A 54936-nucleotide genomic window follows, 5' to 3' on the forward strand; every position below is an offset into this window, starting at 1 on the left:
GACGTATCGTCCGGCAAGGGAACCAGCTATCGGGGGCGACGATGGACAACTCTCGTTTGGATCGCACCGGCGGCAGTGCCGGCATCGCATTTGTGATCGCCACCGTGGTGACCGCGCTGCTGACGGGTAAACCCCCCGGGACCCGAGACCAGCAACCAGACCGTCCAGCGCTTCTTCATCGACCACCACAGTCAGATCGTTCTGCAGGGCTGGCTCTACGCGCTGGCCACCGGGTTGGTCATCTGGTTCGCGGTCGCGGTCCGCCGCCTGCTTCACACCGCACCGAGCGGTCGTCATCTCGGCGATCTGTTCTTCGTCGGCACAGTGGCCGTCGCCGCGCTGTCCTTCGTCTCGATGTCGATCCGGATCGTCGCGGCAGGAGCGGCCCACGAGCTGTCGGCCTCGGCGGTGCGCGCGGTTGGGGCCGACTTCGGTCTGGTCTTGTTGGCGCTGTGCGGCTTCATCGTCGCTCTCGCGGCGACCGGCTACGCGGGCTGCATCTTTTCGCAAGCCATGCTCCCGCGGTGGACTGGCTGGCTGGCGGTCATCGCTGCGGTGGTCAACGTGATGGGGACATTGAGCGTGTTCCTCAACGGCGGCCCGCTCTCCATCGAAGGCGGCTGGGGGACGTTGCTGCCCATCGCCGCCACCGGAGTGTGGTACCTCGGAACCTCGGTCAGCTTGTTCCGGGCCCATCCGATTGCCACCCCGGACCCGACCGGGTAGGCCGGCGCGGGTAAGAATTGCCCGGTACGCCGCCGCGATCCCGCTTGTCCAGGGGTGTCGCGCGACACGTCCAAACCGACCCGCCACCAGGGTTCGGGCGGGTTTAGCTGGTGCTCCGGGCGAATTTGGCTGGTGCCGCGATCTAGGGCATACTGTTCGGGTTGCCTTGAGCCGGGTTCGCCCCCCATGTGGGAGCGTGCCGCTCAGGGTGTACGACCGGCGCCCGAACGGGCGCGTCCGGTCCCCATCTCGGAGTGCGGCAGATTCTGACCGTGCGTTCGGGACTGCGTGAGGGCGACACACCCGACCGCGGGGGTCGGAGCACCAGAGACAGGTAAAGAGCGGCGGCGACAGCCAGCGCGGTAACTCTCCGGCCTAGGCCGGGGGGAACGGCGCATGACCACCGTGTCCCTTTGTGGGACCAAGCAGGAATGAAGGTAGGAGAAGCGTGGCGGGACAAAAGATCCGCATCAGGCTCAAGGCCTACGACCATGAGGCCATCGATGCCTCGGCGCGCAAGATCGTGGAGACGGTCACCCGTACCGGTGCGAGCGTGGTTGGTCCGGTGCCGCTGCCGACGGAAAAGAACGTGTACTGCGTCATCCGCTCACCGCACAAGTACAAGGACTCGCGGGAGCACTTCGAGATGCGCACGCACAAGCGACTCATCGACATCCTCGACCCGACGCCGAAGACCGTTGACGCTCTCATGCGCATCGATCTGCCGGCGAGCGTCGACGTGAACATCCAGTAGTAGGGGAGTCGACGAACAAATGGCACGAAAAGGCATTCTGGGCACCAAGCTGGGCATGACCCAGGTGTTCGACGAAAACAACCGGGTCGTCCCCGTCACGGTCGTCAAGGCCGGACCCAACGTGGTCACCCGCATCCGCACGCCCGAGCGTGACGGCTACAGCGCTGTGCAGCTCGCCTACGGCGAGATCAGCCCCCGCAAGGTCAACAAGCCGGTCACCGGTCAGTACGCCGCCGCCGGGATCAACCCGCGCCGGCACCTGGCCGAGCTGCGCCTCGATGATGAGGCCGCTGCCGCCGACTACGAGGTCGGTCAGGAACTGACGGCGGAGATCTTCGCCGACGGCGCCTACGTCGACGTCACCGGGACCTCCAAGGGCAAGGGCTTCGCCGGCACCATGAAGCGTCACGGCTTCAAGGGCCAGGGCGCCAGCCACGGTGCACAGGCCGTGCACCGCCGGCCGGGCTCGATCGGTGGCTGCGCCACCCCGGGTCGCGTCTTCAAGGGCACCCGGATGTCCGGCCGCATGGGTAGCGATCGCGTCACCACGCAGAACCTGGTGGTGCACAAGGTCGATGCCGAGAACGGCGTGCTCCTGATCAAAGGTGCCGTCCCCGGCGTCAACGGCGGGCTCGTGATGGTTCGCACGGCAGTCAAACGAGGTGAGAAGTGACTCTCAAGATTGACGTTCGCACTCCGGGCGGCAAGACGGACGGCAGCGTGGAGCTGCCCGCCGCCCTGTTCGACGTGGAACCCAACATCGCGTTGATGCATCAGGTGGTGACTGCGCAGCTGGCTGCCAAGCGGCAGGGCACGCACGCCACCAAGACTCGCGCTCAGGTCTCCGGCGGCGGCAAGAAGCCGTACCGGCAGAAGGGCACCGGTCGCGCCCGCCAGGGTTCGACCCGCGCACCGCAGTTCACCGGTGGTGGCGTCGTGCACGGCCCGCAGCCCCGCGACTACAGCGAGCGGACCCCGAAGAAGATGATCCGCGCCGCACTGCGCAGCGCGCTGTCGGACCGGGCCCGCAACGAGCGGATCCACGCGATCACCGAGGTGCTCGAGGGGCAGACGCCGTCGACCAAGAGCGCCAAGGCGTTCCTGGCCACGCTGACCGACCGCCGCAAGGTCCTGGTCGTCATCGGCCGCACCGACGAGGTCGGCGCGAAGAGCGTGCGCAACCTGCCCGGCGTGCATGTGATCTCGCCGGACCAGCTGAACACCTACGACGTGCTCAACGCTGACGACGTGGTGTTCTCGGTCGAGGCCCTGAACGCATACATCGGTGCGAACAGCAAGGACGAAAAAGAAGGAGCGTCGGTCTAATGGCAACCATCACCGACCCCCGCGACATCATCCTGGCGCCGGTCATCTCCGAGAAGTCCTACGGACTGATCGAGGACAACGTCTACACGTTCGTCGTGGCGCCCGGTTCGAACAAGACGCAGATCAAGATCGCCATCGAGAAGATCTTCAAGGTGAAGGTCGACTCGGTGAACACGCTGAACCGGCAGGGCAAGCGCAAGCGCACCCGCACCGGCTACGGACAGCGCAAGAGCACCAAGCGCGCGATCGTGACCCTGGCCCCCGGCAGCAAGCCGATCGACCTATTCGGAGCTCCCGCCTGACCCGGCGGGAACGACTGCAGATAGAACTCAGGAATAGATAATGGGAATTCGCAAGTACAAGCCGACGACCCCCGGTCGCCGCGGTGCCAGCGTCTCCGATTTCTCCGAGATCACTCGCTCGACTCCGGAGAAGTCGCTGATCCGCCCGCTGCACAGCACTGGCGGTCGTAACGCCCACGGCCGAATCACCACCCGCCACAAGGGCGGCGGGCACAAGCGTGCCTACCGGGTGATCGACTTCCGGCGTAACGACAAAGATGGCGTCAACGCCAAGGTCGCTCACATCGAGTACGACCCCAACCGCACGGCGAACATCGCACTGCTGCACTACCTGGACGGCGAGAAGCGCTACATCCTCGCCCCGCAGGGTCTCAAGCAGGGCGACGTCATCGAGTCGGGTGCCAACGCCGACATCAAGCCCGGCAACAACCTGCCGATGCGCAACATCCCCGCCGGCACGCTGATCCACGCCGTGGAGCTGCGTCCGGGTGGCGGTGCCAAGCTGGCCCGCTCGGCCGGTGCCAGCATCCAGCTGCTCGGCAAGGAAGGCGCCTACGCCTCCCTGCGTATGCCGTCCGGTGAGATCCGCCGCGTCGACGTGCGCTGCCGCGCCACCGTCGGTGAGGTCGGCAACGCCGAGCAGTCGAACATCAACTGGGGCAAGGCCGGCCGCATGCGGTGGAAGGGCAAGCGCCCCACCGTCCGTGGCGTCGTGATGAACCCGGTCGACCACCCGCACGGTGGTGGCGAGGGCAAGACCTCCGGTGGTCGCCACCCGGTCAGCCCGTGGGGTAAGCCCGAGGGTCGCACCCGCAAGCCCAACAAGCCGAGCGACAAGCTCATCGTCCGACGCCGGCGCACCGGCAAGAAGCGCTAGGCAGGAGATAAGACATGCCACGCAGTCTGAAGAAGGGTCCGTTCGTCGACGACCATCTGCTCAAGAAGGTCGACGTCCAGAACGAGAAGAACACCAAGCAGGTCATCAAGACCTGGTCGCGTCGTTCGACCATCATCCCCGACTTCATCGGTCACACCTTCGCCGTCCACGACGGTCGCAAGCATGTGCCGGTGTTCGTCAGCGAGGCGATGGTCGGCCACAAGCTGGGCGAGTTCGCACCGACGCGCACGTTCAAAGGTCACATCAAGGACGACCGGAAGAGTAAGCGGCGATGACGACTGCAACCACCGAATATCCGTCTGCGACGGCCAAAGCGCGCCACATCGGGATCTCGGCGAGCAAGGCTCGCCGGGTGATCAACCTGGTCCGCGGCAAGAGTGTCGAGGAAGCTCTCGACATCCTTCGCTGGGCGCCGCAGCAGGCCAGCGAGCCGGTCGCCAAGGTGATCGCCAGTGCTGCCGCCAACGCGCAGAACAACGACGGTCTGGACCCGGCGACTCTGGTCGTCGCGACCATCACCGCCGACGAGGGCCCGACCGCCAAGCGCATCCGGCCGCGCGCGCAGGGTCGCGCGTACCGAATCCGCAAGCGCACCAGCCACATCACGGTGATCGTCGAGAGCCGGCCGCCGAAGGACAAGAACACCGGGGCCAAGTCGGCCAGTGCCGCGCGCGCCCGTCGCGCCCAGGCCAGCAAGGCCGCCACCAAGACGGCGGCTCCCAAGACCAAGGCTTCCGCTGAAGCGAAGGAGGGCTCGGAGTAGTGGGCCAGAAAATCAACCCCCACGGCTTCCGGCTCGGTATCACCACCGACTGGAAGTCCCGGTGGTACGCCGACAAGCAGTACGCGGATTACGTCAAGGAAGACGTGGCGATCCGCCGGCTGCTGGCCACCGGTCTCGAGCGCGCCGGGATCGCCGACGTGGAGATCGAACGCACCCGTGACCGGGTCCGCGTCGATATCCACACCGCGCGTCCGGGCATCGTGATCGGCCGTCGTGGCACCGAGGCCGACCGCATCCGCGCCGACCTGGAGAAGCTGACCGGCAAGCAGGTTCAGCTGAACATCCTCGAGGTGAAGAGCCCGGAGTCGGTGGCGCAGTTGGTCGCCCAGGGTGTCGCCGAGCAGCTGAGCAACCGTGTGGCGTTCCGCCGCGCGATGCGCAAGGCCATCCAGTCGGCCATGCGGCAGCCCAACGTCAAGGGCATCCGGGTGCAGTGCTCGGGCCGTCTCGGCGGTGCCGAGATGAGCCGCTCGGAGTTCTACCGCGAAGGCCGGGTGCCGCTGCACACGCTGCGCGCCGACATCGATTACGGACTGTACGAGGCCAAGACCACGTTCGGCCGTATCGGCGTGAAGGTGTGGATCTACAAGGGCGACATCGTCGGTGGCAAGCGTGAGCTCGCCGCCGCCGCACCCGCCGCAGACCGTCCGCGCCGCGAGCGTCCGTCGGGCACCCGCCCGCGCCGCAGCGGTGCATCGGGCACCACCGCGACGAGCACCGAAGCCGGTCGTGCCGCCAGTGAAGAGACCGCGGAGTCTGCGGTGCCCGTCACCGCGGAGGCGCCGGCCGTCGAGCCCGCCGCTGAAAACACGGAGAGCTAACTCATGCTGATTCCCCGTAAAGTCAAGCACCGCAAGCAACACCACCCCAGGCAGCGTGGTATCGCCAGCGGTGGAACGTCGGTGACGTTCGGTGACTACGGCATCCAGGCACTGGAGCACGCCTACATCACCAACCGGCAGATCGAGTCCGCTCGTATCGCCATCAACCGGCACATCAAGCGTGGCGGCAAGGTGTGGATCAACATCTTCCCGGACCGTCCGCTGACCAAGAAGCCCGCCGAAACCCGCATGGGTTCGGGCAAGGGTTCGCCCGAGTGGTGGGTGGCCAACGTCAAGCCCGGTCGCGTGCTGTTCGAGCTGAGCTACCCCAATGAGCAGATCGCGCGCGAAGCACTGACCCGCGCGATCCACAAGCTGCCGATCAAGGCACGCATCGTGACACGAGAGGAGCAGTTCTGATGGCTGTTGGCATCAGCGCCGGCGAACTGCGTGAGCTCACCGAAGAAGAGCTGACCGACAAGCTGCGGGAATCCAAGGAAGAGCTGTTCAACCTGCGCTTCCAGATGGCCACCGGGCAGCTGGACAACAATCGCCGGCTCCGCACCGTGCGTCAGGAGATTGCGCGCATCTACACCGTGCTGCGCGAACGTGAACTGGGTCTGGCCGCCGGACCCGCTGGTGAGGAATCGTGATGGCAGAAACAAAGGGCACCAAGCACACTGAGCGCACCGAGGAGTCGCGCGGCCGTCGCAAGACGGTCATCGGCTACGTGGTCAGTGACAAGATGCAGAAGACGATCGTCGTCGAGCTGGAGTCTCGCAAGAGCCACCCGCTCTACGGCAAGATCATCCGGACCACGACGAAGGTCAAGGCGCACGACGAGAACGGCGACGCCGGTATCGGCGACCGCGTCTCCCTGATGGAGACCCGCCCGTTGTCGGCGACCAAGCGCTGGCGCCTGGTCGAGGTCCTCGAGCGCGCCAAGTAAAAATCCGGTCATAGCAAACGCGAGCCGCGGCTGAATAAGCCGCGGCTCGCGGTGTGTCTCAGCGCCATGCTGCGGCTCGACTAGCAAGCGCCGACAGAACGCCGCGCAACGCTGAACGACGTGGGAGTCTGTGCGTATGACCACGGAGTTCAACGGCAAGATCGAACTGGATATCCGCGATTCCGAGGCGGACTGGGGCCCGTACGCGGCGCCCACTGCGCCGGACAACGCGCCGAACGTGCTCTACCTGGTGTGGGATGACATCGGCATCGCGACCTGGGACTGCTTCGGCGGGCTGGTGTCCATGCCGGCGATGTCGCGGGTCGCCGAGCGCGGCGTCCGGCTCTCGCAGTTCCACACCACGGCACTGTGTTCCCCGACTCGGGCGTCGCTGCTGACCGGCCGGAACTCGACCACCGTCGGGATGGCGACCGTCGAGGAGTTCACCGATGGTTTCCCCGGCATCAATGGCCGGATCCCCGATGACACCGCGTTGATTTCGGAGGTGTTGGCCGAGCGCGGCTACAACACGTACTGCGTGGGCAAGTGGCACCTCACACCGATCGAGGAGTCAAGCCTCGCGGCGACCCGCAGGCACTGGCCGTTGTCGCGCGGCTTCGAGCGGTTCTACGGTTTCATGGGCGGTGAGACCGATCAGTGGTACCCAGAGCTGATGTACGACAGCCACCCCGTGGAGGCGCCGGCCACTCCCGAGGAGGGCTATCACCTCTCGAAGGACCTGGCGGACAAGACAATCGAGTTCATCCGCGATTCCACGATGATCGCTCCCGACAAGCCGTGGTTCACCTACCTGTGCCCGGGGGCCGGGCATGCCCCGCACCACGTGTTCTCCGAATGGGCCGACCGCTACGCCGGAACGTTCGACATGGGTTACGAGCGCTACCGCGAGATCGTCCTGGAGAACCAGAAGAAGCTCGGCATCGTGCCCCCGGAGACCGAACTGTCAGCGGTGAATCCGTACAACGACGTGACCGGACCCGACGGCCAGCCCTGGCCGGAGGGGGACACCGTGCGTCCCTGGGAATCATTGTCGGACGAGGAGAAGCGGCTGTTCTCCCGGATGGCCGAGGTGTTCGCCGGCTTCCTGTCCTACACGGATGCCCAGATCGGCCGAATCCTGGACTATCTGGACGAATCCGGCCAGTTGGACAACACGATCATCGTGGTGATCTCCGACAACGGCGCCAGCGGCGAGGGTGGGCCCAACGGGTCGGTCAACGAAGGCAAGTTCTTCAACGGCTACATCGACACCGTCGAGGAGAGCATGCGTTTCTTCGACGAACTGGGCGGTCCCACCACCTACGGCCATTACCCGATCGGGTGGGCGATGGCCTTCAATACGCCCTACAAGCTGTACAAGCGCTACGCCTCGCATGAGGGTGGCATCGCCGACACGGCAATCATCTCCTGGCCCAACGGAATTGCCGCACACGGTGAAGTTCGGGACAACTACGTCAACGTCAGTGACATCACGCCGACCATCTATGAGTTGCTCGGCATCGATGTGCCGGACACCGTGAAGGGGATCGCCCAGAAGCCGCTCGACGGAGTGAGTTTCAAAGCGGCGCTGGAGGATTCGACGGCAAAGACCGCCAAGGAGACCCAGTTCTACACGATGCTGGGTACTCGTGGCATCTGGCACAAGGGGTGGTTCGCCAGCGCGGTGCACCCCGCGTCGCCGTCCGGCTGGTCGCATTTCGAGGACGACCGCTGGGAGCTCTACCACATCGAGAACGACCGCAGCCAATGTCATGACCTCGCGGCCGAACACCCCGAGAAGCTCGCCGAGTTGCAGAAGCTGTGGTTCAGCGAGGCCGAGAAATACAACGGCTTGCCGCTGAGCGACCTCAACGTGGGGGAGATGCTGGGTCGCTGGCGGCCCACGCTGGCCGGTGACCGGCCGCGCTACATCTACTACCCGAACACCGCGCCGGTCGGGATGGGCGCCTGCGTGAACATCGTCGGCCGCTCGTTCTCGGTGCTGGCCGAAGTGACCATCAGCAGCCCCGACGTGCGCGGGGTCCTGCTCAAGCAGGGGGCCGGCCACGGCGGCTACGTGTTGTTCGTCGATGACGGACGGTTGCAGTTCGTCTACAACTTCTTCGGTGAGGACGAACAGCGGGTGATCGCCCCGGACCCGCTGCCGCTGGGAGACCACATCCTGGGGGTGGGTTACGCCCGGACCGGCACGGTCGACGGCAGCCACACCCCGGTCGGTGACGCCACGCTGTACGTCGACGGGGCCGCGGTGGCCACGCTGACCGGCGTGAAAGCCCACCCGTTCACGTTCGGGTTGGCCGGTGGCGGGGTCAGTGTCGGCCGGAATCTGGGCCAGGCCGTCTCGGCCGCCTACCAGGCACCTTTCAGCTTCACCGGAGGAACCATCGCCCAGGTCGTGGTCGACGTGTCGGGGACTCCGTACGTGGACGCGGAGCGTGAGCTCGCGGCGGCCTTCGCCAGGGACTGAGCGCCGCGTCATACTGAAGCGGTGACTCGGCTGGTATGTGCCGCTGCGGCGGTGATGGTGCTTGCCGTTCCAGGTGTTGCCGCCTGTGCGCGAAACAGTGGCGGAACCCCGGTCCGGGCCGAGGCCTCGACGTCGGCGACCAGCGTCGCCCCCACATCGGCGTCGCCGACGACCCGGGAGACCGACGAACCCGAGTCGTCACAACCGGGCGTGCTGGAGACCACCAGGGTGCCGGTCCCGCCGAACGCGGTCGTGTGCCGACAGGACCAGCCAGGACAGACGGCGGTGGCCACCGTCGCCGACCCCGCGGCGCCGCAGATCACCATCCGGGTGCCGGCCGGATGGTCGGTGACCCCCGGTGCCGGCGAGGTGGGTGCGTCGCTGTCCGGTCCCGACGACATGGTCGCCAAGGTGACCATCGCGGCCACCCCGCTGGAGCCGGCCGCCGCCTTCACCCGGTACGGCGACGACCTGATGGCCAAGTACCCGATCAGCACGCTGAGCCTGCTGCCGGGCGACTTCTGCGGATTCAGCGGGCAGAAGCTGATCGGCACCTGGGCTCAGGATCCGGACGAGTCGCTCGAGTACCACGACCGCATCGCCCACATCTGGACCAACAGCGGCAACTACCTGGTCGCCGTGCATGTGGAGGCGCCGGCGGGAGCTCCCGGTTTCGACGAGGCCGCCTCGGTGCTGACCGACAAGTTCAGCATCGTCATACCCTGAAACCATGCTCACCGAGCTCGTCGAGGTGCCCGGCGGGGCCTTCCGGATGGGGTCGACGAATTTCTATCCCGAAGAGGCGCCGATCCACACGGTCACCGTCGACGCATTCGCCATCGAACGGCACCCGGTCACCAACGCGCAGTTCGCCGAGTTCGTCGCTGCCACCGGGCATGTCACCGTCGCCGAGAAGCCGCTCGACCCGGCGCTGTATCCCGGTGTGCCGCAAGCGGATCTGCAACCCGGCGCGCTGGTGTTCCGGTCCACGGCGGGCCCGGTGGACCTGCGGGACTGGCGGCAGTGGTGGGACTGGGCGCCCGGTGCGAACTGGCGCGCACCGTTCGGGCCCGGCAGCAGCATCGCCGGCAAGGCCAACCATCCCGTCGTGCAGGTGGCCTATCCCGACGCGGCCGCCTACGCGCGGTGGGCGGGCAGGCGCCTGCCGACGGAGGCGGAATGGGAGTACGCCGCGCGGGCCGGCAGCACCACGGAGTACGCCTGGGGTGCCGAGCCGACGGTCGACGGATCGTTGATGGCCAACACCTGGCAGGGGCGGTTCCCGTACCGCAACGACGGAGCGCTGGGGTGGACGGGAACCTCGCCGGTGGGGACCTTCCCGCCGAACCGACTCGGGCTGGTCGACATGATCGGCAACGTCTGGGAGTGGACGACCACGCGGTTCTCGGCGCACCACCTCATCGCGCAGCAGAATTCCTGCTGCCCGCCGCCCACCGAGCCCGATCCCACCGTCAGCCAGGCCCTCAAAGGCGGCTCACACCTGTGCGCGCCGGAGTACTGCCACCGGTACCGGCCCGCCGCGCGCTCACCCCAGTCGCAGGACACCTCGACCACTCACATCGGCTTCCGCTGTGTGGTGAACTGCGACGATTTGGAGCTTTTTCGCTCGTCACCTAGCATGTAGGGGTTGCCTAGGGCAGACCTCGGCCGGCGTTCGTCGGCCCTGCGTGCTCTTGGGTGACAAAGACCGCGCACGACAGGCTTCATTTTGGATTGCCTTTAGGGATTTTGTCGTGCACACAGTTACCAGATCGAGGAGATCTAGTGATTCAGCAGGAATCGCGGCTCAAGGTCGCCGACAACACGGGCGCCAAGGAGATCTTGTGCATCCGTGTTCTGGGTGGCTCGTCGCGGCGCTACGCCGGCATCGGCGACGTCATCGTGGCGACCGTCAAGGACGCCATCCCCGGTGGCAACGTCAAGCGCGGTGATGTGGTCAAGGCCGTCGTGGTGCGCACCGTCAAGGAACGTCGTCGCGCCGACGGCAGCTACATCAAGTTCGACGAGAACGCCGCCGTCATCATCAAGAACGACAACGACCCCCGCGGCACCCGCATCTTCGGGCCGGTCGGTCGCGAACTGCGCGAGAAGAAGTTCATGAAGATCGTCTCGCTGGCACCGGAGGTTTTGTAAGACATGAAGGTCCACAAGGGCGACACCGTCCTCGTCATCGCCGGTAAGGACAAGGGCGCCAAGGGCAAGGTCCTGCAGGCCTACCCGACCCGTAACCGCGTCCTCGTCGAGGGCGTCAACCGGATCAAGAAGCACACCGCGCAGTCGGCCAACGAGCGTGGCGCATCCTCGGGCGGCATCGTCACCCAGGAAGCCCCGATCCACGTCTCGAACGTGATGGTGGTCGACTCCGACGGCAACCCGACCCGCATCGGCGTCCGCCGCGATGAGGAGACGGGCAAGAACGTCCGCATCGCCAAGAGCAACGGCAAGGACCTCTGAGAGATATGACTACCGCAGAAAAAGTTCAGCCCCGGCTGAAGGCGCGCTACCGCGAAGAAATCAAGGACGCGCTCAACAAAGAGTTCGACTACGCCAACGTCATGCAGATCCCCGGCGTGGTCAAGGTCGTCGTCAACATGGGTGTCGGTGACGCCGCCCGCGACGCGAAGCTGATCAACGGCGCGGTCAACGACCTGGCGCTGATCACCGGCCAGAAGCCGGAGATCCGCAAGGCCCGCAAGTCGATCGCACAGTTCAAGCTGCGCGAAGGCATGCCGATCGGTGCGCGGGTGACCCTGCGCGGCGACCGCATGTGGGAGTTCCTCGACCGGCTGGTCTCGATCGCGCTGCCGCGTATCCGCGACTTCCGCGGCCTGAGCCCCAAGCAGTTCGACGGGCACGGCAACTACACCTTCGGACTCGCTGAGCAGTCGGTGTTCCACGAGATCGACGTCGATTCGATCGACCGTCCGCGCGGCATGGACATCACCGTGGTCACCTCGGCGACCAACGACGACGAAGGTCGGGCGCTGCTGCGCGCGCTGGGCTTCCCCTTCAAGGAGAACTGAGCAGATGGCAAAGAAGGCACTGGTCAATAAGGCCAACAAGAAGCCGAAGTTCGCCGTGCGGGGCTACACCCGCTGCAACAGGTGCGGCCGTCCGCACGCCGTGTTCCGCAAGTTCGGCCTGTGCCGAATCTGCCTGCGCGAGATGGCCCATGCCGGCGAACTGCCCGGTGTGCAGAAGTCCAGCTGGTAACAGACCCCTACAGAACAGGTGCGCAGCAGGCCCCCGAGGGAATCGACCCGAGGTGGGAACCGTTGCGAGGAAGGTAGACAGGCCCAGTCATGACTATGACGGACCCGATCGCAGACTTTTTGACACGTCTGCGTAACGCCAATTCGGCGTATCACGACGAAGTGACCCTGCCGCACTCGAAGATCAAGGCGAACATCGCCGAGATCCTCAAGAGCGAGGGGTATATCAGCGATTTCCGCACCGAGGATGCTCGGGTCGGCAAGTCACTTGTTGTCCAGCTCAAGTACGGCCCCAACCGCGAGCGCAGCCTCGCCGGATTGCGCCGGGTGTCCAAGCCCGGTCTGCGGGTGTACGCGAAATCCACCAATCTGCCGCGGGTTCTCGGTGGGCTGGGCGTGGCGATCATCTCCACGTCCTCCGGCCTGCTGACCGACCGCCAGGCGTCCCGACAGGGCGTGGGCGGCGAAGTCCTCGCTTTCGTCTGGTAGCGGGATAGGAGAAGCAGAACTATGTCGCGTATTGGTAAGCAGCCGGTGGCCATTCCCGCCGGAGTTGATGTGACGATCGATGGTCAGAATCTGTCGGTCAAGGGCCCGAAGGGCACGCTGGAGTTGTCGATCGCCGAGCCGATCACCGTGTCGCGCAGCGACGACGGCGCCATCGTGGTGAGCCGGCCGGACGACGAGCGGCGCAGCCGTTCGCTGCACGGGCTGTCGCGCACGCTGGTGTCCAACCTGGTGACCGGTGTGACCCAGGGTTACACCACGAAGATGGAGATCTTCGGCGTCGGTTATCGCGTCCAGCTCAAGGGCAGCAACCTCGAGTTCGCGCTCGGGTACAGCCATCCCGTGGTCATCGAGGCCCCGGAAGGCATCACCTTCGCGGTGGAGACGCCCACCAAGTTCTCGATCACAGGTATCGACAAGCAGAAGGTCGGCCAGATCTCGGCGAACATCCGTCGGCTGCGCCGCCCGGACCCGTACAAGGGCAAGGGCGTGCGGTACGAGGGTGAGCAGATCCGCCGCAAGGTCGGAAAGACAGGTAAGTAAGCCATGGCTCAAGCACAGAAGGCAGCCAACGATCGGACGCCGGTCGGCACGAGTGTCTCGGCCGCGCGCCGGGTTTCGCGCCTGCGTCGGCACAACCGGCTGCGTAAGAAGGTCGTCGGCACCGCCGAACGGCCGCGTCTCGTGGTCAACCGCTCCTCGCGGCACATCCACGTGCAGCTCGTCAACGATGCCGAAGGTGTCACGGTCGCTGCTGCCTCGTCGATCGAGGCCGACGTCCGCGCCGTCGAGGGTGACAAGAAGGCCCACAGCGTGCGAGTCGGTCAGCTGATCGCCGAGCGCGCCAAGGCTGCAGGCGTCGAGGCCGTGGTGTTCGACCGCGGCGGCAACACCTACGGCGGCCGCATCGCGGCGCTGGCCGACGCGGCTCGCGAGAACGGACTCAAATTCTAATGATGAACAACGGAAGGACCGCATGATGGCGGAGCAGACCGCAGCCGGCAGCGCGCCGGATACCGGCGCCCCCTCAGCCGGCACCCGTACCGACGTACAGCGCGGCGGACGTGACGATCGCGGTGGCCGTGGCCGTCGTGATGATCGTGGCGACCGCGGTGGACGTGGTGGCCGCGACGGCGGCGAGAAGAGCAACTACCTCGAGCGCGTCGTCACGATCAACCGGGTTTCCAAGGTGGTCAAGGGTGGTCGGCGCTTCAGCTTCACCGCCCTGGTCATCGTCGGTGACGGCAACGGTCTGGTCGGTGTCGGCTACGGCAAGGCCAAGGAGGTGCCCGCCGCGATCGCCAAGGGTGTCGAGGAAGCTCGCAAGAACTTCTTCCGCGTCCCGCTGATCGGTGGCACCGTCACCCATCCCGTGCAGGGCGAGGCCGCGGCCGGTGTCGTGATGCTGCGTCCGGCCAGCCCGGGTACCGGTGTCATCGCCGGTGGCGCGTGCCGTGCCGTGCTGGAATGCGCTGGCGTGCACGACGTTCTGGCCAAGTCGCTGGGCAGTGACAACGCGATCAACGTGGTGCATGCCACCGTTGCCGCGCTCAAGCTGCTGCAGCGTCCTGAAGAGGTGGCCGCTCGTCGCGGGCTGCCGATCGAAGACGTTGCGCCGGCAGGCATGCTGCGCGCGCGTCGGGAGAGCGAAGCGCTGGCTGCCGCAGCAGCGCGTGGTGAAGGAAGCGCATAACCATGGCAGAGCTGAAGATCACCCAGGTGCGTGGCATCATCGGTGCCCGCTGGAAGCAGCGTGAAAGCCTGCGGACCCTGGGGCTGAGGAAGATTCGCCAGACGGTGGTTCGCGAGGACAACCCGCAGACGCGTGGCCTGATCAAGGCTGTGCACCACCTCGTTGAAGTAGAAGAAGTGGTTGAGGCCAAATCATGAGCGTCATCAAGCTGCACGACCTGAAGCCGGCTCCCGGCGCCAAGACCGCGAAGACTCGCGTCGGTCGCGGTGAGGGCTCCAAGGGTAAGACGGCCGGTCGTGGCACCAAGGGCACCAAGGCCCGCAAGAACGTGCCGGTGACCTTCGAGGGCGGGCAGATGCCGATCCACATGCGGCTGCCCAAGCTCAAGGGTTTCCGTAACCGGTTCCGCACCGAGTACGCCGTCGTCAACCTGGGCGACCTGAACAAGGCCTTCCCGGAGGGCGGCACCGTCGGTGTCGACGACCTGGTGGCCAAGGGCCTCGTTCGCAAGAACGTGCTCGTCAAGGTCCTCGGCGACGGCAAGCTGACCGCCAAGGTCGACGTCACCGCGCACAAGTTCAGTGGCAGCGCCCGTGAGGCCATCACCGCCGCAGGCGGTTCGGTCACCGAGCTGTAATTCGAGATCGACGAAAAAGCCCCCGCACTTGCGGGGGCTTTTCTCGTTGTGTCAGCTCAGTTGCGGAATGACTTCGGCGGCAAGGCGTTCCATCTGTTCGCGATCCTCGGCCAGGCTCGCGCCGACCGGGTGCAGCAACAACGTCTGTGCGCCGGCATCGATCACCTCGCGCAGACCGCGCACGACATCCGACGGCGTGCCGGATACCGGAACCGCGTCGACGCCGGGCATCACCCGTAGATTCGGCGCAGACCGGCCAGCACCCGCTCGCGGGCCCGGGCCGCGTCGTCGTCGACGATCAGGTACACCCGCTTGCCGATCCGGAAAGTGTTCGGATCCTTGTCCTGCTCGGCCAGTTCGGTGCGCAGGGTCTGCACGGCGGTCGCGAAGTTCGCCGTCGTCGAGGATCCCGCACCCATGAACGCGTCGCCGTGGCGGACCGCGCGGGCGATCGCGCGAGGGGCGTTGGCGCCGAACCAGATCGGCGGGTGCGGCCGTTGCACGGGCTTGGGGGCGATCGGCAGATCGTCGACGTCACGGAACCGGCCGTGAAACGTCACCCGCGGCTCGTCGGACCATGCCGCCTTCATCAACTGCAGGCCTTCGGTGAAACTGCTGATGAACGTGGCCGGGTCGACGCCGAACGCCTCGAACTTTCGCCTGCCGCCGCCGGGCGCCACGCCGAGTTCCAGGCGGCCGTGGCTGAGCCGGTCCACGGCGGTCACCGTCGAGGCCAGCTGCAGCGGGTCGTGCAGGGAGGTGATCAGCACCGCCACGCCCAGTCGCAGGGTGGTGGTGCACGCTGCGGCCCAGGCCAGCAGCTCCATCGGTGCGATCATCGGCGACGGGCCGATGATCTGTTCGATCGTCCAGCCGCCCTCGAAGCCGAGTTGCTCGGCACGGGTCAGATAGCTCCGCAGCCCCTCGCCGTCGAAGCCGTCGACGTCGAACTGCGGTATCGAGATCGAGTACTTCACCAGTCCACCGTACGAGCGCGCGGAAGGGCTCCAGCGGTGGCGTGGGTAATCTCGACTGTATGTTCGCCTTCCTGCCCGCGATTCCGGGCGCCGACGACCTCCGCGATGCGCTGCGGCGCATCGACACCGCCCGGCATCACGGGGTGCCCGACGGCTGCATCCTGGAGCTCGACCTGCAGACGGTACCGCCGGAGTCCAGCGGCTTCGACCCCCTGACCTTCATCACCGGCGGCGGCCGGACAATGCTGCTGCGCGACGCGGTCGCCGCGATCCATCGCGCCGCAGAGGATCCGCGGGTCGCGGGACTGATTGCCCGAGTTCAGCTTTCGGCCGCCCCGGCCGGACCGGTGCAGGAACTGCGGGCTGCCATCGCCGCCTTCACCGAAACCAAGCCGTCGCTGGCGTGGGCCGAAACCTATCCCGGCACCCTGTCGTACTACTTGGCCTCCGCCTTCTCCGAGGTGTGGATGCAGCCGACAGGCACGGTCGGTCTGATCGGTTTCGCCACCAATGCACTGTTTCTGCGCGACGCCCTGGATAAGGCTGGTATCGAGGCGCAGTTCGTGACGCGCGGTCAATACAAGTCGGCGGCCAATCTGTTCACCCAGGACCACTACACCGACGCTCACCGCGAGGCCGATTCCCGGTTGATCGCCAGCCTGCACAGCCAGGTGTGGCAGGCGATCGCCGAGTCCCGGCACATCGACGTCGCGGCGGTCGACGAGCTGGCCAACCGCGCCCCGCTGCTGCGTGATGCCGCAGTCGACGGACACCTGGTCGACCGGATCGGCTTCCGCGACGAGGCGTACAGCCGTATCGCGGAACTCACCGGCGCCCAACATATTCCCGGGTCGCTTCGCTCCTGCCCTCCGGAAGGTGTTTCGCCGGAGTCCGGGGACGCCGACTCAGACGACAACGCCCCGCCGCGGTTGTATCTGTCCCGCTACGCGCAGGCGGGCAAGGGCGGTCCCGCGGTGCCGATGCCGTCGGTCCCGGGCCGAAAGAAGCGCCCGAGGATCGCGGTGGTCACCGTCGCCGGGTCGATCGTCAGTGGTCGCGGCGGCCCCCAGGGCCTGCCGATCGGGCGGTCCAGCGCCGGCGGCGACACCATCGGCGCGGCCCTGCGCGAGGTCGCAGCCGACGACGACGTGGACGCAGTGGTCGTGCGGGTGGACAGTCCCGGCGGCTCGGTGACGGGCTCGGAGACGATCTGGCGGGAAGTGAAGCGCGTGCGCGCCAAGGGCAAGCCGGTGGTGGCGTCGATGGGTGCGGTCGCCGCATCGGGCGGCTACTACGTCGCGATGGCGGCCGATGCCATCGTCGCGAACCCGGGAACCATCACCGGGTCGATCGGCGTGCTGACCGGCAAGCTGGTGGCCCGCGGGCTCAAGGAGCGCCTCGGGGTCGGCTCGGACAGTGTGCGCACCAACGACAATGCCGACGCCTGGTCGGTCAATGCGCCGTTCACCCCCGAACAGCAGGCTCTCGTGGAGGCCGAGGCCGATCTGTTCTACACCGACTTCGTGCAACGGGTGGCCGAGGCCCGGCACATGTCTGTCGAGGCGGTCGAGGCGGTGGCGCAGGGCCGGGTATGGACCGGAGCCGACGCCCTCGAGCACGGATTGGTCGACGAACTCGGCGGACTGCGCGCGGCAGTGCGACGGGCCAAGGTGCTTGCCGGGATCGACGCCGACACCAAGGCCGAACTGGTCAGCTATCCGAGCTCGTCGCTGCGGGACTTTTTGCGCCCCAAGCCTTCATCGCAACCGGCCGCGGCCTCACTGCCGGAAGCCATCGCGGTGCTGATGGGCCAGTCCATCAGGGGAGTGGTCGATCAGAGCGATCGTGCACTGACCGGAACCAGTGCGCTGTGGCTGGGGTTCAGCCCAGAGTGGCGCTGACGTAGACGATTTCGCCGAACGGGTCGTTGTCGTCGCGCTCGGGCCGGGCCGGCAGTCCGAGCTGCCGGAACAGTTCCTCGTCGGCGATTCCGGTGACGTTCCAACCCTTCCCGGTCAGGTACTCCATCACCTGGCTGCGGGGCCCGGCGTAGACCAGCGACCCCATGTCGATGTCGAGGCCCTGTTCGCGGGCCTGGGCCGTCATCTCCGTACCCTTCGACGGGTCGAAATCCATGATGCCGGGCACGAATTCGGTGGCCACGGCGCTGCCGGGCGCACTCAGTTCGGTGATCGTGTCGAATAACCGGTCCTGAGCTTCGGACGGCAGATAGACCAGTAGACCCTCGGCCAGCCACGCGGTGGGCAGGCTCGGGTCGAAACCGGCGGCGCGTAGGGCGGCGGGCCAGTCCTCGCGAAGATCCATCGCCACCGGCCGCCGGTCACACGTGGGGGCGGCACCCTGCTCGGCCAGCGTCTGGGTCTTGAACGCGATGACGTCGGGCTGGTCGATCTCGAACACCACGGTGCCCGACGGCCACGGCAGCCGGTATGCACGGGCATCCAAGCCGGACGCCAGGATCACGGCCTGCCGGATGCCGGTGCCGGTCGCCGAGATGAAGTAGTCGTCGAAGAACTTGGCGCGCACGCCCATTGCGTCGATCATCGACTGCACGCGCTCGGGAGCGAGGTCGCCGAATGCCGAGGTATCCAGTTCGCCGTCGATCATCTTGGTGAAGAAGTCGATGCCGACCGCGCGAACCAGGGGATCGGCGAACGGGTCGTTGACGAGCTGGCGCGGGTCCTGGGTGGCCAGCGCGCGTCCGGCGGCCACGGCTGTGGCGGTGGCGCCGACGCTGGAGGTCAGGTCCCAGCTGTCGTCATCGGTGCGTGTCATCATTGCTCCCTGGATCGGGTGGCGGTCAGGTAACCGGTGCTGTCGCTGAACTGCACCAGAGTTTCGTCATCGGGCATATCAAAGCCGTTGGCCGCGTAGGCCTCCCGGGTGCTCACCGTGCTGATGCGCCAACCGCGCTCGGCGAGGTAGTCGCCTGCCGAGTTGCGCTCGCCGTCGTAGAACAGAGCAGGCAGATCGATGTCGGAGCCGATCTGAGCCGAGTACTTCTTGAATCGGTCGCGCCAGCTGTCCGGCAGTGTCGTTCCCGCGGCCATGAATTCGGTGGCGAAGCGGCTTCCCGGTGCCGACAAGGCGGTGACGTTGTCCAGCAACCGGTCCTGAGCCTCCGGGGGCAGATAGATCAACAAGCCTTCGGCGATCCACGCCGTTGGCTGGGTGACGTCGAAACCGTACTCCCGCAACGCCGTCGGCCAGTCATCGCGCAGATCGATGGCGACGGTGCGGCGATCGGCGGTGGGCGACACCCCCAGGTCGGTCATGACGCGGGTCTTGAACTCGATGACCTGAGGCTGGTCCAGTTCGAACACCACCGAGCCGGCCGGCCAGCTCATGCGGTAGGCGCGGGTGTCCAGGCCAGAGGCCAGGATGACGGCTTGGCTGATGCCGTCGCGGGCAGCGTTGGTGAAGACGTCGTCGAAAAACCGGGTGCGCACCGCGATCTGCTCGGTCATCCGGCGCCGGTTCAGCATCGGGTCGTCCTCGATGTTGGCCTCGCCGGTGGCCACCCGGATCAGGGACTCCACGCCGACGGCTTTGACGAGTGCGTCGGCGTACGGGTCGTGGATGAGCGCATCCGGGCCGCGGGAGGCCAGTGCGCGCGACGCCGCGACCGATGTCGCGGTGGCGCCGACGCTGGATGCCAGGTCCCAGGTGTCGCCGTCGTAGCGGGTGTTGGTCTGACTCATGGTGTTACTTCCGGATTGCGGTGACGGACACGGAGTTCCGCAGGGATTCGGTCAGGGTGGTCTCGGGGAAGGGCCGTCCGTACGCGGCGAACAGGTCGGCACGTGCTTGGGAGCTCACCTGCCAGCCTTGTTGTTCGAGATAGCCGATGACGGGGTTGCGTTCCCCGTCGTAGAACAGGTCGGACATGTTGATGTCCAGCCCTCGTTCGCGCCATTGGTCGCTGATCGCCTTGGAGCGGTCGGCCAAACCGCGGCCGCCGTCGGGGTGGTACTCGGTGGCCAGCCGGCTGCCCGGTGCGGACAGGGCGGTGACGTTGTCGAACAATCGGTCCTGCGCCTCCGGCGGCAGATAGACCAGCAGACCCTCGGCGCTCCACGCGGTCGGCGCGGTGGCATCGAAACCGTTGGCCCGCAGCGCCGCGGGCCAATCCTCGCGCAGGTCGACGCTGACCGTGCGCAGATCCGCGGTGGGAGAGGCGCCGAGCGCGGCCAGCGTCTCGGTCTTGAAGTCGATGACCTGGGGCTGGTCGATCTCGAAGACCACGGTGCCGGCCGGCCACTTCAGCCGATACGACCGGGAGTCCAGGCCGGAGGCCAGGATGACGGCCTGCCGCACTCCGGCGGCGGCTGCGTCGAGGAAGAAGTCGTCGAAGAAGCGGGTCCGCACCGCCATCACATCGGTCATCACCCGGGCGGTGTCGGCGCCGTCCATGGCTGCCATGTCGATGTCACCGTCGACCATCTTGGTGAAGACGTCGATCCCGACGGCGCGGACCAGGGGAGCGGCGAACGGATCGTCGATGAGGGCGTTCTCTTCGCGGCTGGCCACCGCACGGGCGGCGGCCACCATGGTGGCGGTGGTACCGACGCTGGTCGCCAGGTCCCAGGAGTCGGAATCGCTGCGGGTCATCGGGCGCCGCCGTAGACGGCGCTGAGGTAGTAGAGCTTGCCCATCGGCTCGTCCTCGTCGAAGGTCCCGCGGCGGCCCGCGGCCAGCAGGTCGTTGACCGGAGAGCGGTCGACCTGCCAACCGTGGTCGGTCAGGTAGTCGCTGGCTTCGTTGCGCTCACCCAGATACACCAGAGAGCCGAAGTCGAGGTCGAAGCCGTTGTCGCGCCAGTGCTGCGAGATGGTCTCCATCTTTTCGCGCGACTCTTCCTGTTCCTCGGGGTTCGACGGCGGCGCGGTGTCGATGGCCACCCGGCTCCCGGGAGCGGACAGCTCGGTGATGGTGTCCAGCAGACGGTCCTGCGCGTCCGGCGGGAGGTAGCCCAGCAGACCTTCGGCGCTCCACGCGGTGGGCGCCTGCGGGTCGAAGCCGGCCTCCCGTAGCGCGGTGGCCCAGTCGTTGCGCAGATCCATCGCCACCGGCCTGCGGTCACACGTGGGTGCGGCACCCTGCTCGGCCAGCGTCTGGGTCTTGAAGGCGATGACGTCGGGCTGGTCGATCTCGTAGACGACCGTTCCGGCCGGCCAGTCCAGTCGATAGGCGCGTGAGTCGAGGCCCGAGGCGAGGATGACGATCTGACGGACACCGGCGCCGGCGGCGTCCAGGAAGAATTCGTCGAAGAACTTCGTGCGCACCGCCATGTTGTCGGTCATCCGCGTCACGCCCATGGCGCTCTGGTCGTCGGGGGTGGGGAGGCCCCCGGTGGCCATCTTGGTGAAGAAGTCGACACCGACGGCACGCACCAGGGGTTCAGCGAAGGGGTCGTCGATCAGGGGGTCGTGTTCCCGGCTCGCCGCGGCCCGGGCGGCGGCGACCAGAGTCGCGGTGGCTCCCACGCTCGAGGCCAAGTCCCAGGTGTCGTTGTCGGTACGCGTCATCGTTTGACCCTCACTGCTGCCATTTATACTTAGCTGAGTTAACCACTATCGACTGTACGTTGTTCCCGCTGTGTGGTTCCTGAGCGCTTCGCTCCTGCCCGCCGGTGCTGATCCCCGGGTCGCTTCGCTCCTGCCCGCCGGAACGCGATCCACGGATTCCCGCCCTGCCTGGGCCAACTGTTACTCTCGTAGACTGTTTGAGCGAGCGGTGCCGCGGGTGGAAATCCAGGCGGCGATCGGCGCAAGGCAGGATTACCCGAACGCTGGCCAGGCCAGCCCCAATGGCACGCTGTGACTCACGTCCGGCTGCCCAGGAGGAAGAGTGCTCTCGGCTTTCATCTCTTCGCTCAGGACGGCCGACCTGAGGCGAAAGATCCTGTTCACGTTGGGTGTCGTGATCCTGTACCGGGTCGGCGCCTCGCTGCCGTCCCCCGGGGTCAACTACAAGAACGTCCATCAGTGCATCGAGCAGGTGAGCGGTGGTGCCGGAGGGCAGATCTATTCGCTGATCAACCTGTTCTCCGGCGGCGCGCTGCTGCAGCTGACGGTGTTCGCGGTGGGCGTCATGCCCTACATCACCGCCAGCATCATCGTGCAGCTGCTCACGGTGGTCATCCCTCGCTTCGAACAGCTGCGCAAGGAGGGTCAGGCCGGCCAGGCCAAGATGACCCAGTACACGCGCTACCTGGCGATCGCGCTGGCCATCCTGCAGGCCACCAGCATCGTGGCCCTGGCCGCCAATGGCGGACTGTTGCAGGGCTGCACGCTGGAGATCCTGCAGAGCACCAGCATCTTCTCGCTGGTCATCATCGTCCTGGTGATGACCGCGGGCGCCGCGCTGGTGATGTGGATGGGCGAGCTGGTCACCGAGCGGGGCGTCGGCAACGGCATGTCGCTGCTGATCTTCGCCGGTATCGCCGCCCGCATCCCCGCTGAGGGCAAGAGCATCCTGGACAGCCGCGGCGGCCTCATCTTCGCCGCTGTCTGCGGTGCGGCACTGCTGATCATCATCGGCGTCGTGTTCGTCGAGCAGGGCCAGCGCCGCATCCCGGTGCAGTACGCCAAGCGCATGGTGGGCCGGCGCATGTACGGCGGCACGTCGACCTACCTGCCGCTGAAGGTCAACCAGGCCGGCGTCATCCCGGTCATCTTCGCGTCGTCGCTGATCTACATCCCGCACCTGATCACTCAGCTGATCCAGAGCGGGCGCACCACCCCGAGCAACGGCTGGTGGGACAAGTTCGTCGCCAACTATCTGACGAACCCGGCGGATCCCGTCTACATCGCCATCTACTTCGGGCTGATCATCTTCTTCACCTATTTCTATGTCTCGATCACGTTCAACCCTGACGAACGTGCCGACGAGATGAAGAAGTTCGGCGGCTTCATCCCCGGCATCCGACCAGGCAAGCCGACCGCTGACTACCTGCGGTACGTGCTGAACAGAATCACCCTGCCGGGCTCGATCTACCTGGGTGTGATCGCCGTCCTGCCGAACGTCTTCCTGCAGATGGGCAATAGCGGCGGTGTGCAGAACCTGCCGTTCGGCGGTACCGCGGTTCTGATCATGATCGGTGTCGGTTTGGATACGGTCAAACAGATCGAGAGCCAGCTCATGCAGCGCAACTACGAAGGGTTCCTGAAGTGAGAATCGTTCTGTTGGGACCGCCGGGCGCGGGCAAGGGAACCCAGGCTGCTGACCTGGCCAAGAAGTTCGGCATTCCGCACGTCTCCACCGGCGACCTGTTCCGTGACAACATCACCCGCGGCACCGAGTTGGGCGTGGAGGCCAAGAAGTACCTCGACGCCGGCGACCTGGTCCCGGCCACGCTGACCAACGCGCTGGTCGACTCCCGTCTCGACGACGCGGACGTGGCCGACGGCTTCATCCTCGACGGCTTTCCCCGTTCGGTCGAGCAGGCCGAGGCGCTCAAGCAGATGCTGAGCCGTCGCAACCTCAAACTCGATGCAGTGCTCGAGTTCCGGGTGCCGGAGGAGGAGTTGGTCACGCGGCTCATGGGCCGTGGCCGCGCCGACGACAACGAGGACACCATCCGCAACCGGTTCAAGGTGTATCGCGACGAGACCGCGCCGCTGCTCGACTACTACCAGGACGAGCTCAAGACCGTCGACGCCGTCGGCAGCCTCGATGAGGTGTTCGCCCGGGCGCTGCACGCACTCGGTCGCTGAGTTTCGATGGTGTCACTGCCCGGGCTGCGCAATCGCAAAACCGTTCCCGCCCGCACGCCGGGGGAGTTGGATGCGATGGCCGCTGCCGGCGCCGTGGTGGCGGCAGCGTTGCGCGCCGTTCAGGCGGCTGCCGCTCCCGGGGTTTCGACCAAGGACCTCGACGACGTCGCCGAGTCGGTGATCCGGCAGGCCAACGGCACGCCGTCTTTCCTCGGCTATCACGGCTATCCGGCCAGCATCTGCTCGTCTGTCAATGACCGTGTGGTTCATGGCATTCCGATGCCGGACGAGAAGCTCGAAGCCGGTGATCTGGTGTCGATCGACTGCGGCGCGATCATCGACGGCTGGCACGGCGACGCTGCCGTCACGTTCGGGATCGGCACGCTGATCGCGATGGACGAGGCGCTGTCGGCGGCGACGAAGCAGTCGATGGAAGCCGGCATCGCGGCGATGATCCCCGGCAACCGGCTCACCGACGTGTCGCATGCCATCGAGACCGGCACCCGCACCGCCGAGCAGACCTACGGACGCCGATTCGGCATTGTCGCCGGCTACGGCGGGCACGGCATCGGTCGGGCCATGCACATGGACCCGTTCCTGCCCAACGAGGGCGAGCCCGGCCGCGGCCCCACGCTGATCGTCGGATCGGTGCTCGCGATCGAACCGATGCTGACGCTGGGCACCACCAAGACCCGGATCCTGGCCGACGAGTGGACCGTCGTCACCGCCGACGGATCCCGCGCCGCGCACTGGGAACACACCGTCGCCGTCACCGATGACGGCCCGCGCATCCTCACCGCCTAGTTCGCCGAGATCCACACCATGGTCGTTGGTCGGCGACGATCACGACCCTGACGTCGATTTCGAGGCTGGCCGGCAGCGCTTTCGCGCACACTGTGAACCAAACATCCACCGGTTACGTGTATGAGCCGGGAGGTTGACCATGGACGACCCGGAGTCGGCGCTGGTTCGGGTGCTCTACGAGGAGCACGCGGCTGCGCTGTGGCGCTATGCGCTGCGGCTGACCGGCGATCCGGCACGCGCGGAGGACGTGGTCCAGGAGACCCTGCTGCGGGCCTGGCAGCATCCGGAGGTCGCCGGCGACGCCGAGCGTTCCGCGCGGGCGTGGCTGTTCACGGTGGCCCGCAACATGATCATCGACGAACGTCGCAGCGCCCGATTTCGGCGTGAGACCAATTCGCTGGACACCGAGGGGGCGCCGGAACCGGCCGGGCCCGACGAGGTCAACACGGCACTGGACCGGTTGTTGATCGGGGATGCGCTGGCGCAACTGTCGCCCGATCACCGCGCCGTGGTCCGCCGTTCCTACTATCTTGGCTGGACCACAGCACAGATCGCGGCCGACCTTCAGATCGCCGAGGGGACGGTGAAGTCGAGGCTGCACTATGCGGTGCGCGCGCTTCGGCTGACGTTGCAGGAGATGGGGGTGACCCGGTGAAAGATGTGCACGATCCCTACGAGACATGGGACGCCGCCTACGTGCTCGGGTCGCTGTCGAGCACCGAACGCCGCGAGTACGAAGCGCACCTCAGCGGATGCGTGTCCTGCCGTTCGTCCGTCGGCGAGCTCAGCGGTATGCCCGCGCTGCTGGCCATGCTCACCCCCGACGAGGTGACCGCGATCGATACCGGCGGGATGGAACCGCCGCCATTGCGCCCGCAGCTGCTCGACGGCGTGCTGTTCGAGGTGCGCAGGCGCCGCCGGCGCGGACGGTGGATCACCTGGTCGGTGGCCGCCGCGGCCGCCGCCGTGCTGGCCGTTGGTGTGTTCGTCGCGATCAAGCCGGCACCGTTCAGCGCGCACACCCCTGCCCCGCAGGTGTCGGCCGCAACGGTCACCATGACACCGGTGATGCCGTCGTCGTTCGACGCGACGATCCAGGTGACTCCGATGGGGTGGGGCACCCACATCGAGATGACCTGCACGTACCACCAGGAGATCGGCGCCGACGCGACCGAGGACGCGGACAAGTTGGCGATGTATGCCGTCGGCCGCGACGGCAGCCGGGTCCAGCTGGCGACGTGGATGGCGCGCGAAGGGGAATCCGCCTCGCCGACCGCCAGCACCTCGATGCCGATGGAGAAGATCGCCTCAGTACAGGTCGTCAAGGCCGAGACCGGCGACGTGCTGCTGCAGCGCAGCCTGTCGTCCTGACTGATCTCTCGATCAGTCAAAAGCATTCTCTACAAGCACTTTTCGATCGATCAGTGCTTGCCTCGGTGAACCCGACCCGCCCAGCCCTCGTGTCATTGTCAGGGTTGGGGAGGATGGGTGATCTGAGATGGACGAGCGACAACGCGTGGTCGACTACATCGTCGACCAACTGGCGGCCACCGGCGTCGAGCACATGTTCGGGGTGGGCGGCGCCAACATCGAGGATCTCTTCGACGCCGCGCATTTTCACGACGGCGTCACCGCCGTTCTGGCCAAGCATGAGTTCTCGGCGGCGACGATGGCCGACGGCTACAGCCGGTCCGGCTGCGGGCTGGGGGTGGTCATGGCGACCTCCGGCGGGGGATCACTGAATCTCGTTCCAGGACTGGGTGAATCGCTGGTCAGCCGGGTTCCGGTGGTGGCGCTGGTCGGCCAGCCGCCCACCGTGATGGATGGGCGCGGCAGTTTCCAGGACACCAGCGGCCGCAACGGGTCACTGGATGCGCACGCGTTGTTCTCGACGGTGTCGGTGTATTGCCGCCGCGTCACCTCGGCCGACCAGATCGTCACGGCGCTGCCGGAGGCGATCGCCGCGGCTTGGCGGGGTGGTCCGGCGGTCTTGCTGTTGCCCAAAGATATTCAGCAGGCGCTGATCCCGCGCCGGAGCAGGTTGTCGTCGGCGCCCGAGCCTGCGGTGGTGGGGGATCCGCGGCCGATCGCCCGTGCCCTGCACCGGGCTCGTGGGCCGGTGACCATCATCGCCGGCGAGCAGGTGGCGCGCGACGGTGCGCGCACGGAACTGGAGCGAGTGCGTGCCCTGCTGCGCGCCCGGGTCGCCACCGTGCCCGATGCCAAGGATGCCAGCGGCTCGCCCGGTCTGGGATCGTCGTCGTCGCTGGGGGTGACCGGGGTGATGGGTCATCCGGGGGTCGCCGAGGCGGTGCGGGACAGCGCGCTGTGCCTGATTGTCGGTACGCGTTTGAACGTGACCGCCCGCAGTGGTCTGGACGACGCGTTGGCGTCGGTGCCGGTGATGTCGCTGGGCTCGGCCGCGCCGTATCTGGCCTGCACCCACATCCGCACCGACGATCTGCGGGCGTCGCTGGGGCAACTGGCGATGATGCTGTCCGGGTGCGGCCGACCGCACGGCGTCAGCGTTCCCGAGGCTGTCGGTCACCAGGATCTGGTCCCGCCGCACTATGACGGTGACGGAATCCGTTATCGCGACGCGGTTTCCGTGCTCGACGCCATGCTGCCCGACGATGTCGACATCGTCGTCGACGCCGGCAACGCCGGGGCGGCCGCCATCCACTCCCTCCCGGTGCGCAGATCGGGACGGTTCATCGTCGCGCTGGGCATGGGTGGCATGGGCTACAGCTTCGGGGCTGCCATCGGTGCGGCGTTCGGACGCCGGCGCCGGGTCGTGGTGGTGGCCGGCGACGGCGCGTTCTTCATGCACGGCATGGAGATACACACCGCATGGCAGTACCGGTTGCCGATCACCTTCGTACTCTTCAACAACAACGCGCACGCCATGTGCGTGACGCGTGAGCAGCTGTACTACCGGGACATGTACAGCTACAACAGGTTCCGCACCAGCAACCTGGGCGCGGGGCTGGCGGCGATGTTCCCGGGGTCGCAGTCGGTCGATGTCGGCGATGTCGGCCAGCTGCGCGCAACGCTGGGAGCTGCGCTGGCCGTTGACGGGCCGTCGGTCGTCAGCGTCGAATGTTCCGCCGACGAGATCCCGCCCTTCGCCCCTTTCCTGACCGCTCTGTCCCACGACCCGACTGCACCAGAGGAGAGCACGAGCCATGTCGCTGCCCGCGCTTGACGACATCGTCGTCCACACCGGATCCGTCGACCCCATCGAGGGAGTGACGAGGATCGAGACCTCTCCGCGAGAGCAGGCCACCCCGATCATCATGGAGATGATGCGGTCGGTGTACCCGCATGACGACGTGTTCGGCCAGTACTGCGCCGTCAACGAGTACATCGACTGCCCACCGGATGAACTCTTCGCCTACCTGTCCGACACCCGCTCGCTGGAGGAGTGGACGTACAGCCTGCGCGGATTCGAGCCCACCGACGAGCCGGGTCTCTGGGTGGCCTATGACCGATTGGGCTCGGAAACAACCATTTACACCCGCACGGTGGCAAACCCGCAGGCGCGCACCGTGGATTACCACTGCGCGTGGGACCAGGGCAGGCATCTGTGGATGATCTACCTGATGCGGGTGGTCGACGCGCAGACGGTGCTCGACAAGCCCGGTTCCGTTGTGCTGTGGACGAATTGCCGCCACCCGTTCTACGACGAGAACCCCTACCCGGAGACCGCACCCCCTGAGCGGCCGGTGTGGGTGGGGGACTTCTGGGACATGTTCGGCGCCGGACATGCCCTGGAGATGCAGAACCTCAAAGCCATTGCCGAATACCGGCACCGCAACGGCCTGCCGATCACCCCCGACTGGATGAAGTGAGCACCGCCATGAGCAATCCCAGCGTCAGCCTCCTCGACGTCTCGAGCTACCTGCCGGGGGAACCCATCCCGGCCGATTACTACGCCCAGTTCGCCGACTCCGACGAACTGCGCGACAACCTGATGTTCCGCGCGCCGAAGTTCCGCCACCACGTGGCACCCGAGGAGACGGCCACCGACATGATCGAGCGGGCCGCCGCCGGGCTGATCGAGCGTCATGGTGAGGACGTGATCGCCGGCGCCGACGTCCTGATCACCCATACCCAGATGCCGGACATGCCGTTCTACGGCGGTGGCGGGGCGATCGCGCATCGGCTTGGCATGCGGCCGAACTGGGTGCTGGATCTGCACAACGGTGGTTGTGCGGCGTTCGTGTTGGGCCTTCAGGTGGCCCGGCAGTTGCTGTCCTCCGGTGCGGGGCAGACCGCGGTGGTGGCGGTTGCGCAGAACGCGGCGGGTCAGGTTTTCGAACAGCCGACGGTGCGCCGCAAGGCCCAGGCCGCGGTGCCCGGGGACGGCGCGGCCGTCGGACTGCTCGCAGTGTCGGAAGCGTCGCCGATTCTCGATGTCGAGACCCGCACCTACGGCGAGTTCGCCGGTGACATGACCATCGCCTTCGACCCGCCCCGAAAGTGGTGGCAGGCAGGCGAAGCCGAGGGGTACATCGGGTTCACCGAATCCAAGATCACCAAGGTCCTGGCCCGCGGCAACCGGCAGGTACCCGAGGTGGCGCTGGCGGTGTGCGATCGCATCGGAATGAAGTCCCGCGACCTCGACCTGCTCGTCACCAACCAACCCAACCGGGTGTTCCTGCGCAACTGGCGCGAAGCGCTGGAACTGCCGGTCGAGCGCCACGTCGACACCTTTGACGAGTGCGGCAACCTGTTCGGAGCGGGCATCCCGATCAATCTCGACCGGGCGATCACCGACGGCCGGATCGCGGCCGGTGACACCGTGTTGATGGCGGCGTTCGCCCATGCCGGTGACTTCGCCGGCGCGGCCGCTGTGCGCTGGGGCGGTCGGGCCGCCTGATGACAACCATGATCCGGATGGCCGACGACACCGTGGCGGCGTTACCTGACTCGGTCGACCCATTGGCGTTGTCGCTCAACGAGAGTCCGTTCTCCCCGCTGCCCGGGGTGCGCTCGGCGCTGATCAGTGCGATCGATTCGGCGAACCGGTATCCGGAGTTCCTGCCGGAGCGGCTGCGCAGGCTGATCGCCGCCAGGATCGGTGTCGCAGAGGAGCAGGTGGTGCTCGGGCCGGGTGCCACCGGCGTCGCCATGCAGGTGTTGCACGCCGTGACCGAGCCGGGCGATCGCATCGCCATGGCCACACCGACGTTCGACGGGTATCCGATCATGGCGGGCATGGCACGGCTGCGGCCGGTCACTGTCCCGTTGGATCAGCATGGACACCACGACATGGATGCGCTGATCGACGCCGCGGCGGAGGCGAAGGTGGTGGTGCTGTGCCGTCCGCACAACCCCACCGGAACGATCGAGTCGACGTTCGCGGTGAGCCGCTTCCTGTCGGCGGTCCCGAATGACACCATCGTGCTGCTCGACGAGGCCTACATCGAGTTCGTGGCGCCCGGCTTTCGCCTCGATGCGCGGTTGCTGATCCGCCAGCACCCGAATGTGGTCGTGCTACGGACATTTTCCAAGGCCTACGGTCTGGCGGGGCTGCGCATCGGTTACGGCTTCGGTGCCGCGGAGCTGACCGGCACGTTGTGGCGGATGCAATTGCCGTTCGGTGTGGACAACACCAGCCTGGTTGCCGTCGCGGCTTCCTATGACGCGGAACGCCAGTTGCAGCGCCGCATTCGAATGATCGCGGGCGAGCGGCGGTACCTGCGGATGCGGCTGCGAGCGACGGGGGTACACGTCACCGAGGGGCACGCCAACTTCGTGTACCTGCCGCCGGCGGATCGGCCGTGGCGCGAGGTTTTCGACCCGTCCGGTCTGCGGGTGCGCCATTACGGCGACGGCGGGGTGCGGATCACGGTGGGGGACCGGTGGTCGACGCGGGCGGTGCTGGCCGCGGTGGCAGCGCGACGGTAGTGCCCTACGGGGGCGTGTCGATGCGGTATGAATGTGCGGATGGCCGAATCAATCCCGCCCGCCAAGCCGGACCCGATCGCCGCCGCGCGACGCAACTGGGAGCGCGCCGGGTGGGGTGATGTCGCCGAGGGCATGGTGGCGGTGACTTCGGTGATGCGGGCCCACCAGATCCTGCTGGCCCGCGTGGAGAACGCGTTGCGGCCCTACGATCTGAGCTTCTCCCGGTTCGAACTGTTGCGGCTGTTGGCCTTCAGCCGCACCGGCGCATTGCCGATCACCAAAGCCTCCGACCGGTTGCAGGTGCACGTCACCAGCGTCACGCATGCGATCCGCCGACTGGAGGCCGACGGACTGGTCAGGCGGGTGCCGCATCCCACCGACGGGCGCACCACGCTGGTCGAGATCACCGACCTGGGCCGCTCGACGGTCGAGGACGCCACCGCCACGCTCAACGAGCTGGTGTTCGCCGATGTCGGGATGGCCGCGCCGGAAGCCCGGGCCCTGGTGGCGGCGATCGAGACGCTGCGCCACCACGCGGGGGATTTCTAACGCAGGGTTTCGATGACCGCGCTGAAATCCAGGTCGGCGTGATCTTTGGCGAATGAGGCGTAGATCTCGGCGGCGTGGGTGCCCAGTGGCGCGGTGGCGCCGGTCGACGACACCGCATCCATCGCCAGCCCGAGGTCCTTGTTCATCAGCGCGGTGGCGAAACCCGGCTGGAAGTTGTTGTTGGCCGGCGACGTCGGAACAGGTCCGGGCACAGGGCAGTTCGTATGGACCGCCCAGCAGTTGCCGGTGGCGCCGGTGATCACGTCGAACAGTGATTGCGACGACAGGCCCAGCTTCTCGGCCAGCACGAAGGCCTCGCCCACGGCGATCTGCTGCACGGCCAGCACCATGTTGTTGCACAGCTTGGCGGCCTGGCCGGCACCCGACGTCCCGCAGTGAATCACCTTGCTGGCCATCGGATCCAACACCGGTCGGGCCTTCTCCAGTGCGTCGGCGTCGCCGCCGACCATGAATGCGAGGGTGCCCGCGGTAGCGCCCTTGATGCCGCCGGACACCGGGGCGTCGAGCTGAGCCATTCCGGCCGCGGACGCCTGCGCGTTGATATCGCGGGCGTCGTCGACGGAGATCGTCGAGGTGTCGATGAACAGCGTGCCCGCCGTGGCGGCCGGAAGCGCCTCGGCGTAGCAGGCTTTCACGATCGCGCCGTTCGGCAGAGAGGTGATGACGATGTCTGCCTCAGACACCGCGGCGGCGCCGGCGTCGAACACCGTCGCACCCTTCTCCTCGGCGGCCGCACGCAATGCGGGCACCGGGTCGAAGCCCCGTACCGTGTAACCGGCGTTGACCAGGTTGGCTGCCATCGGCCCACCCATATGGCCCAACCCCAGGAACGCGATCGTCGTCATGGATGGCTCCTTTGCCTCATGCCGATGCGCGGGCCCGAGCGGCTTCTGCCCGCCCGATGACCACACGCATAATTTCGTTGGTGCCCTCCAGGATTCGGTGCACCCGCAGATCGCGAACGATCTTCTCGATCCCGTACTCGCGCAGGTAGCCGTAGCCGCCGTGCAGCTGCAACGCCTGGTCGGCCACCTCGAAGCAGGCGTCGGTGACATACCGTTTGGCCATCGCGCACAGGGCGACCTTGTCCGGTTCGTCGTTGTCCAGGGCGACGGCCGCGCGCCACAGCATCAGCCGCGAGGTTTCCAGCGCGGTCGCCATGTCGGCCAGCGTGAACCGGATGGTCGGCTCGTCGAGCAGTGCGCCGCCGAAGGCCTGCCGGTCGGCGAGATAACTCCCCGCTTTCTCGTAGGCCGTTTGGGCGCCGCCCAGCGAGCAGGCCGCGATGTTGAGCCGGCCGCCGTTGAGTCCGTTCATCGCGATTCCGAAGCCGCCGCCGTCACCCTCGGCGCCGCCCAGCATCGCCGATGCCGGTACCCGGACACCATCGAGGATCACCTGAGCGGTGGGCTGCACGTTCCAGCCCATCTTCTCCTCCTGGGCACCGAAACTGAGTCCGGGCGTGTCCTTTTCGATGACAAATGCCGAGATGCCGCGGGGCCCGTCGGCGCCGGTGCGCGCCATCACGATGTACACGTCGGAACTGCCCGCGCCGGAGATGAACTGCTTGACCCCGTCGAGCACGTAGGCATCACCGTCACGAACGGCCTTGGTGCGCAGCGCTGAGGCATCCGAGCCCGCGCCCGGCTCGGTGAGGCAATAACTGGCGATGGCCTCCATCGAGGCGAGCCGCGGGATCCACGACTTGCGCTGATCGTCGGTGCCGTAGGTGTCGATCATCCACGCGCACATGTTGTGGATCGACAGGAACGCCGCCAGCGCGGGGTCGGCCGTCGAGAGCTGCTCGAAGATCCGCACCGCGTCCAGGCGCCGCAGCCCGCTGCCGCCGACATCCTCGGAGCAGTAGATGGCGGCCATCCCCAACTCGGCCGCCTCGCGCAGGACGTCCACCGGGAACTCCTTGGAGTGATCCCAGTCCAGGGCATGCGGCGCAAGACGTTTGATCGCGAACGCGGCCGCCGTTTCGGCGATCACGCGATCGTCATCGTCGAGGGCGAAGAAGCTCATTACCCCTCTAGTTCATCGTCGGGATGACGAACTCGGCGCCGTCCTTGATACCCGACGGCCACCGCTCGGTGACGGTCTTGGTCTTGGTGTAGAAGAGGATCGAGTGCGGCCCGTGCTGGTTGAGATCGCCGAAGCCGGAGCGCTTCCAGCCGCCGAAGGTGTGGTAGGACACCGGAACCGGGATCGGCACGTTGACGCCGACCATGCCGACCTGAACGCGGGAGACGAAGTCGCGAGCGGCGTCACCGTCACGGGTGAAGATCGCCACGCCGTTGCCGTACTCGTGTTCGCTCGGCAGCCGCAGGGCTTCCTCGTAGTCGTGGGCGCGCACGATGCACAGCACCGGGCCGAAGATCTCGTCGGTGTAAATCGACATGTCGGTGGTGACGTGGTCGAACAGCGTGGGCCCGATGAAGAACCCGCCCTCGAGGCTGGCGTCGTCGAACGTCAGCTCGTCACTGGTCTTCTCGCGACCGTCGACCACGATCTCGGCCCCGGCGGCCACACCGGCATCGATGTAGTCGCGGACCCGGGTGAGCGCGGCGGAGGTGACCAGCGGGCCGTAGTCGGCCTTGGGGTCCAGGCTGTGTCCGACGCGCAGTTCGTTGATGCGTTCGACGAGCCTGCCGCGCAACCGGTTTGCCGTTTCCTCGCCGACGGGCACCGCGACGCTGATGGCCATGCACCGTTCGCCGGCGCTGCCGTAGCCGGCTCCGATCAGTGCATCGACGGCCTGGTCCAGGTCGGCGTCGGGCATGACGATCATGTGGTTCTTGGCGCCGCCGAAGCACTGCGACCGCTTACCGTTGGCCGCCGCGGTGGAGTAGATGTACTGCGCGATGTCGGAGCTGCCGACGAAGCCGACGGCCTTGATGTCGGGGTGATGCAGGATCGCGTCGACGGCTTCCTTATCGCCCTGCACCACCTGGAAGACGCCGGCGGGCAGGCCGGCTTCGAGGAACAGCTCGGCGAGGCGGACAGGGACGGACGGGTCGCGCTCAGACGGCTTGAGGATGAAGGCGTTACCGCATGCCAGGGCGGGACCGGCCTTCCAGAGCGGGATCATCGCGGGGAAGTTGAACGGCGTGATGCCGGCGACGACACCGAGCGGCTGGCGGATCGAGTACACGTCGATGCCACCGCCGGCGCCTTCGGTGAACTCACCCTTGAGCAGGTGCGGGATGCCGATGGCGAATTCGATGACCTCGATGCCGCGCTGAATGTCGCCCTTGGAATCGGGCACGGTCTTGCCGTGCTCGATGGACAGCAGTTCGGCGAGCTCGTCGGTGTTGGCGTTGACCAGCTCGATGAATTTCATCAGGACGCGGGCCCGGCGCTGCGGATTCCAGGCGGCCCATTCCTTCTGCGCCTCGACCGCGGAGGCGACCGCGGTGTCGACGTCGGCGGTCGACGCCAGCAGTACCTGGGCCTGCACCTCACCGGTGCTGGGGTTGTAGACGTCCGCGGTGCGCGTGCTGCTGAGGTTGCTGCGCTTGCCGTCGATGAAGTGCTGAATGGTTGTGCTCATGACTGCCCCTTGGCTGACCTTGCCGCTGAATACTAGGACATCCTAGTAACGCGTTGACCGGCTACGCAAGGGGGCGAGGAGCCGCATCGCAAGGGCCGCAGCGAGGGCGCCGGGCGGGCCGCGCCGCCGCGTGGGCAGTCGGTTGTTCCGGAACGCGATATCACCGGCGATATCACGTTGTGGAGAAGCGGCTATCGCCTCGCCCTCGACCACTCAACGCCACTGGTAGCGCGTACTGGGCCGACCCGTCTTGCCGTATTCGGTGAGGCGGGTGACGGTGCCGTCGTCGGCCAGCCGTTCCAGGTAGCGCCAAGCCGTCACCCGGGATACCCCAACCAATTTCGCGGCCTCGTCGGCGGTCAGCCCGTCGGCACGGTCGCGCACCGCGCGGGCGATCTCATCGGTGGTCCCCGGTGCGGCGCCCTTGGGGGCGACCGACTTGTCGGTGCTGCGAAGCTCGGCCAGCGCCCGGTCCACCTCGGCCTGGCTGGCCGCCTCGGTGCCCGCCGGCAGTGCCTCGCGATAGCGGCGGTAGCGCTCGAGGCGGTCACGGAACGCCGCGAACGTAAACGGTTTGAGCAGATAGGCCAGCGCACCGTGGGCGACGGCGGCGCGCACCATCTCCAGATCGCGTTCGGAGGTGATCGCGATGATGTCGGGGGCGGGCCGCAGGCCGGACAGCGCCGAGGCCAGGGCGATCCCGCTGGCGTCGGGCAGGCCGAGATCGAGCAATACAAGGTCGACGGGGGACTCGGCTTCCGAGGCGATGCGCATCGCGTCGCGTGCGGTGTTGGCTATGCCGGTGACGGTAAAGCCTTGCAGCCGAGACAGATACGCGTTGTGCGCTTCGGCGATGAGCGGTTCGTCCTCGACGATCAGCACGGTGATCATTGGATGGTCACCGTCACCACCGAGCCGTAGGTGACGTCGGCGCTGAGCGTTCCGCCGTGCCGGTTGACGATCTGTGCGACCAGTGCGAGCCCAAGGCCTTGGTGTCCGGCGTCGCTGCCGGACTTGGTCGAGTAGCCGCGCTGTCTGGCGCGTGCGAAGGTGTCGGGGTCCATACCCGGGCCACTGTCAGCGACTTGGATCTGCAGGCTCTCGTCGCTCTGGTGGATGGTCACCTCGACCCAGGGATCGTCGCGGTCGCAGGCGTCCATCGCGTTGTCGATCAGGTTGCCCAGCACGGTGACCATCTCCTGTGGGCTCAGCAGCGCTTCGGCGGGCAGGTGGGTTTCCTCGGTGATGGTCAGCTCGATGCCGCGCTCGTCGGCCTCGGCGGTCTTGCCGAGCAGCAGCGCTACCAGGGCCGGCTCGCCGACGGCATCAGAGACCCGGTCGACGAGCTGCTGAGACAGTGCCAGCTCCTGCGTGGCGAACTTGACCGCCTCGTCGGGACGGCCCATCTCGACCAGTGTGACGACGGTGTGCAGTTTGTTGGCCGACTCGTGGGCCTGCGCCCGCAGTGAATCGGTGAAACCCTGCAGCGAACTCAATTCGCCCAGCGCGCCTTGTAATTCGGTGCGGTCGCGGATCGTGACCACTTCGGAGTCCGACGCGCTGACCTGGGATCGGTTGACCACCAACACCCGGTCATCGGTGAGCCGGACCTCGTCGCGCACACCGGGGTCGTTGCCGCGCAGGAACTCTGGCAGGTCGGCGCGTGTGATGGGGCCGGCCGGCAGGGCCAGCAGGCGTCGGGCTTCGTCGTTGGCCAGCGCGACGCCGTTGCGGTCCAACACGATCAGGCCTTCGGAGACCGAGTGCAGGATGGCATCGTGGTGGTCGTACATCACCCGCAGTTCGTCGGGCGCGAGGCCGTGGGTCTGGTGCAGGACGCGCCGTCGGATCGCCCAGATGCCGACGAAGGACAGCGCCAGTGCGCCTGCCCCGACACCGACGATCATCAGCCATTGCGAACGCCACCGCGCGGAGAGGCTTTCCAGCGTGATGCCGGCGGCGACCAGGCCGATGACCTGGCCGCGCTCATTACGCACCGGTGCGATGGTGCGAACCGACGGGCCGAGGGTGCCGGTGTAGACCTCGGTGTAGGTCTCGCCACGTAGTGCGGGCTCGATTGTGCCGATGTATTTCTGGCCGATCTGCTGCGGGTTGGTGTGGGTGAACCGGGTGCGGTCGGGCGCCATGATCGTGATGAACGCGATGTCGGTGCTGGTGCGAACGGCCTCGGTGACCGGTTGCAGAACGCGTGCGGCGTTACCGCTTTCGATCGCTTCCGCAGTGGATGGCGAGTCGGCCAGGGCAACGGCGATCGCCGTCACCTGTTGGCGGGCGGCTTCGTCGCCGTGGCGTTTGGCGTCGAACAGGGCCAACGCACTGCCGGCCACCACCACCAGCACGATCACCGCAGCCTGCAGCGCAAAGGCCTGCCCGGCCAGCGAGCGGGGGAGTACGGCCACTGCTCACCTCTGAACGTAATGAACTAAAGCGTGACCTGCGTCACGTGAGGGTAAACCATCCTTGCAGACCCAAAGCTGTCAGGACTGGAAGGAAACCGCTCATGACCACGGTTGTGGATCGCCAAGGCGGCGAGGACAAGCCCGAGGCGCCCAAGCGCCGGGATCGCACCCACTGGCTGTATATCGCCGTCATCGTCGCGGTCGTCGGTGGCGTCATCGTCGGCCTGGTGGCGCCCTCGGTGGGCAAGGAGGTCGGCGTTCTCGGGACGATGTTCGTCAGCCTGATCAAGATGATGATCGTTCCGGTGATCTTCTGCACGATCGTGCTGGGGATCGGCTCGGTACGCAAAGCTGCCACCGTCGGCAAGGTCGGCGGACTGGCCTTCGGCTATTTCCTGGTGATGTCGACGATCGCTTTGGGTATCGGCCTGGTGGTCGGCAACCTGCTGCATCCGGGTAGCAGCCTCAAGTTGTCGGAGTCGACGGCTGCCAAGGGTGCCGAGCTGGCCGAAAAGGCGCATGAGTCAGGCGGTTTGATGGACTTCATCCAGCACATCATTCCGACGTCACTGTTCTCGTCGCTCACCGACGGCAATGTGCTGCAAGGCTTGTTCGTGGCGCTGCTGGTCGGGTTCGCCATCCAGGCGATGGGCGCCAAGGGTGAGCCGATCCTGCGTGGGATCGAGCATTTGCAGCGGCTGGTGTTCAAGATCCTGGCGATGGTGTTGTGGCTGGCGCCGATTGGTGCGTTCGGCGCGATGGCGAACGTGGTGGGTCTGACCGGCTGGAGTGCGGTGACCAACCTGCTGACGTTGATGCTGGGCTTTTATCTGACGTGCGTGGTGTTCGTCTTCGGTGTTCTCGGGACGATGCTGCGGATGGTGTCGGGGGTGTCGATCTTCAAGCTGGTGCGCTACCTGGCGCGGGAGTACCTGCTGATCTTCGCGACGTCGTCCTCGGAGTCGGCGCTGCCACGGCTGATCGCGAAGATGGAGCATCTGGGCGTGCAGCAGAGCACCGTGGGTGTGGTTGTGCCGACCGGATATTCGTTCAACTTGGATGGCACCGCGATCTACCTGACGATGGCATCGCTGTTCATCGCCGACGCGCTGGGTGACCCGCTGTCGGTGGGGGAGCAGATCGGTCTGCTGGTGTTCATGATCGTGGCATCCAAGGGCGCGGCCGGGGTGAGCGGAGCCGGGCTGGCGACGCTGGCCGGCGGCCTGCAGGCGCATCGGCCGGAGCTGCTCGACGGCGTCGGCCTGATCGTGGGGATCGACCGGTTCATGTCCGAGGCACGGGCGGTGACCAACTTCTCCGGCAACGCGGTGGCCACTCTGCTGGTGGGTTCGTGGACCAAGACGGTGGATATGGCCAAGGTCAACGGTGTGCTGTCCGGACGCGACCCATTCGACGAGGTGACCATGCTCGACACCGATCATCCGCCGGCGCAGAAAGAGGCCGTCGCGGCCTGATCGCCCAGCTCACGACACCCCGGGAGCCCTTCCCCCGGGGTGTCGTGCCGTTGTGAGGCGGACATGGTCGTGAAACGGAAAAAGCCCGGCTGTCGGGGGGGCCGCCGGGCCTTTCCGCGAGAAGAGCTAGGCCCTGTCGCTCTTTCACCGTAGCGCAGCTCGCTGTGAATTCCGGCTCTGAACTGGGTCAAAGCTGTGAGTTACCAATGACTTCAGTAAGCGCCCGCTGGTGATTGGCGACTTTCCCGTGGCGACCTGGGGTGTGACGTGGGCTCTCCTGGTTGCCGGACCCCGAAGTCGCACACGCTAACGTCAATGCCGCGCCGAGCACGCGGTGCGCCCCCATAGCCCAATTGGCAGAGGCAGCGGACTTAAAATCCGCACAGTGTCGGTTCGAGTCCGACTGGGGGCACCGATTTCTCCTGGCGTCATTTCCCAGGCGACGACCTGAATGCCGCCGGCCGATTCATCATCAAGTGGCCGTCGTGCCATGTGCATCGTGACGGGCGCTTGCAACGACGTGCCCATCCAGTACCTAGGTCGCGAATTGGGGGATTCACGTCCGTACTCATGCGGCGGCCGAGGCGTGGTCGGGGTCAGCATGAAAGCAGAAGGCAACGACCACGAAGGGATAGGCCGAATGTCCGAGATCATTGCGGGGATGGAGATCCCCGACACCGCGGCGGTCGCCGAGGCAACCCTGCGCATACGGGAAGACACCAGCCCGCTGATCTACCACCATTCCCGTCGGGTCTTCTTCTTTGGGCAGCTCCATGCTGAGTACCTGGGGCTGCGGCCCGATCCCGAGCTGCTCTACCTGGCCGCCATGTTCCACGACTCGGGACTGATGAAGCCTTTCTCCCACGTGGAGCAGCGGTTCGAGGTCGACGGCGCCGACCATGGCCGCGCCTTCTTGCTCGAGTACGGATTCTCGGCCGCCGCGGCCGACACCGTCTGGACCGCCATCGCCCTGCACACCACGCCGGGCATCCCGGAACGAATGGGCCCGGAGATCGCCGCCATCAATCTCGGTGTGCTCACCGACGTCATCGGGCTCGGGCTCGATCGGCTCGACCCGGACCAGCTGGATCACATCCTCGCTGCGCACCCACGCGGCGACTTCAAGAACGAGTTCCTCATGGCCTACTTCGAGGGCCAGAAAGGCCGTCCCGACACGACCAACGGGACGGTGAACTCCGACGTCCTGGAGCACTTCGTCCCCGATTTCCGGCGCACCACATCTGTCGAGCGCATTCTCGGTTCTGCGTGGCCGAGCTGAGCCGCTGAGTCACGCAGCGATAGACGACCCGAGATTCTTAGACACAAGATTCAGACTTGAAAGGAGCTGTCGTGCAAGCTATTACAGTCCGAGACCGTGACGCCGGCATCGGTGGGCTGACCCTCACCGAATTGCCGTACCCGCACGCCGCCGAGAATGACGTCATCGTGCGCGTCCACGCCGCCGGCTTCACTCCTGGCGAGTTGGAGTGGCCGGCCACGTGGACGGACCGCGCCGGCCGCGATCGCACACCCAGTGTTCCCGGGCACGAACTCTCCGGCGTGGTCGTCGAGTTGGGCTACGGCACAACAGGTCTCATGATCGGTCAGCGCGTGTTCGGCTTTGCCGATTGGGCTCGCGACGGCTCACTGGCCGAATACACCGCTGTCGAGGCGCGCAACCTCGCACCGCTGGCCGCCGACATCGATCATGTCGTGGCTGCAGCGCTGCCGATCTCAGGACTCACCGCTTGGCAGGGGTTGTTTGTTCACGGCGGCCTGCGAACCGGGCAGACCGTGGTCATCCACGGTGCGGCAGGCGGCGTGGGATCCATCGCGGTCCAGCTCGCGCGCGAGGCCGGTGCTCGAGTCATCGGAACGGGACGGCCATACGACCGCGACGTCGTGCTCGATCTCGGCGCGCATTCGTTCGTCGATCTTGGCGACGCCGACCTGAGCAGTATCGGCGATGTCGATGTGGTGTTGGACGTCATCGGCGGTGACATCCTCGAGCGTTCTATCGACTTGGTACGCCCCGGCGGCGCGGTGGTGACCATCGCGGCACCACCCAAGGCGCAGCCGAAGGGTGGGCGCGCCGTCTTCTTCGTCGTCGAACCGGACCGCGCCCAGCTCGAGGCGTTAGCTCAGCGCGTGCGAGAGGGACGGCTGCGTCCCCGCGTCGGAACCGTGCGCCAGCTCGCCGAGACCGCTGAGGCCTTCACCCGGCGCCGCGGCGGCTCAGGCAAAACCATCATCCGCGTGGCCGATGAGCAGGACGGGGACCGGTGATGAGACGAGTACTGGCGGCCACCGGCCTTGTGACCGCTCTGGCCGCGACGCTGACCCTTGGGTGCGGCACAGCAGGGTCCACCCCGGAGGACTCCCCGGCGCAAGCGCCGTCGGAGAACCTGACTCCGTTGTTCTCCGAGGGTCTGCCGAATGTACCCGGCAAGACCTTTACCTCGGCGATCGTGACGTTCCCGCCGGCGGCACACGCGCTGCCACACCGGCACGGCAACGCTTTCGTCTACGCCTATGTCCTCGAAGGTGCTGTCAGCAGTGAACTCGAAGGCGCGCCGGCGCAGGTGTACCACCAGGGACAGAGCTGGTCCGAGTCGCCGGGCGCCCACCATGTGGCCACGGCGAACATCAGCGACACCGATGAGGCGAAGCTGCTGGTGGTCTTCGTCGCCCCCACGGGATCCCAACTGAAGGTGGAGGACCCGCAGTCATGACCGTGGAATTCCAATCGGGTCTACCCCATGACGGAAGGAGCTCTTGATGACTGTGCGACGAGTGTTGATCACGGGGGCGTCCAAGGGGATTGGGCGCGCTGTGGCCGACCGGGTGGCGCGAGCAGGTAACGTGCCCGTCGGCCTGGCTCGGACGGCTCCACCTGATTTCCCCGGTGAGTTTCACACGGTCGATTTCTCGGACGTCGCGGCAACGGCGTCCACACTCGAGTCGATCGTGAGCGCAGGGCGCATCGATGCGGTGGTGAACAATTTCGGTTACGCGCGGTGGGGCGCAATCGGGGGCATCGATCTGGACGACTTGTTGCCTACCTATGACTTGAACGTGCGGGTGGCCGTGCAGGTGACGCAGGCGGCGTTGCCCGGCATGCAGGCACAGAACTGGGGTCGGATCGTCAACGTCACCAGCCTGGTGACCATGGGCACCCCACTACGCACCCCGTACGCGGCAGCCAAGGCTGCGTTGGAGGCCGCCACCCGGATATGGGCGGGGGAGTTGGCGCAGAGCGGTATCACCGTCAACGCTGTCGCGCCCGGGCCGACGGAAACAGAGATGTACCGGTCACGCAGCCCGGTCGGATCTCCGCAAGAGGCCGAGCTATTGCGCACGATCCCGATGCGCCGACTGGCTTCCCCAGCAGAGATCGCACATGCCATCTGTGTGTTGCTCGACGAGGACGCCGGCTACATCACCGGGCAGATCTTGCGGGCAGACGGCGGTGGAAGTATCTGCGCGGCTTGAGCTCTCGGGCCGGAGTAGCTGGTTCGCGCCGCGGTGCTCAGCTTCGGATTGTGGTTCGAAACCTGTCCCGGTAGGCCTTTGGCGGGACGCCGAGACGTTCGACGAATGCCCGACGGAGAGTTTCGGTGCTTCCGAAGCCGGCGAGATGGGCCGCATCGGTCACCGTGCGGCCGGCGTCCAGCGCTGCGCGTGCGACATCGATTCGGACCATCTCGACATAGTCAGCGGGTGTCGTCCCCAGCTCGGACCGAAACAGCCGAGTGAGCTGACGTGTGCTCAAAGATGCTCGCGCAGCAAGGTTTCGCACGCTGTGGTCCGCGCCCGGGTCGGCTGCGATAGCCTCGGTGACCACTCGCAGAGCTGACTGCGGCGGTGGGTTGGCTTCGATCAACGCGGAGAATTGCGACTGCCCACCTGCGCGTTTGAGGTAGACGACCAACCAACGGGCGACATCGCGGACGAGATCGGTGCCGTGATCCTGTTCGACGAGCGCGAGCGCGAGATCGATTCCTGCCGAGATTCCGGCCGAGGTGTAGATGTCCCCGTCGCGGACGAAGATGGCGTCGGGCTCGACCGTGACGTCGGGGAAGGCTCGGGCCAGCGAGCGGATGTTCTGCCAGTGCGTGGTTGCGCGGCGGCCGCTGAGCAGGCCGGCCTGGGCGAGGATGAATGAACCCGTACAGATCGACCCCAAGCGTCGGGTTCGCCCCGCCACTGACCTGACAGCTTCGACAAGCGCCGGGTCGACCGGCCACGCCGGGATGTTGTCGCTGCCGGCGACCAGCACCGTGTCAGCGGATTCGACGGACTCAATGGCGTCGGTGACTCCTAGGCGGACGCCGATTGACGTCGTCACGTCGCGCCCATCGACCGACGCGATCTTGATCTGATAGTCGGCGCCGAATCGGTTTGCCTCCGCGAAGACCTCGCCGGCGCCCGCGACATCCATCATCGTCACGTCGTCGAAGACGACGATCACCACCACCCGTGAGTGAGGACGCGCTGCGACCACTGCGTTATTGTGTCGCATCTTGTGGGCCGAATGACTCATTAGCAGTATGTGATCTGGTCTCCACCTGCGTTGACTTGACCGTAAGAGTCCAGCTCAGGAGGTTGACATGAGTACCAAGTCGATTCAGACGATCGCCGGCATCACCATTCCCGACAGCGCACTGGTGCGCGAAGCGACCGAATTCGTCCGCGAAGCCGAAGACGATCTGCTCTTCGACCATTCGCGCAGAGTATTTCTGTTCGGTGCGTTGCGTGGCCAACGCCTCGGGCTGCAGCCGGATCTCGAGTTGCTCTATGTCGGAGCGATGTTCCACGACCTCGGCCTGACGGAGCGCTACCGCTCATCTGATCTGCGCTTCGAAGTCGACGGGGCCAACGCCGCGCAGGATTTCCTGCTGCAGCACGGCGTCGACGCCGCCGATGCCCGGAAGGTGTGGCTCGGCATCGCATTGCACACCACCCCTGGTGTACCGCAGTTCCTGGACCCCGAGACCGCTCTGGTCATTGCGGGCGTCGAGACAGACGTCATCGGCATCGGTCGCGACGAGTTGTCCACTGAAGCCGTGGAAGCGGTGACCGCCGCGCACCCGCGGCCCGACTTCAAAAACCGCATCCTCGCGGCGTTCCACGAAGGCATGCGTCATCGGCCGGACAGCACCTTCGGGACGATGAACGACGACGTGCTTGCCCACTTCGATCCGACGTTCGAGCGGGTCGACTTCGTCGACCTCATTCTGAACAACACGTGGCCCGAGTAAGGGGTGACGCTTCAGCGAGGTGTCGAGCCTGGAAGGTGCTGCGCCACAGCATGATCGCTTGTTCGCTGGTGGCTGAGCCGTTTCGGCACGCTCCGTGCTGTCACCGCGGCCAGCTCTGACGCGCCGATACCGGACGGCACAGAGCTGAGGGCGCCGAGAATTTGCGGCTCCTCAGCAAACCTGCAAATGCGCGCGTGCCAACCGTTTGAGGCGGTTGGCGTCGAGGTTGCCGGCGGAGCTGTTCCGGTCCCGTGCCGCGTCGGCGGCGGTCACGGCAGCTCCCTCGGCGTCGACCGACTCGCGCAAACGCCAACAAATTTACATAAGCCTGGTTATGGTACTGAAAAGTAACTTAGGCGACAGTTTCAGCAAACTGTTTATCTTACCCACGGGTAAGTTAGGGCGCCGCAATTGGTAGCTGCTCGCCCGCTGCGGTTCACCACCCGGCAACCTCGCAGAGTCGCCAGAGGTGGCGTGAACAGCGGCGTTGACCGCAGAGATCCATAGGTAGCTCAGCTATCTGGGGTCCTTTCGACGCGCAAGAAAGTTTCCAGAACCTCTACTTACTGATGAGTAAGGTGCGCTACGTTTTGGCGCTTAGGGGGTCCAAACATCGTCAAAGGAGAGTCATGAACGCTGCCATTCGTCCGTACGCCACCGCTGGTGTCGCGCTTGTCGGAGCGAGTGTCATCGCAATCTCACCGCTGGCGCCGCCGATGCCTGACGTTCAGGCGCTGCAGCGGTCGGTGTCGTCGGCCAGCGTCGAGCTCAGCGCCGCGGTCAACCCGATCGAGAACTGGGTACAGGTATTCCAGAAGTCCGCAGCAAATCTCGGTGCAATCGGCCAGCAGATCGCCGCCAGCCCGGCGCCAATCCTCAAGCAGATCGTCGAGAACCAGCTCGCGAGCCTGAAGGCCTTGCAGACGGCCTATACCAATGACGCGGCGAACCTCAAGCTGATCTTCGAAAGCGTTCCCGGTGCGATCGAGACCGCTCGCGGCCAGCTCCAAAGCGGTGACATTGTTGGCGCTTTCGGCACCATCAACAACACCGTCGTGATCCCGCTCGCGCTGAACCTCGTTACGATCGTTTCCGATTCGACCGTCCCCCTGGTGAACACGGTGAACAACTTCGCCAAGGCCTTCGCCACACTGCCCAACACCGTGTTCCAGGTGGTCCTGCCCATGACGTTCCCGCTGGTCTCGACGATCAACGCTGCGGTGCAGGCGACGCAGGACGTGTACGACGGCGTGGTCGCCCGCGACCCGGGTGCCGTCCTCAACACCCTGGTGAATCTCCCGGCGAATCTGGTCGACGGCTTCCTCAACGGGTCGGGCACGATCCTCGGATTTCTGCCCGCCCCGGGCCTGCTGACGCCCTACAGCCCCGACTTCGGGTTCCTGGCCAGCGGACCGATCGCCAGCCTGATCCAGCTACGCGATGTCATCGCCCAAGCAATCGGAGCGACGCCGCCGACCACGGCCGCCATCAGTGCGGCCAAGGTGCCCGCTGCCGCCACGACAGTGACCCTGTCGACCGCGCCGCAGGCTCAGGGTGCGGAGTCGGCCCGTGGTGCCACCAAGGCGGTGTCGGAGAGCGCGGCTGATGACACCGCAGCCGACGCCGGCGTGACCGAATCCGCCACTGGCGGAACCGGTTCCACGAAGGCCAGCGCCAAGGCCACGCCGGCCGTGACGGCCGCTGCAGCGACCGATTCGGCCACCGGCGGTTCGGAGTCGTCGAGCGACACCAAGGCGGGATCCTCCACCGGCGGTAACGATTCGAAGGCCGGAAGCGGCAAGAAGGCGTCGTCGGGCAAGTCCGGCAGGTCCGCGAAGGCCGGCAAGTAAGTTCCACCCGATAGCGCCAGTCGGTCCCTGATTCAGGGCCGGCTGGCGCTTCGGCGTCGAGTTACTGCGGGTAGCCCAGACTCCAACCGCGGTACGTCCAACCGGACCCCACGTGAGGACTCGGCAGAATCTGGATGTTGTGCCCGTCGCCGTACCCGCGCTTGAGTCCCTGGACGCCGCCGGAGATATACGTCCCGTCACCGCGGGCGATATCGATGTGGGCGCCGTACGGGCTCTTGCTGAAGACGAGCGCACCTCGCGGGGCATCCATGTCGGTGTGTATCTCACCCTGGTGAAGCAGCGTTTGGTACATCGTCTCGGCGGCGCCATCCCAGCCGTACTTCGCCTGTGGAACGTCGAAGGCATAGGCCACGAAAGCCTCGCACCCATACGGGCCGAACATGTCTGACCCGAGCGCACTTTCGGCCTTCGAGATGGCATCCTCGGCTCCGGCGATTCTTTCCGCGGAGGCGCCGGGTGCGAACAGCAGTGCTACGGCAAGCAATATTGCCGAAAGTAAGGGATAGATCCGGGCGTTCAATTCGTGGCTCCGTTCCCGACGTGCGTTGGCTGGCCTCGTCGATGGGGCCGTGACTCGATCTGCTCGTTCGAGCCTGCAAGACTCGATTCACATAACTTAGTGGCTTCGTTCAGGTTGTATTCAGATACCCGCGGCCGGGAAGTCGAAACTGCTGGTCAACGGATTGCTGCGACAAAGGCCCGGCCGCCGGCGAGTGCTTCGCCCATGGCTCGGGCCATTGCATTGCGTTGTACGCCAATTCGATGCCCGACAGCGACGCTGGCGTCCACTGAGACAAAATCGATCGTCCGACCCATCCGCCTGCCTACCATCAGCCGATGCGCGGATCCAAGATTCTGATCACCGGAGTGAGTGGCCAGGTCGCCACCCCTGTGGCCCTGGCCCTGGCGCCGGATAACGAGGTGTGGGGCATCGCCCGGTTCACCGATTCGGCGGTCAAGGACAGCCTCGAGAAGGCCGGCGTCCGGTGCGAGACCGTCAACATGGCGGCCGGGGACTTCACCGGGTTGCCATCCGATTTCGACTACGTCTTGAACCTGGCGGTGGCCAAGAGCGGTCGGTGGGACAAAGACCTCGCCGCCAACGCGGAATCGGCTGGTCTTCTCATGGCGCACTGCCGCAGCGTAAAGGCGTTCCTGCATTGTTCGTCCGGTGCGGTCTATGACCCACCCGGCGACGAGCCGCGGACCGAACGCACCGTCTACGGCGACAACCACAAGAGCCTGCTGCCCACCTACTCCATCACCAAGATCGCGGGTGAGACCGTCGTCGCGACCATGGCACGGGCCCTCGGCGTGCCGACCACCATCGCGCGGCTCAATGTTCCCTACGGCGACAACGGCGGCTGGCCGTACTTCCAGATGGAGATGATGCTGAGCGGCATGCCCGTCCCCGTTCCGCCCGGCGGGCCGGCCGTCTACAACCCGATCCACGAAGACGACATCATCGCGATGATCCCGAAATTACTTGAGGTGGCCTCGGTTCCGGCGACCACCGTCAACTGGGGCGGCGACCAATACGTCAGCGTCCAGGAATGGTGCACCTTCCTCGGATCGCTCGTCGGCACGGAACCGGTCTTCGAGGAAAGCGATCAAGCGCTGCGCGGCAATCCGTTGGATGTCACCAAAATGCATGAGCTCATCGGTGGCACCAGCGTCGACTGGCGCGACGGGATGCGGCGGATGGCAGCCAAGTTCCGCCCGGAGCTGGTCGGCGCCTAGCCCGCCGGCGCCCGAAATGACGCGTCGGGGCACCCGCACCGCGTAGGGTGCGAGCCACCAGGCGATCGCTTCACCCATCCCAGACGGGAGGGCATACGCACCATGCCCGACAACGAATCCACTTCGACGATGCGGCCTCACTTCGAGGACATCCAAGCTCACTACGATCTGTCCGACGACTTTTTCGGCCTGTTTCAGGACCCGACCCGAACGTACAGCTGCGCCTACTTCGAACCCGCCGACCTCTCGTTGGAAGAAGCCCAGATCGCCAAGATCGATCTGAACCTGGACAAGCTCGACCTGAAGCCAGGGATGACGCTGCTGGACATCGGCTGTGGGTGGGGCGCCACCATGAAACGCGCGATGGAGAAATACGACGTCAACGTCATCGGCCTCACGCTGTCGAAGAACCAGCATGCGCACACCACGAAGCTGCTCGGCGCGGTCGATTCCGGGCGGACCTACGACGTTCAACTGCACGGCTGGGAAGAGTTCACTGAACCCGTCGACCGGATCGTGTCGATCGAGGCATTCGAGCACTTCGGCTTCGAGCGCTACGACCACTTCTTCAAGAACTGCTTCAACATCCTGCCCGACGACGGGCGCATGACGATCCAGAGCACCACCAGCTACCACCCCTACGAGATGGCCGAGCGCGGCACGCCCATCACGTTCGAGGGTCTGCGGTTCGTCAAGTTCATCCTCACCGAAATCTTCCCGGGCGGTCGCATCCCGACGGCCACCATGATGCAGGAACGCGGCGAGGCAGCCGGATTCACCGTCCCGGAGGTGCTGTCGCTGCGACCGCACTACATCAAGACCCTCGGCATCTGGGGAGATGCTCTAGAAGCCAACCGCGACAAGGCAATCGAGATCCAATCCGAAGAGGTCTACGACCGCTACATGAAGTACCTCCGCGGTTGCCAGGGGATGTTCACCAAGGAGTACTGCGACGTCAACCTCGTCACGTATCACAAGCCCGCGGCCTGACGCCTGCATGCGCCCGACCGATGCCTGCCCGTGCGGGTCCGGCGCACCGTTCGGCCGCTGCTGCCTGCCGCTGCACCGGGGCGAGAGCCAGGCCGGCACCGCCGAACAGCTGATGCGGTCCCGATACAGCGCCTACGCCGTCGGCGACCTCGACTACGTGTGGCAGACCTGGCATCCACGCACCCGCCCCGATTCGCTTACCCCGACCGACGGGCTGACCTGGATCGGGCTGGAGATCGTCGACACCGCAGACGGGCAGCCCGGTGACGAATCCGGGGAGGTCGAATTCCGGGCACGGTACCGGCAGGGCCCCCGACCTGGGATGTTGCACGAGCGGTCCCGCTTCGCCGTGCGGGCCCATCGCTGGTTCTACCTCGACGGGGACATCTTCGACTGACCAAATCCGCGCCCGAGCGGGCCCACTGCTTTATGGTCGAGCCGTGCCCGAAATGGACCGTCGAAGCATGATGTTGATGTCGGGGCTGGGCCTGCTGGCCGCTGCGCTCCCGCTTCCCAGTGCAAACGCGGAAGCCCCTTACCTGTTCCAGGACGATTTCGACGGGCCGGCGGGGTCGGCCCCGAACCCGGCGAATTGGTCGGTTCAGAACTGGCAGGACGATGTCTGGCCACCGGTAGAGAGCCAGTACCGCGACGACCGGCGCAACGTGTTTCTCGACGGAAACTCCAACCTCGTGCTCCTGGCCACCCACGAAGACGATCAGTACTTCAGCGGCAAGGTGCGGGGAAACTGGCGAGTCCCCATGGGTCACACCTGGGAAGCGCGGGCCAAGCTGGACTGCCTGACCTCGGGGGCCTGGCCCGCGTACTGGGCGGTCAACGAAGACCCGTTGCCCGACGGCGAGGTCGACATCTTCGAGTTCTACGGCAACCGCAGCTGGGCGCCGGGAACCACCGTCCACGCGGCATCGAACGGCAAGACGTGGGAGAGCAAGTCGATTGCGGGGCTGATCGACGGCGGCTGGCACACCTGGCGGATGCGTTGGGATGCTGACGGATTCAAGTTCTGGCGCGACTACGTCGACGGCGCGAAGCCGTACTTCACCGTGCCGCCCAAGCCGATCCCGGTCCACGGCAACCCCACCGACCTGCGCTGGCCGTTCAACAATCCCGGGTATTGGCTGTCGCCGATGTTCAATCTCGCTGTCGGGGGACCTGGTGGCGGTGACCCCTCTCAGGGCACCTGGCCGGCGGCGATGCTCGTCGACTGGATCCGCATCTGGTAGCGGACGCTACTGCTGTGCGGTCGCGGTGCTTAGCCTGAGCGCCAAATGGTGTGCGGCAGCCGGGTATTGGCCTGCGCGGAAGTAGTCGCTGTGGGTGTCAACCCGCACAATGATGGCGGGTTTGAATGTCAGCCTTGTTGTGAGATCTATTGTTGCCGAGGCTCCTACGTCAGTTTCGCTGTCCTGCAGTACGATCTCGCCGTCCGCGGCGTGCTCTGCCGTCACCTCGTCCGCTGGACGGTCAACCGGGTTCTTCGGCTCTCTGGAGTACACCGGGAAGCCCAAGTAGTCGGTGGGTCGCCAGAGGTTGATCCAGCGTCGTTCCCCGTTCACGTTCGTCAGCGTCGCAAGGACAGACGGAGGTAGTGCGTTGTTGTTCGGTTCCGGTTGCGGCAGCGCCCGGAACGTCGGGCACCGCAACAGCCGGGCGGGACTGGAGGCTGGCACGCCGAGGACCCGGGGACCCAGCAACTCCGGGAACAGCCGACTGAAGTATGCGCGTAGCTGGCAGCCGTAGGTCAGCAATGCGATTCGGTCCCGGTACATATCTGAAAGCAAGAGGATTACGGCGACGGCGAGGACACCACCGAGACTGTGGGCCGACAGAATCAAACGTCTTGACTGCGAGCCACTCTCGCCAGTCGGAGGGCTGTCCAGCCACGCGCGGCAATAGGTGTGGAGTTCGGGAATCGCGCGCTGCGCATAGCAAGGAGGGCCGAAGGGGTGGGCGGCGCGCGGCAGGAAACAGATGAGATCCCACACGATGCCAAGCGGGCGGCCCTTGGAAACGCCATGACCGACGATTACCGCGCCGCTAAGAACGGCCACAATGACGCCGGTCTTCTGCAGGAAGTCGAGGACGCTTCCGTCTCGATATGGACCGTCGTGGTACTGCAGAACGGCAGTGGCCAGCCCGCTGGCCGTCGCCAGCGCGGCGATGACGGCGAGCCAAGCGGCGACTGGCTCGGCGCGGTGGAGCATCGACGCAACTTTGCGAGTGCTGCGGCGACGGCAATACAGACAATCGCGTCTGATGCAGCGGGTCTTTCCGCAGCACCCGGCTTGGCGTCGGGCCGAGTCGGAAATCTCGGCAAGGCAAGCCATTTCACGTTCGCCGGGCTGGGTGGTGCGATCTAGATCCGGCTCCACCGGCTCGGGGCAGCGCGATATGACCGTCACCACGACCAGAACGACGAGGAGGATCATCGCTACGATGGCCGGCCCCAAGGTTGCGGCGAAGCTGAGATAAAGCGCTGGTGGCGTTCTGATCCCGCTATCGCTCAGGCTGATCTTCCCGTCGTTGAGCAGTGCCGCGGCGGCGGCGACGAACACCGTGGACAGCAGCACCCCAGAAAAGAGCGCGAGGATCATCAGGATTCCCGGGGCGGAGCCGTGCCATGCTTGCGCTTCTTGAGCGCGTTCGTGCCAGCGCAACCAGCACACCCAGGCCACGGCCACCACGACCAACGCGCCGATCAGTGATTGCTCGGCGCGGGTGGTGTCGACGTGCGCGGCCTGACCGTAGAGGACGGTCAGAAGCGCGGCCGCGCCCAGCACAGACAGGCCTGCGCCGACCACGTGGGCCGCCCAGCGATGGGCTTGCCGCCAGCCCAACGCCGAGACTGCGATGACGAGAAGGAGAAAGGAAATGATGCCGGGCGCCAATGAGAACATCACCAGCCGTGCAGGTTCGGCAGTCGGCGAATGCCAGCAGATCAACGCGACGAACTGCACGAGGAACGTCGCGACTGCCACCCCTGTGAGCAAGCGCCGTGCTGATTTCCTCAGCGCGCCAATCGCATTGACCTGAGTGGCCAATGGCGCCGTCATCGCCAATGCAACTGACCCCGCAAGGATCAGGCCGGACAGGGCGATCACCAGTATGCCCAGGATGCGATGCTCGCCGAGCCAGAATTGGCCGGTCCACATCAAGCTCAGTGCCAGGCCCGCAGCCGTGTGAATGCCGGCGTTGTGGGCCGATAAGTCCGCGTTGTCCCAGAAGCTCGGGGTGCCGAACTTCCAGTGACTAGCCCTGTCGTCTGCCGGCGGCGGAAGTTTGACGCCCTTGTCGTAGCGGACGCGGGTGACGGTGGCCAGACTCCATAGCAGCAGAATCACCAGAGCGGGAGCAAGCGACAAGATGGCCAACCTGTCGCCCTCGTCCGTATGGTGTTTGAACAGCGCAACCCACGTCGGTGGGTGGTCGAGGTTCATCAGCGTCGCTATGCGGCTTTCGGCCATGTCGAGGCTGACTGAGCAGACGGACGAGACGAGTAACAGGGTGAGCCCGAGGGAGAACGCCCGGCTCAATGCTGCAGTGAAACGCACGTTCGCGGGCTTATCGTCGTCTGGCATCGTCAATTTCCTTGACCAGTAAGCGACGTTCGCCAAACCGAACGGGATCACGAAGATCCAAGCGGCCGACGCGACAGCCCGAACCCATCTCGCGAACGGGATGTGGAGCGAGGGCGACAGGCGCGCGAGACCGCCCCACGACAACGCCTTCACCACCCCTGGGGTGGGTCGCTCTCGATATACCCCAACCAGCGAATCGCCATATTCCTGCTGAATGGCATAGAGCATGCTGACCGGCGGGGTGTTGTTCACACCGTGAACCCGAAGTTCGAGAAGATCCCCATCGGACATAACCGCTGTTCTACACCGGTTTAGAAGGGTGATGGCGAATTCCGCAGAGCTCACCAAGTAGACCGACGCCAGCTTCGGCTACACGGAGCCGGTTCCGGCATCGACAACGCCTGCCTCATGCGCTCCGGGAGTCTCCGGCATCTCGTGTCGTCCGCCGCCCGATCGGCGCTGAAGGAACCACACCCCCATACCGACCGACGCGACTGTGCCGACGATGATCGTGGGCCACAGCAACAGCTGCGCCAGCCAGACCCGCCGCTGGAGTTTGACGACGCGCTGCTCGGCATGCCGAACTCGGGCCAGCTTGTTCATGTGTCCTCTAATGCCCACGATCAGTCGCGAGAAAACAGCAATTGGAATCGGTAGCCGCAGCGGCGGCGTGGAATGGTGACATGACATCCGCACGACCCGTGTTACTCCTGACGACCGTTGTCCTGCTCGCCGGCTGTTCCGCCCAGCAGACCCCGTCGCCGGCGCCACAGGCGACGCCACCGTCGACCACGTCGGCGGTGGCGACGCCGCCACCCGGGGCGCCGACCACCGTCACCGTGACGGCCACACCCACCACCACGCCGCAGTCCACTCCGAGCGCGTCAGGGGGATGCGCAGGCGACGACCTCACCGTCACCGCCGGGCAATTGCAGGAATCCGGCGCACAACGTCAGGTCACCGTGTCCTTCACGAACACGTCCGGACACGCCTGCACACTGGTCGGATATCCGGGCGCTGATCTGGTCACGCCCGCCGGCGGCGTGCTGATCAACGTGCCCCGCCGCCCCGCCAACGCAGCGCATCGACTGACGCTCAACCCCGGCGACGTCGCCACTGCCGACGTCACGGCCTCGGCCGTCGACTCCGCGACGTCCGAGGCGTGTGCGCGGTGGGGAAAGCTGGTCGTCACGGCACCCAATGACGTTGTGCCCCATACGCTGAACGTCGACGTACCGATCTGCGACGCGACGGTCAGCTCGGTCGACTGATGCCCAGGACTTACTGACAGCCGCCGGCCGGTGTGGTCACGAACAAGTTGTCGCCACCACTGGCATCGGCATGCGAGCCGCAGTATGCGGTCGCCTCGTTGTTGCTGCCGTTGCCGGCGAAGGCCACGCTGCCGTTGCCGTCGGCGATCGCCTGATTTCGGTCGCCGCCGCTCACCGATGCTGTGCTGCCGTTGTTGGCATCGGCGATATTGAGCTTTCCGCCGGTAATCGTTGCGGTGCTGCCGTTTTGGGCCGTTGCCACGGTGAAGAGTCCATCGTGGGCGGTTGCGTGGCTGTCGTAGTCGGCACTGGCGAAGTTCAGGATCCCGCCGGTCGCGTCGGCCGTGCTGTTGTGATCCGCCACCGCGAAATTGAAGAGACCGCCACCGGCGTGCGCGCTGCTGCTCGCGCCCGCCACCGCCAAATTGAATCCTGGATCCGACGTTGCCGTCGCGCTGCCGGTCTGGACGACAGTGCGTCCGTTGAACGAGACGGCGAAGTCGGGTGTGGGCTGCGGATCCGCGGCAGCGTGCACACGTGGGTGCCGCTTGGCGTTGCTGGTCGAGTTGTCGGACGATGCCTGCTTGTGGGCGGTGCCGGTGCCGGTGGACGGCGCCGCCAGGGCGACGGGTGCACCGATGACGAGGGCGATCACCGGCCCTCCGACGCATACGGCACAAATCTTTGCTGACAATGACGGGACGATGCTCGATGTCACGATGCAGTCCTTAATGTGCCGAGGTAGTACCCAACCCGGCTGTGACTTTAGCCATCTGTTGACGCACAGGCAAATATATCCGTGCTTGCTGGCTCATATTCAATTGTCACTCTGGCACCACAAAGGGCCCATGTGTCGGGGCTAGCGGTGAATTCCGGTCGTACGAAAACGGCTTCGGTAGGAGCTCGGCGAAACGCCCAATGCTCGGCGGAAGGTGCGGCGCATGGTGTCCGCCGACCCGAAGCCGGCCCGCCGTGCGACCGTTTCTTGGCCGTGATCGCCGGTCGCCAGCAGCACCTTCGCCGCCTCCAGCCGGGCCTGCTCGACGAACCGCGACGGCGTCAACCCGACCTGATCGCGGAACATGCGAACCAGATGCCGCTCGCTGACGGCGGCACGTTCGGCCATCGACGCGATCGAGTGATCCGCTGCCGGATCGGTCACGACGGCGTCGAGGATCTCGCGAAGTCCCCGTGACACCGGCGACGCCGCCTCGGTCCACACGCTGAACTGGGCCTGGCCGCCGGGGCGTTGCAGGAACACCACCATCCACCGTGCCACCCGCCGGGCCACGTCGGGGCCGTAGTCGCTTTCGACCATGGCCAAACCGAGGTCGACGCCCGCGCTGATTCCCGCTCCGGTGATGTAGGGGCCGTCCTGAACGAACAACGAATCCGGCACCACCTCGATCCCGGGGTAGGTGCGCGCCAACTCCTGGCAGTGCGCCCAATGGGTGGTCGCACGGCGGCCTTCGAGTAAGCCCAGAGCCGCAAGCACGAACGCGCCGGTGCAGACCGAGGCCACCCTGCGGGCCCGCGGCGCCAGCTCGCCCACCATCTCCAAGGCCGATGCCACGACGTCCGGTGTCTGCTCTTCGGGGATGTCGTGCTCGCCGGGGGTGAAGTAGAAGTCCG

62 protein-coding genes, 1 tRNA gene and 2 pseudogenes (1 of these 65 running past the window's edge) are annotated in these 54936 nt (G+C 66.2%); 49 read left to right on the forward strand and 16 right to left on the reverse strand.

What is annotated here, in order from left to right; all coding sequences use genetic code 11:
• Positions 1 to 234: 234 nt before the first annotated feature.
• From D3H54_RS05245 to rplO, 25 genes and pseudogenes are all read left to right on the forward strand, one after another.
• Positions 235 to 726, forward strand: coding sequence for a hypothetical protein (locus D3H54_RS05245; RefSeq protein WP_149378167.1), 492 nt, complete (start codon positions 235 to 237; stop codon positions 724 to 726).
• A 448-nt stretch (positions 727 to 1174) separates the two neighbouring features.
• Entirely contained in the window at positions 1175 to 1480 is a 306-nt protein-coding gene (rpsJ, locus tag D3H54_RS05250; RefSeq protein ID WP_003883485.1) for a 30S ribosomal protein S10, read from the forward strand.
• A gap of 19 nt (positions 1481 to 1499) precedes the next feature.
• Complete coding sequence (gene rplC, locus D3H54_RS05255) at positions 1500 to 2153, forward strand: 50S ribosomal protein L3 (RefSeq protein WP_149378168.1); 654 nt, start codon at positions 1500 to 1502, stop codon at positions 2151 to 2153.
• Positions 2150 to 2806 (forward strand): 50S ribosomal protein L4, encoded by a 657-nt coding sequence (rplD, locus tag D3H54_RS05260; protein WP_149378169.1) that lies wholly within the window; start codon positions 2150 to 2152, stop codon positions 2804 to 2806. The genes rplC and rplD overlap by 4 nt, the downstream gene beginning before the upstream one ends.
• Positions 2806 to 3108 carry a 50S ribosomal protein L23 gene (gene rplW / locus D3H54_RS05265; RefSeq protein WP_149378170.1) on the forward strand — a complete coding sequence of 101 codons (303 nt, stop codon included), beginning with the start codon at positions 2806 to 2808 and terminating at the stop codon, positions 3106 to 3108. The genes rplD and rplW overlap by 1 nt, the downstream gene beginning before the upstream one ends.
• 40 nt (positions 3109 to 3148) lie before the next feature.
• A complete protein-coding gene (gene rplB, locus D3H54_RS05270; RefSeq protein ID WP_149378171.1) occupies positions 3149 to 3985 on the forward strand; it encodes a 50S ribosomal protein L2 in 837 nt (278 codons plus the stop codon).
• A 14-nt stretch (positions 3986 to 3999) separates the two neighbouring features.
• A complete protein-coding gene (rpsS, locus tag D3H54_RS05275; RefSeq protein WP_043401734.1) occupies positions 4000 to 4281 on the forward strand; it encodes a 30S ribosomal protein S19 in 282 nt (93 codons plus the stop codon).
• A pseudogene (gene rplV, locus D3H54_RS05280) lies at positions 4278 to 4751 on the forward strand (50S ribosomal protein L22); the annotation flags it as partial. The gene rpsS and the pseudogene rplV, both read left to right, overlap by 4 nt.
• Before the next feature lie 17 nt (positions 4752 to 4768).
• A complete protein-coding gene (gene rpsC, locus D3H54_RS05285; protein ID WP_036343513.1) occupies positions 4769 to 5611 on the forward strand; it encodes a 30S ribosomal protein S3 in 843 nt (280 codons plus the stop codon).
• Between the two features lie 3 nt (positions 5612 to 5614).
• On the forward strand, positions 5615 to 6031 hold the full coding sequence (gene rplP, locus D3H54_RS05290; protein ID WP_115321961.1) for a 50S ribosomal protein L16: 417 nt from the start codon (positions 5615 to 5617) through the stop codon (positions 6029 to 6031).
• Positions 6031 to 6264, forward strand: a complete 234-nt coding sequence (gene rpmC, locus D3H54_RS05295) for a 50S ribosomal protein L29 (RefSeq protein ID WP_036343516.1) — start codon at positions 6031 to 6033, stop codon at positions 6262 to 6264. The genes rplP and rpmC overlap by 1 nt, the downstream gene beginning before the upstream one ends.
• Positions 6264 to 6560, forward strand: coding sequence for a 30S ribosomal protein S17 (gene rpsQ / locus D3H54_RS05300; RefSeq protein ID WP_036343518.1), 297 nt, complete (start codon positions 6264 to 6266; stop codon positions 6558 to 6560). Before rpmC ends, rpsQ begins: the two co-directional genes overlap by 1 nt.
• Positions 6561 to 6696: 136 nt before the next feature.
• Positions 6697 to 9048: an arylsulfatase gene (locus D3H54_RS05305; RefSeq protein WP_149378173.1), complete on the forward strand. Its 2352-nt coding sequence runs from the start codon at positions 6697 to 6699 to the stop codon at positions 9046 to 9048.
• A 21-nt stretch (positions 9049 to 9069) separates the two neighbouring features.
• Positions 9070 to 9774 (forward strand): hypothetical protein, encoded by a 705-nt coding sequence (locus D3H54_RS05310; protein WP_149378174.1) that lies wholly within the window; start codon positions 9070 to 9072, stop codon positions 9772 to 9774.
• A gap of 4 nt (positions 9775 to 9778) precedes the next feature.
• On the forward strand, positions 9779 to 10693 hold the full coding sequence (locus D3H54_RS05315; RefSeq protein WP_149378175.1) for a formylglycine-generating enzyme family protein: 915 nt from the start codon (positions 9779 to 9781) through the stop codon (positions 10691 to 10693).
• Between the two features lie 140 nt (positions 10694 to 10833).
• On the forward strand, positions 10834 to 11202 hold the full coding sequence (rplN, locus tag D3H54_RS05320; RefSeq protein ID WP_003892852.1) for a 50S ribosomal protein L14: 369 nt from the start codon (positions 10834 to 10836) through the stop codon (positions 11200 to 11202).
• Between the two features lie 3 nt (positions 11203 to 11205).
• Positions 11206 to 11523 (forward strand): 50S ribosomal protein L24, encoded by a 318-nt coding sequence (rplX, locus tag D3H54_RS05325; protein WP_149378176.1) that lies wholly within the window; start codon positions 11206 to 11208, stop codon positions 11521 to 11523.
• Positions 11524 to 11528: 5 nt separating this feature from the next.
• Complete coding sequence (gene rplE / locus D3H54_RS05330) at positions 11529 to 12092, forward strand: 50S ribosomal protein L5 (protein WP_149378177.1); 564 nt, start codon at positions 11529 to 11531, stop codon at positions 12090 to 12092.
• A 4-nt stretch (positions 12093 to 12096) separates the two neighbouring features.
• Entirely contained in the window at positions 12097 to 12282 is a 186-nt protein-coding gene (locus D3H54_RS05335) for a type Z 30S ribosomal protein S14 (RefSeq protein WP_020109913.1), read from the forward strand.
• A gap of 89 nt (positions 12283 to 12371) precedes the next feature.
• Complete coding sequence (rpsH, locus tag D3H54_RS05340) at positions 12372 to 12770, forward strand: 30S ribosomal protein S8 (RefSeq protein WP_149378178.1); 399 nt, start codon at positions 12372 to 12374, stop codon at positions 12768 to 12770.
• A 21-nt stretch (positions 12771 to 12791) separates the two neighbouring features.
• Positions 12792 to 13331, forward strand: coding sequence for a 50S ribosomal protein L6 (rplF, locus tag D3H54_RS05345; protein WP_149378179.1), 540 nt, complete (start codon positions 12792 to 12794; stop codon positions 13329 to 13331).
• Between the two features lie 3 nt (positions 13332 to 13334).
• Positions 13335 to 13742, forward strand: coding sequence for a 50S ribosomal protein L18 (rplR, locus tag D3H54_RS05350; RefSeq protein WP_036343534.1), 408 nt, complete (start codon positions 13335 to 13337; stop codon positions 13740 to 13742).
• Positions 13743 to 13767: 25 nt separating this feature from the next.
• Entirely contained in the window at positions 13768 to 14481 is a 714-nt protein-coding gene (gene rpsE, locus D3H54_RS05355) for a 30S ribosomal protein S5 (RefSeq protein ID WP_172507332.1), read from the forward strand.
• 2 nt (positions 14482 to 14483) lie between these two features.
• A complete protein-coding gene (rpmD, locus tag D3H54_RS05360; RefSeq protein ID WP_083120607.1) occupies positions 14484 to 14678 on the forward strand; it encodes a 50S ribosomal protein L30 in 195 nt (64 codons plus the stop codon).
• Positions 14675 to 15118, forward strand: a complete 444-nt coding sequence (gene rplO / locus D3H54_RS05365) for a 50S ribosomal protein L15 (protein WP_149378180.1) — start codon at positions 14675 to 14677, stop codon at positions 15116 to 15118. The genes rpmD and rplO overlap by 4 nt, the downstream gene beginning before the upstream one ends.
• A 51-nt stretch (positions 15119 to 15169) precedes the next feature.
• Here the strand turns inward: rplO and D3H54_RS05370 are convergent.
• A pseudogene (locus D3H54_RS05370) lies at positions 15170 to 16095 on the reverse strand (LLM class flavin-dependent oxidoreductase).
• Positions 16096 to 16154: 59 nt separating this feature from the next.
• Here D3H54_RS05370 and sppA point away from each other — a divergent pair.
• Complete coding sequence (gene sppA / locus D3H54_RS05375; protein ID WP_149378181.1) at positions 16155 to 17996, forward strand: signal peptide peptidase SppA; 1842 nt, start codon at positions 16155 to 16157, stop codon at positions 17994 to 17996.
• On the opposite strand, the gene D3H54_RS05380 is transcribed toward sppA, so the two are convergent.
• From D3H54_RS05380 to D3H54_RS05395, 4 genes are read right to left on the reverse strand one after another with little or no spacing between them, the layout of a single operon-like run.
• Positions 17977 to 18891 carry a class I SAM-dependent methyltransferase gene (locus D3H54_RS05380; protein WP_149378182.1) on the reverse strand — a complete coding sequence of 305 codons (915 nt, stop codon included), beginning with the start codon at positions 18889 to 18891 and terminating at the stop codon, positions 17977 to 17979. The two genes, sppA and D3H54_RS05380, sit on opposite strands and share 20 nt — an antisense overlap.
• Positions 18891 to 19817, reverse strand: a complete 927-nt coding sequence (locus D3H54_RS05385) for a class I SAM-dependent methyltransferase (RefSeq protein WP_149378183.1) — start codon at positions 19815 to 19817, stop codon at positions 18891 to 18893. Before D3H54_RS05385 ends, D3H54_RS05380 begins: the two co-directional genes overlap by 1 nt.
• 4 nt (positions 19818 to 19821) lie before the next feature.
• The gene (locus D3H54_RS05390) at positions 19822 to 20727 is read right to left on the reverse strand and encodes a class I SAM-dependent methyltransferase (protein ID WP_149378184.1); all 906 of its coding nucleotides are present in this window, start codon (positions 20725 to 20727) and stop codon (positions 19822 to 19824) included.
• The gene (locus D3H54_RS05395) at positions 20724 to 21644 is read right to left on the reverse strand and encodes a class I SAM-dependent methyltransferase (protein ID WP_149378185.1); all 921 of its coding nucleotides are present in this window, start codon (positions 21642 to 21644) and stop codon (positions 20724 to 20726) included. The genes D3H54_RS05390 and D3H54_RS05395 overlap by 4 nt, the downstream gene beginning before the upstream one ends.
• A 322-nt stretch (positions 21645 to 21966) precedes the next feature.
• Between D3H54_RS05395 and secY the strand changes: the two genes are divergently transcribed.
• From secY to D3H54_RS05445, 10 genes are all read left to right on the forward strand, one after another.
• Entirely contained in the window at positions 21967 to 23292 is a 1326-nt protein-coding gene (gene secY, locus D3H54_RS05400) for a preprotein translocase subunit SecY (protein WP_149378186.1), read from the forward strand.
• Positions 23289 to 23834 carry an adenylate kinase gene (locus D3H54_RS05405; protein WP_149378187.1) on the forward strand — a complete coding sequence of 182 codons (546 nt, stop codon included), beginning with the start codon at positions 23289 to 23291 and terminating at the stop codon, positions 23832 to 23834. Before secY ends, D3H54_RS05405 begins: the two co-directional genes overlap by 4 nt.
• A gap of 6 nt (positions 23835 to 23840) precedes the next feature.
• Positions 23841 to 24638, forward strand: coding sequence for a type I methionyl aminopeptidase (map, locus tag D3H54_RS05410; RefSeq protein ID WP_149378188.1), 798 nt, complete (start codon positions 23841 to 23843; stop codon positions 24636 to 24638).
• Between the two features lie 139 nt (positions 24639 to 24777).
• Complete coding sequence (locus D3H54_RS05415) at positions 24778 to 25293, forward strand: sigma-70 family RNA polymerase sigma factor (RefSeq protein ID WP_149378189.1); 516 nt, start codon at positions 24778 to 24780, stop codon at positions 25291 to 25293.
• Positions 25290 to 26009, forward strand: a complete 720-nt coding sequence (locus D3H54_RS05420; protein ID WP_149378190.1) for an anti-sigma factor family protein — start codon at positions 25290 to 25292, stop codon at positions 26007 to 26009. The genes D3H54_RS05415 and D3H54_RS05420 overlap by 4 nt, the downstream gene beginning before the upstream one ends.
• A gap of 127 nt (positions 26010 to 26136) precedes the next feature.
• Positions 26137 to 27843: a thiamine pyrophosphate-binding protein gene (locus D3H54_RS05425; RefSeq protein ID WP_149378191.1), complete on the forward strand. Its 1707-nt coding sequence runs from the start codon at positions 26137 to 26139 to the stop codon at positions 27841 to 27843.
• Entirely contained in the window at positions 27824 to 28489 is a 666-nt protein-coding gene (locus tag D3H54_RS05430) for an SRPBCC family protein (RefSeq protein ID WP_149378192.1), read from the forward strand. The genes D3H54_RS05425 and D3H54_RS05430 overlap by 20 nt, the downstream gene beginning before the upstream one ends.
• Positions 28490 to 28497: 8 nt before the next feature.
• Complete coding sequence (locus D3H54_RS05435) at positions 28498 to 29520, forward strand: 3-oxoacyl-ACP synthase III family protein (protein ID WP_149378193.1); 1023 nt, start codon at positions 28498 to 28500, stop codon at positions 29518 to 29520.
• A gap of 17 nt (positions 29521 to 29537) precedes the next feature.
• Positions 29538 to 30551, forward strand: a complete 1014-nt coding sequence (locus D3H54_RS05440; protein WP_149383351.1) for a pyridoxal phosphate-dependent aminotransferase — start codon at positions 29538 to 29540, stop codon at positions 30549 to 30551.
• Positions 30552 to 30590: 39 nt separating this feature from the next.
• Entirely contained in the window at positions 30591 to 31100 is a 510-nt protein-coding gene (locus tag D3H54_RS05445) for a MarR family transcriptional regulator (RefSeq protein ID WP_149378194.1), read from the forward strand.
• Here the strand turns inward: D3H54_RS05445 and mmsB are convergent.
• The 5 genes from mmsB to D3H54_RS05470 form a co-directional block, all read right to left on the reverse strand.
• Entirely contained in the window at positions 31097 to 31966 is an 870-nt protein-coding gene (gene mmsB / locus D3H54_RS05450; RefSeq protein ID WP_149378195.1) for a 3-hydroxyisobutyrate dehydrogenase, read from the reverse strand. The two genes, D3H54_RS05445 and mmsB, sit on opposite strands and share 4 nt — an antisense overlap.
• Before the next feature lie 16 nt (positions 31967 to 31982).
• Positions 31983 to 33149, reverse strand: coding sequence for an acyl-CoA dehydrogenase family protein (locus D3H54_RS05455; RefSeq protein ID WP_149378196.1), 1167 nt, complete (start codon positions 33147 to 33149; stop codon positions 31983 to 31985).
• Between the two features lie 7 nt (positions 33150 to 33156).
• Positions 33157 to 34677: a CoA-acylating methylmalonate-semialdehyde dehydrogenase gene (locus D3H54_RS05460; RefSeq protein ID WP_149378197.1), complete on the reverse strand. Its 1521-nt coding sequence runs from the start codon at positions 34675 to 34677 to the stop codon at positions 33157 to 33159.
• A gap of 213 nt (positions 34678 to 34890) precedes the next feature.
• On the reverse strand, positions 34891 to 35568 hold the full coding sequence (locus tag D3H54_RS05465; RefSeq protein ID WP_149378198.1) for a response regulator: 678 nt from the start codon (positions 35566 to 35568) through the stop codon (positions 34891 to 34893).
• The gene (locus D3H54_RS05470) at positions 35565 to 37097 is read right to left on the reverse strand and encodes a sensor histidine kinase (RefSeq protein ID WP_149378199.1); all 1533 of its coding nucleotides are present in this window, start codon (positions 37095 to 37097) and stop codon (positions 35565 to 35567) included. The genes D3H54_RS05465 and D3H54_RS05470 overlap by 4 nt, the downstream gene beginning before the upstream one ends.
• A 101-nt stretch (positions 37098 to 37198) precedes the next feature.
• On the opposite strand from D3H54_RS05470, the gene D3H54_RS05475 reads away from it, so the two are divergent.
• From D3H54_RS05475 to D3H54_RS05500, 6 genes are all read left to right on the forward strand, one after another.
• Positions 37199 to 38572, forward strand: coding sequence for a cation:dicarboxylate symporter family transporter (locus D3H54_RS05475; RefSeq protein WP_149378200.1), 1374 nt, complete (start codon positions 37199 to 37201; stop codon positions 38570 to 38572).
• A gap of 338 nt (positions 38573 to 38910) precedes the next feature.
• A tRNA-Leu gene (locus tag D3H54_RS05480) sits at positions 38911 to 38984 on the forward strand.
• 228 nt (positions 38985 to 39212) lie between these two features.
• The gene (locus D3H54_RS05485) at positions 39213 to 39851 is read left to right on the forward strand and encodes an HD domain-containing protein (protein ID WP_149378201.1); all 639 of its coding nucleotides are present in this window, start codon (positions 39213 to 39215) and stop codon (positions 39849 to 39851) included.
• A gap of 71 nt (positions 39852 to 39922) precedes the next feature.
• On the forward strand, positions 39923 to 40858 hold the full coding sequence (locus D3H54_RS05490) for an NADP-dependent oxidoreductase (RefSeq protein WP_149378202.1): 936 nt from the start codon (positions 39923 to 39925) through the stop codon (positions 40856 to 40858).
• Complete coding sequence (locus D3H54_RS05495) at positions 40858 to 41304, forward strand: cupin domain-containing protein (RefSeq protein ID WP_149378203.1); 447 nt, start codon at positions 40858 to 40860, stop codon at positions 41302 to 41304. Before D3H54_RS05490 ends, D3H54_RS05495 begins: the two co-directional genes overlap by 1 nt.
• A gap of 46 nt (positions 41305 to 41350) precedes the next feature.
• Positions 41351 to 42064, forward strand: coding sequence for an SDR family oxidoreductase (locus tag D3H54_RS05500; protein WP_149378204.1), 714 nt, complete (start codon positions 41351 to 41353; stop codon positions 42062 to 42064).
• A gap of 37 nt (positions 42065 to 42101) precedes the next feature.
• On the opposite strand, the gene D3H54_RS05505 is transcribed toward D3H54_RS05500, so the two are convergent.
• Positions 42102 to 43094 carry a GlxA family transcriptional regulator gene (locus D3H54_RS05505; protein WP_210419652.1) on the reverse strand — a complete coding sequence of 331 codons (993 nt, stop codon included), beginning with the start codon at positions 43092 to 43094 and terminating at the stop codon, positions 42102 to 42104.
• An 88-nt stretch (positions 43095 to 43182) separates the two neighbouring features.
• Between D3H54_RS05505 and D3H54_RS05510 the strand changes: the two genes are divergently transcribed.
• Positions 43183 to 43833, forward strand: coding sequence for an HD domain-containing protein (locus D3H54_RS05510; protein ID WP_149378205.1), 651 nt, complete (start codon positions 43183 to 43185; stop codon positions 43831 to 43833).
• Positions 43834 to 44462: 629 nt separating this feature from the next.
• Positions 44463 to 45683: a hypothetical protein gene (locus D3H54_RS05515; protein ID WP_149378206.1), complete on the forward strand. Its 1221-nt coding sequence runs from the start codon at positions 44463 to 44465 to the stop codon at positions 45681 to 45683.
• Positions 45684 to 45744: 61 nt separating this feature from the next.
• On the opposite strand, the gene D3H54_RS05520 is transcribed toward D3H54_RS05515, so the two are convergent.
• Positions 45745 to 46188 carry a hypothetical protein gene (locus tag D3H54_RS05520; protein ID WP_286199113.1) on the reverse strand — a complete coding sequence of 148 codons (444 nt, stop codon included), beginning with the start codon at positions 46186 to 46188 and terminating at the stop codon, positions 45745 to 45747.
• A gap of 353 nt (positions 46189 to 46541) precedes the next feature.
• On the opposite strand from D3H54_RS05520, the gene D3H54_RS05525 reads away from it, so the two are divergent.
• The 4 genes from D3H54_RS05525 (at position 46542) to D3H54_RS05540 (ending at position 49678) form a co-directional block, all read left to right on the forward strand.
• Positions 46542 to 47444 carry an NAD-dependent epimerase/dehydratase family protein gene (locus tag D3H54_RS05525; RefSeq protein WP_149378208.1) on the forward strand — a complete coding sequence of 301 codons (903 nt, stop codon included), beginning with the start codon at positions 46542 to 46544 and terminating at the stop codon, positions 47442 to 47444.
• A 102-nt stretch (positions 47445 to 47546) separates the two neighbouring features.
• Positions 47547 to 48434, forward strand: a complete 888-nt coding sequence (locus D3H54_RS05530) for a cyclopropane mycolic acid synthase family methyltransferase (protein WP_149378209.1) — start codon at positions 47547 to 47549, stop codon at positions 48432 to 48434.
• A gap of 7 nt (positions 48435 to 48441) precedes the next feature.
• On the forward strand, positions 48442 to 48831 hold the full coding sequence (locus D3H54_RS05535) for a YchJ family protein (protein WP_149378210.1): 390 nt from the start codon (positions 48442 to 48444) through the stop codon (positions 48829 to 48831).
• Between the two features lie 52 nt (positions 48832 to 48883).
• Positions 48884 to 49678 (forward strand): glycoside hydrolase family 16 protein, encoded by a 795-nt coding sequence (locus D3H54_RS05540; protein ID WP_168215038.1) that lies wholly within the window; start codon positions 48884 to 48886, stop codon positions 49676 to 49678.
• 6 nt (positions 49679 to 49684) lie between these two features.
• On the opposite strand, the gene D3H54_RS05545 is transcribed toward D3H54_RS05540, so the two are convergent.
• Together D3H54_RS05545 and D3H54_RS05550 are read right to left on the reverse strand one after the other, a co-directional pair.
• Positions 49685 to 52324 (reverse strand): hypothetical protein, encoded by a 2640-nt coding sequence (locus D3H54_RS05545; RefSeq protein ID WP_149378211.1) that lies wholly within the window; start codon positions 52322 to 52324, stop codon positions 49685 to 49687.
• Between the two features lie 78 nt (positions 52325 to 52402).
• Entirely contained in the window at positions 52403 to 52636 is a 234-nt protein-coding gene (locus D3H54_RS05550; protein ID WP_149378212.1) for a hypothetical protein, read from the reverse strand.
• Between the two features lie 80 nt (positions 52637 to 52716).
• Here D3H54_RS05550 and D3H54_RS05555 point away from each other — a divergent pair, with 80 nt between their 5' ends.
• Positions 52717 to 53304 (forward strand): DUF4232 domain-containing protein, encoded by a 588-nt coding sequence (locus D3H54_RS05555; protein ID WP_149378213.1) that lies wholly within the window; start codon positions 52717 to 52719, stop codon positions 53302 to 53304.
• A gap of 10 nt (positions 53305 to 53314) precedes the next feature.
• Here the strand turns inward: D3H54_RS05555 and D3H54_RS05560 are convergent, their stop codons facing one another.
• Positions 53315 to 53959, reverse strand: coding sequence for a hypothetical protein (locus tag D3H54_RS05560; protein ID WP_149378214.1), 645 nt, complete (start codon positions 53957 to 53959; stop codon positions 53315 to 53317).
• 204 nt (positions 53960 to 54163) lie between these two features.
• Positions 54164 to 54936, reverse strand: partial view of a GlxA family transcriptional regulator gene (locus tag D3H54_RS05565; protein WP_149383354.1) — the 3' portion only. The gene runs 226 nt beyond the window's last position; only the last 773 of its 999 coding nucleotides appear in the window; the start codon falls outside the window, past its right edge; it ends in the stop codon at positions 54164 to 54166.

The organism is Mycobacterium sp. ELW1 (genome assembly GCF_008329905.1).
GTDB lineage: Bacteria > Actinomycetota > Actinomycetes > Mycobacteriales > Mycobacteriaceae > Mycobacterium.

Excerpts from the sequence above, each read along its gene's own strand:
- rplC (WP_149378168.1), top strand. The coding sequence starts at position 1,500 with ATGGCACGAAAAGGCATTCTGGGCACCAAGCTGGGCATGACCCAGGTG.
- rplW (WP_149378170.1), top strand. The coding sequence starts at position 2,806 with ATGGCAACCATCACCGACCCCCGCGACATCATCCTGGCGCCGGTCATC.
- rplB (WP_149378171.1), top strand. The coding sequence starts at position 3,149 with ATGGGAATTCGCAAGTACAAGCCGACGACCCCCGGTCGCCGCGGTGCC.
- rpsS (WP_043401734.1), top strand. The coding sequence starts at position 4,000 with ATGCCACGCAGTCTGAAGAAGGGTCCGTTCGTCGACGACCATCTGCTC.
- rplP (WP_115321961.1), top strand. The coding sequence starts at position 5,615 with ATGCTGATTCCCCGTAAAGTCAAGCACCGCAAGCAACACCACCCCAGG.
- rpmC (WP_036343516.1), top strand. The coding sequence starts at position 6,031 with ATGGCTGTTGGCATCAGCGCCGGCGAACTGCGTGAGCTCACCGAAGAA.
- rpsQ (WP_036343518.1), top strand. The coding sequence starts at position 6,264 with ATGGCAGAAACAAAGGGCACCAAGCACACTGAGCGCACCGAGGAGTCG.
- D3H54_RS05305 (WP_149378173.1), top strand. The coding sequence starts at position 6,697 with ATGACCACGGAGTTCAACGGCAAGATCGAACTGGATATCCGCGATTCC.
- D3H54_RS05315 (WP_149378175.1), top strand. The coding sequence starts at position 9,779 with ATGCTCACCGAGCTCGTCGAGGTGCCCGGCGGGGCCTTCCGGATGGGG.
- rplX (WP_149378176.1), top strand. The coding sequence starts at position 11,206 with ATGAAGGTCCACAAGGGCGACACCGTCCTCGTCATCGCCGGTAAGGAC.
- rplE (WP_149378177.1), top strand. The coding sequence starts at position 11,529 with ATGACTACCGCAGAAAAAGTTCAGCCCCGGCTGAAGGCGCGCTACCGC.
- D3H54_RS05335 (WP_020109913.1), top strand. The coding sequence starts at position 12,097 with ATGGCAAAGAAGGCACTGGTCAATAAGGCCAACAAGAAGCCGAAGTTC.
- rpsH (WP_149378178.1), top strand. The coding sequence starts at position 12,372 with ATGACTATGACGGACCCGATCGCAGACTTTTTGACACGTCTGCGTAAC.
- rplF (WP_149378179.1), top strand. The coding sequence starts at position 12,792 with ATGTCGCGTATTGGTAAGCAGCCGGTGGCCATTCCCGCCGGAGTTGAT.
- rplR (WP_036343534.1), top strand. The coding sequence starts at position 13,335 with ATGGCTCAAGCACAGAAGGCAGCCAACGATCGGACGCCGGTCGGCACG.
- rpsE (WP_172507332.1), top strand. The coding sequence starts at position 13,768 with ATGGCGGAGCAGACCGCAGCCGGCAGCGCGCCGGATACCGGCGCCCCC.
- rpmD (WP_083120607.1), top strand. The coding sequence starts at position 14,484 with ATGGCAGAGCTGAAGATCACCCAGGTGCGTGGCATCATCGGTGCCCGC.
- rplO (WP_149378180.1), top strand. The coding sequence starts at position 14,675 with ATGAGCGTCATCAAGCTGCACGACCTGAAGCCGGCTCCCGGCGCCAAG.
- sppA (WP_149378181.1), top strand. The coding sequence starts at position 16,155 with ATGTTCGCCTTCCTGCCCGCGATTCCGGGCGCCGACGACCTCCGCGAT.
- D3H54_RS05380 (WP_149378182.1), bottom strand. The coding sequence starts at position 18,891 with ATGACACGCACCGATGACGACAGCTGGGACCTGACCTCCAGCGTCGGC.
- D3H54_RS05385 (WP_149378183.1), bottom strand. The coding sequence starts at position 19,817 with ATGAGTCAGACCAACACCCGCTACGACGGCGACACCTGGGACCTGGCA.
- D3H54_RS05390 (WP_149378184.1), bottom strand. The coding sequence starts at position 20,727 with ATGACCCGCAGCGATTCCGACTCCTGGGACCTGGCGACCAGCGTCGGT.
- D3H54_RS05395 (WP_149378185.1), bottom strand. The coding sequence starts at position 21,644 with ATGACGCGTACCGACAACGACACCTGGGACTTGGCCTCGAGCGTGGGA.
- map (WP_149378188.1), top strand. The coding sequence starts at position 23,841 with ATGGTGTCACTGCCCGGGCTGCGCAATCGCAAAACCGTTCCCGCCCGC.
- D3H54_RS05415 (WP_149378189.1), top strand. The coding sequence starts at position 24,778 with ATGGACGACCCGGAGTCGGCGCTGGTTCGGGTGCTCTACGAGGAGCAC.
- D3H54_RS05425 (WP_149378191.1), top strand. The coding sequence starts at position 26,137 with ATGGACGAGCGACAACGCGTGGTCGACTACATCGTCGACCAACTGGCG.
- D3H54_RS05430 (WP_149378192.1), top strand. The coding sequence starts at position 27,824 with ATGTCGCTGCCCGCGCTTGACGACATCGTCGTCCACACCGGATCCGTC.
- D3H54_RS05435 (WP_149378193.1), top strand. The coding sequence starts at position 28,498 with ATGAGCAATCCCAGCGTCAGCCTCCTCGACGTCTCGAGCTACCTGCCG.
- D3H54_RS05440 (WP_149383351.1), top strand. The coding sequence starts at position 29,538 with ATGGCCGACGACACCGTGGCGGCGTTACCTGACTCGGTCGACCCATTG.
- D3H54_RS05445 (WP_149378194.1), top strand. The coding sequence starts at position 30,591 with ATGGCCGAATCAATCCCGCCCGCCAAGCCGGACCCGATCGCCGCCGCG.
- mmsB (WP_149378195.1), bottom strand. The coding sequence starts at position 31,966 with ATGACGACGATCGCGTTCCTGGGGTTGGGCCATATGGGTGGGCCGATG.
- D3H54_RS05455 (WP_149378196.1), bottom strand. The coding sequence starts at position 33,149 with ATGAGCTTCTTCGCCCTCGACGATGACGATCGCGTGATCGCCGAAACG.
- D3H54_RS05460 (WP_149378197.1), bottom strand. The coding sequence starts at position 34,677 with ATGAGCACAACCATTCAGCACTTCATCGACGGCAAGCGCAGCAACCTC.
- D3H54_RS05465 (WP_149378198.1), bottom strand. The coding sequence starts at position 35,568 with ATGATCACCGTGCTGATCGTCGAGGACGAACCGCTCATCGCCGAAGCG.
- D3H54_RS05475 (WP_149378200.1), top strand. The coding sequence starts at position 37,199 with ATGACCACGGTTGTGGATCGCCAAGGCGGCGAGGACAAGCCCGAGGCG.
- D3H54_RS05485 (WP_149378201.1), top strand. The coding sequence starts at position 39,213 with ATGTCCGAGATCATTGCGGGGATGGAGATCCCCGACACCGCGGCGGTC.
- D3H54_RS05495 (WP_149378203.1), top strand. The coding sequence starts at position 40,858 with ATGAGACGAGTACTGGCGGCCACCGGCCTTGTGACCGCTCTGGCCGCG.
- D3H54_RS05500 (WP_149378204.1), top strand. The coding sequence starts at position 41,351 with ATGACTGTGCGACGAGTGTTGATCACGGGGGCGTCCAAGGGGATTGGG.
- D3H54_RS05505 (WP_210419652.1), bottom strand. The coding sequence starts at position 43,094 with ATGCGACACAATAACGCAGTGGTCGCAGCGCGTCCTCACTCACGGGTG.
- D3H54_RS05510 (WP_149378205.1), top strand. The coding sequence starts at position 43,183 with ATGAGTACCAAGTCGATTCAGACGATCGCCGGCATCACCATTCCCGAC.
- D3H54_RS05515 (WP_149378206.1), top strand. The coding sequence starts at position 44,463 with ATGAACGCTGCCATTCGTCCGTACGCCACCGCTGGTGTCGCGCTTGTC.
- D3H54_RS05525 (WP_149378208.1), top strand. The coding sequence starts at position 46,542 with ATGCGCGGATCCAAGATTCTGATCACCGGAGTGAGTGGCCAGGTCGCC.
- D3H54_RS05530 (WP_149378209.1), top strand. The coding sequence starts at position 47,547 with ATGCCCGACAACGAATCCACTTCGACGATGCGGCCTCACTTCGAGGAC.
- D3H54_RS05535 (WP_149378210.1), top strand. The coding sequence starts at position 48,442 with ATGCGCCCGACCGATGCCTGCCCGTGCGGGTCCGGCGCACCGTTCGGC.
- D3H54_RS05540 (WP_168215038.1), top strand. The coding sequence starts at position 48,884 with ATGGACCGTCGAAGCATGATGTTGATGTCGGGGCTGGGCCTGCTGGCC.
- D3H54_RS05545 (WP_149378211.1), bottom strand. The coding sequence starts at position 52,324 with ATGTCCGATGGGGATCTTCTCGAACTTCGGGTTCACGGTGTGAACAAC.
- D3H54_RS05550 (WP_149378212.1), bottom strand. The coding sequence starts at position 52,636 with ATGAACAAGCTGGCCCGAGTTCGGCATGCCGAGCAGCGCGTCGTCAAA.
- D3H54_RS05555 (WP_149378213.1), top strand. The coding sequence starts at position 52,717 with ATGACATCCGCACGACCCGTGTTACTCCTGACGACCGTTGTCCTGCTC.